This window comes from Nonomuraea roseoviolacea subsp. carminata (assembly GCF_024172185.1).
In the GTDB taxonomy this organism is placed as follows: Bacteria; Actinomycetota; Actinomycetes; order Streptosporangiales; family Streptosporangiaceae; genus Nonomuraea; species Nonomuraea roseoviolacea.
Map to the genome: position 1 here is coordinate 3,229,272 of NZ_JAMZEC010000001.1, position 54,854 is coordinate 3,284,125.

60 protein-coding genes and 1 tRNA gene (2 of these 61 cut by a window edge) are annotated in these 54,854 nt (G+C 69.9%); 15 read left to right on the forward strand and 46 right to left on the reverse strand.

Annotated features, from left to right (window positions below):
• The 5 genes from HD595_RS45810 to HD595_RS15000 form a co-directional block, all read right to left on the reverse strand.
• Positions 1-1,116 carry the 5' end (the start) of an FUSC family protein gene (locus HD595_RS45810; RefSeq protein ID WP_301309511.1) on the reverse strand. Its footprint begins 1,374 nt before the window's first position, so only the first 1,116 of its 2,490 coding nucleotides appear in the window; its start codon is at positions 1,114-1,116; its stop codon lies off the left edge, out of view.
• A gap of 14 nt (positions 1,117-1,130) precedes the next feature.
• Entirely contained in the window at positions 1,131-1,598 is a 468-nt protein-coding gene (locus HD595_RS14985; RefSeq protein ID WP_253769444.1) for a SixA phosphatase family protein, read from the reverse strand.
• Positions 1,599-2,500: 902 nt separating this feature from the next.
• Positions 2,501-4,783, reverse strand: a complete 2,283-nt coding sequence (locus HD595_RS14990; protein WP_253769446.1) for a sodium-translocating pyrophosphatase — start codon at positions 4,781-4,783, stop codon at positions 2,501-2,503.
• 1,695 nt (positions 4,784-6,478) lie between these two features.
• Positions 6,479-6,910, reverse strand: a complete 432-nt coding sequence (locus tag HD595_RS14995; protein ID WP_175591042.1) for an ATP-binding protein — start codon at positions 6,908-6,910, stop codon at positions 6,479-6,481.
• Between the two features lie 2 nt (positions 6,911-6,912).
• Positions 6,913-7,263, reverse strand: coding sequence for an STAS domain-containing protein (locus HD595_RS15000; protein ID WP_101786510.1), 351 nt, complete (start codon positions 7,261-7,263; stop codon positions 6,913-6,915).
• A gap of 408 nt (positions 7,264-7,671) precedes the next feature.
• On the opposite strand from HD595_RS15000, the gene HD595_RS15005 reads away from it, so the two are divergent.
• A complete protein-coding gene (locus tag HD595_RS15005; RefSeq protein WP_420540756.1) occupies positions 7,672-10,461 on the forward strand; it encodes a DEAD/DEAH box helicase in 2,790 nt (929 codons plus the stop codon).
• 423 nt (positions 10,462-10,884) lie between these two features.
• Here the strand turns inward: HD595_RS15005 and HD595_RS15010 are convergent, their stop codons facing one another.
• The 8 genes from HD595_RS15010 to HD595_RS15040 all read right to left on the reverse strand — a co-directional run bounded on the left by HD595_RS15010 (position 10,885) and on the right by HD595_RS15040 (position 19,954).
• On the reverse strand, positions 10,885-11,343 hold the full coding sequence (locus HD595_RS15010; RefSeq protein ID WP_308211147.1) for an Rv3654c family TadE-like protein: 459 nt from the start codon (positions 11,341-11,343) through the stop codon (positions 10,885-10,887).
• Between the two features lie 221 nt (positions 11,344-11,564).
• A complete protein-coding gene (locus tag HD595_RS45815) occupies positions 11,565-11,945 on the reverse strand; it encodes a TadE family type IV pilus minor pilin (RefSeq protein WP_308211148.1) in 381 nt (126 codons plus the stop codon).
• On the reverse strand, positions 11,942-12,235 hold the full coding sequence (locus HD595_RS46730) for a DUF4244 domain-containing protein (RefSeq protein ID WP_308211149.1): 294 nt from the start codon (positions 12,233-12,235) through the stop codon (positions 11,942-11,944). The genes HD595_RS45815 and HD595_RS46730 overlap by 4 nt, the downstream gene beginning before the upstream one ends.
• A 737-nt stretch (positions 12,236-12,972) precedes the next feature.
• Entirely contained in the window at positions 12,973-13,545 is a 573-nt protein-coding gene (locus HD595_RS15020) for a type II secretion system F family protein (RefSeq protein WP_253769450.1), read from the reverse strand.
• A 799-nt stretch (positions 13,546-14,344) separates the two neighbouring features.
• Positions 14,345-15,061 (reverse strand): type II secretion system F family protein, encoded by a 717-nt coding sequence (locus HD595_RS15025; protein ID WP_253769452.1) that lies wholly within the window; start codon positions 15,059-15,061, stop codon positions 14,345-14,347.
• 341 nt (positions 15,062-15,402) lie between these two features.
• Positions 15,403-16,557 carry a TadA family conjugal transfer-associated ATPase gene (locus tag HD595_RS15030; RefSeq protein WP_253769454.1) on the reverse strand — a complete coding sequence of 385 codons (1,155 nt, stop codon included), beginning with the start codon at positions 16,555-16,557 and terminating at the stop codon, positions 15,403-15,405.
• Positions 16,558-16,918: 361 nt separating this feature from the next.
• Entirely contained in the window at positions 16,919-17,959 is a 1,041-nt protein-coding gene (gene ssd / locus HD595_RS15035) for a septum site-determining protein Ssd (protein WP_253769456.1), read from the reverse strand.
• Positions 17,960-19,120: 1,161 nt separating this feature from the next.
• Positions 19,121-19,954, reverse strand: coding sequence for a Fic family protein (locus tag HD595_RS15040; protein ID WP_253769458.1), 834 nt, complete (start codon positions 19,952-19,954; stop codon positions 19,121-19,123).
• A gap of 291 nt (positions 19,955-20,245) precedes the next feature.
• Here HD595_RS15040 and acs point away from each other — a divergent pair, with 291 nt between their 5' ends.
• The 4 genes from acs to HD595_RS15060 all read left to right on the forward strand — a co-directional run bounded on the left by acs (position 20,246) and on the right by HD595_RS15060 (position 24,356).
• Entirely contained in the window at positions 20,246-22,219 is a 1,974-nt protein-coding gene (gene acs, locus HD595_RS15045) for an acetate--CoA ligase (RefSeq protein ID WP_253769460.1), read from the forward strand.
• Between the two features lie 316 nt (positions 22,220-22,535).
• Positions 22,536-23,003, forward strand: a complete 468-nt coding sequence (locus tag HD595_RS15050; RefSeq protein ID WP_253769462.1) for a phage holin family protein — start codon at positions 22,536-22,538, stop codon at positions 23,001-23,003.
• Positions 22,993-23,913 carry an alpha/beta fold hydrolase gene (locus HD595_RS15055; RefSeq protein WP_253769464.1) on the forward strand — a complete coding sequence of 307 codons (921 nt, stop codon included), beginning with the start codon at positions 22,993-22,995 and terminating at the stop codon, positions 23,911-23,913. Before HD595_RS15050 ends, HD595_RS15055 begins: the two co-directional genes overlap by 11 nt.
• Complete coding sequence (locus tag HD595_RS15060; protein WP_253769466.1) at positions 23,910-24,356, forward strand: DUF309 domain-containing protein; 447 nt, start codon at positions 23,910-23,912, stop codon at positions 24,354-24,356. Before HD595_RS15055 ends, HD595_RS15060 begins: the two co-directional genes overlap by 4 nt.
• 14 nt (positions 24,357-24,370) lie before the next feature.
• Here HD595_RS15060 and HD595_RS15065 read toward each other — a convergent pair whose 3' ends face one another.
• Positions 24,371-25,561: a MarP family serine protease gene (locus HD595_RS15065; RefSeq protein WP_253769468.1), complete on the reverse strand. Its 1,191-nt coding sequence runs from the start codon at positions 25,559-25,561 to the stop codon at positions 24,371-24,373.
• An 81-nt stretch (positions 25,562-25,642) separates the two neighbouring features.
• Here HD595_RS15065 and HD595_RS15070 point away from each other — a divergent pair, with 81 nt between their 5' ends.
• Positions 25,643-26,161: a HEAT repeat domain-containing protein gene (locus tag HD595_RS15070; protein ID WP_253769470.1), complete on the forward strand. Its 519-nt coding sequence runs from the start codon at positions 25,643-25,645 to the stop codon at positions 26,159-26,161.
• Between the two features lie 49 nt (positions 26,162-26,210).
• Here HD595_RS15070 and HD595_RS15075 read toward each other — a convergent pair whose 3' ends face one another.
• Together HD595_RS15075 and nth are read right to left on the reverse strand one after the other, a co-directional pair.
• On the reverse strand, positions 26,211-26,849 hold the full coding sequence (locus HD595_RS15075) for an NUDIX hydrolase (RefSeq protein ID WP_253769472.1): 639 nt from the start codon (positions 26,847-26,849) through the stop codon (positions 26,211-26,213).
• Between the two features lie 74 nt (positions 26,850-26,923).
• Positions 26,924-27,625 (reverse strand): endonuclease III, encoded by a 702-nt coding sequence (gene nth, locus HD595_RS15080; protein ID WP_253769474.1) that lies wholly within the window; start codon positions 27,623-27,625, stop codon positions 26,924-26,926.
• Between the two features lie 11 nt (positions 27,626-27,636).
• Here nth and HD595_RS15085 point away from each other — a divergent pair, with 11 nt between their 5' ends.
• On the forward strand, positions 27,637-28,368 hold the full coding sequence (locus tag HD595_RS15085; RefSeq protein ID WP_175591029.1) for a Crp/Fnr family transcriptional regulator: 732 nt from the start codon (positions 27,637-27,639) through the stop codon (positions 28,366-28,368).
• Here HD595_RS15085 and HD595_RS15090 read toward each other — a convergent pair.
• From HD595_RS15090 to HD595_RS15105, 4 genes are all read right to left on the reverse strand, one after another.
• Positions 28,350-29,141, reverse strand: a complete 792-nt coding sequence (locus HD595_RS15090) for an MBL fold metallo-hydrolase (RefSeq protein ID WP_253769476.1) — start codon at positions 29,139-29,141, stop codon at positions 28,350-28,352. The two genes, HD595_RS15085 and HD595_RS15090, sit on opposite strands and share 19 nt — an antisense overlap.
• Positions 29,142-29,219: 78 nt before the next feature.
• Entirely contained in the window at positions 29,220-30,059 is an 840-nt protein-coding gene (locus HD595_RS15095) for an NUDIX hydrolase (RefSeq protein ID WP_253769477.1), read from the reverse strand.
• Positions 30,060-30,119: 60 nt separating this feature from the next.
• A complete protein-coding gene (locus HD595_RS15100) occupies positions 30,120-30,578 on the reverse strand; it encodes a RidA family protein (RefSeq protein ID WP_253769478.1) in 459 nt (152 codons plus the stop codon).
• The gene (locus tag HD595_RS15105; protein ID WP_193318817.1) at positions 30,575-30,730 is read right to left on the reverse strand and encodes a Sp36 family protein; all 156 of its coding nucleotides are present in this window, start codon (positions 30,728-30,730) and stop codon (positions 30,575-30,577) included. The genes HD595_RS15100 and HD595_RS15105 overlap by 4 nt, the downstream gene beginning before the upstream one ends.
• 77 nt (positions 30,731-30,807) lie before the next feature.
• Here HD595_RS15105 and bagA point away from each other — a divergent pair, with 77 nt between their 5' ends.
• Both bagA and bagB read left to right on the forward strand, forming a co-directional pair.
• Positions 30,808-31,809, forward strand: coding sequence for an ATPase BagA (gene bagA, locus HD595_RS15110; protein WP_253769479.1), 1,002 nt, complete (start codon positions 30,808-30,810; stop codon positions 31,807-31,809).
• Entirely contained in the window at positions 31,806-32,954 is a 1,149-nt protein-coding gene (bagB, locus tag HD595_RS15115; protein WP_253769480.1) for an ATPase BagB, read from the forward strand. Before bagA ends, bagB begins: the two co-directional genes overlap by 4 nt.
• 39 nt (positions 32,955-32,993) lie before the next feature.
• Here bagB and HD595_RS15120 read toward each other — a convergent pair whose 3' ends face one another.
• Entirely contained in the window at positions 32,994-33,290 is a 297-nt protein-coding gene (locus HD595_RS15120; RefSeq protein ID WP_148036282.1) for a WhiB family transcriptional regulator, read from the reverse strand.
• A gap of 279 nt (positions 33,291-33,569) precedes the next feature.
• On the opposite strand from HD595_RS15120, the gene HD595_RS15125 reads away from it, so the two are divergent.
• Entirely contained in the window at positions 33,570-35,828 is a 2,259-nt protein-coding gene (locus HD595_RS15125; RefSeq protein ID WP_308211150.1) for a transglycosylase domain-containing protein, read from the forward strand.
• A 152-nt stretch (positions 35,829-35,980) separates the two neighbouring features.
• Here the strand turns inward: HD595_RS15125 and HD595_RS15130 are convergent, their stop codons facing one another.
• Positions 35,981-36,436 carry a GatB/YqeY domain-containing protein gene (locus tag HD595_RS15130; protein WP_253769481.1) on the reverse strand — a complete coding sequence of 152 codons (456 nt, stop codon included), beginning with the start codon at positions 36,434-36,436 and terminating at the stop codon, positions 35,981-35,983.
• Positions 36,437-36,525: 89 nt separating this feature from the next.
• Here HD595_RS15130 and HD595_RS15135 point away from each other — a divergent pair, with 89 nt between their 5' ends.
• Together HD595_RS15135 and HD595_RS15140 are read left to right on the forward strand one after the other, a co-directional pair.
• On the forward strand, positions 36,526-37,389 hold the full coding sequence (locus HD595_RS15135; RefSeq protein WP_253781180.1) for a metallophosphoesterase: 864 nt from the start codon (positions 36,526-36,528) through the stop codon (positions 37,387-37,389).
• Between the two features lie 83 nt (positions 37,390-37,472).
• A tRNA-Pro gene (locus HD595_RS15140) sits at positions 37,473-37,546 on the forward strand.
• Between the two features lie 91 nt (positions 37,547-37,637).
• Here the strand turns inward: HD595_RS15140 and HD595_RS15145 are convergent.
• From HD595_RS15145 to HD595_RS15245, 22 genes are all read right to left on the reverse strand, one after another.
• Complete coding sequence (locus HD595_RS15145; RefSeq protein WP_253769482.1) at positions 37,638-38,783, reverse strand: tyrosine-type recombinase/integrase; 1,146 nt, start codon at positions 38,781-38,783, stop codon at positions 37,638-37,640.
• On the reverse strand, positions 38,783-39,010 hold the full coding sequence (locus HD595_RS15150; protein ID WP_253769484.1) for a helix-turn-helix domain-containing protein: 228 nt from the start codon (positions 39,008-39,010) through the stop codon (positions 38,783-38,785). The genes HD595_RS15145 and HD595_RS15150 overlap by 1 nt, the downstream gene beginning before the upstream one ends.
• 180 nt (positions 39,011-39,190) lie before the next feature.
• Positions 39,191-40,378 (reverse strand): DUF3631 domain-containing protein, encoded by a 1,188-nt coding sequence (locus tag HD595_RS15155; protein WP_253769486.1) that lies wholly within the window; start codon positions 40,376-40,378, stop codon positions 39,191-39,193.
• Positions 40,379-40,410: 32 nt separating this feature from the next.
• Complete coding sequence (locus HD595_RS15160; protein ID WP_253769488.1) at positions 40,411-41,313, reverse strand: bifunctional DNA primase/polymerase; 903 nt, start codon at positions 41,311-41,313, stop codon at positions 40,411-40,413.
• Positions 41,310-41,684: a hypothetical protein gene (locus tag HD595_RS15165; protein ID WP_253769490.1), complete on the reverse strand. Its 375-nt coding sequence runs from the start codon at positions 41,682-41,684 to the stop codon at positions 41,310-41,312. Before HD595_RS15165 ends, HD595_RS15160 begins: the two co-directional genes overlap by 4 nt.
• Positions 41,681-41,983, reverse strand: coding sequence for a hypothetical protein (locus HD595_RS15170; protein ID WP_253769492.1), 303 nt, complete (start codon positions 41,981-41,983; stop codon positions 41,681-41,683). Before HD595_RS15170 ends, HD595_RS15165 begins: the two co-directional genes overlap by 4 nt.
• A 185-nt stretch (positions 41,984-42,168) precedes the next feature.
• On the reverse strand, positions 42,169-44,394 hold the full coding sequence (locus HD595_RS15175) for a P-loop NTPase family protein (RefSeq protein WP_253769494.1): 2,226 nt from the start codon (positions 44,392-44,394) through the stop codon (positions 42,169-42,171).
• Positions 44,391-44,993 (reverse strand): hypothetical protein, encoded by a 603-nt coding sequence (locus HD595_RS15180; RefSeq protein ID WP_253769496.1) that lies wholly within the window; start codon positions 44,991-44,993, stop codon positions 44,391-44,393. Before HD595_RS15180 ends, HD595_RS15175 begins: the two co-directional genes overlap by 4 nt.
• 16 nt (positions 44,994-45,009) lie before the next feature.
• Positions 45,010-45,981 carry a hypothetical protein gene (locus HD595_RS15185; RefSeq protein ID WP_253769498.1) on the reverse strand — a complete coding sequence of 324 codons (972 nt, stop codon included), beginning with the start codon at positions 45,979-45,981 and terminating at the stop codon, positions 45,010-45,012.
• Positions 45,982-45,984: 3 nt separating this feature from the next.
• On the reverse strand, positions 45,985-46,143 hold the full coding sequence (locus HD595_RS15190; protein WP_253769500.1) for a hypothetical protein: 159 nt from the start codon (positions 46,141-46,143) through the stop codon (positions 45,985-45,987).
• Entirely contained in the window at positions 46,140-46,523 is a 384-nt protein-coding gene (locus tag HD595_RS15195) for an RRQRL motif-containing zinc-binding protein (protein WP_253769502.1), read from the reverse strand. Before HD595_RS15195 ends, HD595_RS15190 begins: the two co-directional genes overlap by 4 nt.
• Before the next feature lie 248 nt (positions 46,524-46,771).
• Positions 46,772-47,002 carry a hypothetical protein gene (locus HD595_RS15200; protein WP_253769504.1) on the reverse strand — a complete coding sequence of 77 codons (231 nt, stop codon included), beginning with the start codon at positions 47,000-47,002 and terminating at the stop codon, positions 46,772-46,774.
• A gap of 130 nt (positions 47,003-47,132) precedes the next feature.
• Positions 47,133-47,300, reverse strand: a complete 168-nt coding sequence (locus tag HD595_RS15205; protein WP_253769507.1) for a hypothetical protein — start codon at positions 47,298-47,300, stop codon at positions 47,133-47,135.
• An 83-nt stretch (positions 47,301-47,383) separates the two neighbouring features.
• Entirely contained in the window at positions 47,384-47,518 is a 135-nt protein-coding gene (locus HD595_RS45820; RefSeq protein ID WP_301309512.1) for a hypothetical protein, read from the reverse strand.
• A gap of 84 nt (positions 47,519-47,602) precedes the next feature.
• Positions 47,603-47,782: a hypothetical protein gene (locus tag HD595_RS15210; protein ID WP_253769509.1), complete on the reverse strand. Its 180-nt coding sequence runs from the start codon at positions 47,780-47,782 to the stop codon at positions 47,603-47,605.
• Between the two features lie 55 nt (positions 47,783-47,837).
• A complete protein-coding gene (locus HD595_RS15215; protein WP_253769511.1) occupies positions 47,838-48,014 on the reverse strand; it encodes a hypothetical protein in 177 nt (58 codons plus the stop codon).
• Between the two features lie 123 nt (positions 48,015-48,137).
• Complete coding sequence (locus HD595_RS15220; protein ID WP_253769513.1) at positions 48,138-48,290, reverse strand: hypothetical protein; 153 nt, start codon at positions 48,288-48,290, stop codon at positions 48,138-48,140.
• A gap of 182 nt (positions 48,291-48,472) precedes the next feature.
• The gene (locus HD595_RS15225; protein ID WP_253769515.1) at positions 48,473-48,748 is read right to left on the reverse strand and encodes a hypothetical protein; all 276 of its coding nucleotides are present in this window, start codon (positions 48,746-48,748) and stop codon (positions 48,473-48,475) included.
• Positions 48,748-49,005 (reverse strand): hypothetical protein, encoded by a 258-nt coding sequence (locus tag HD595_RS15230; RefSeq protein WP_253769517.1) that lies wholly within the window; start codon positions 49,003-49,005, stop codon positions 48,748-48,750. Before HD595_RS15230 ends, HD595_RS15225 begins: the two co-directional genes overlap by 1 nt.
• Positions 49,005-49,340, reverse strand: coding sequence for a WhiB family transcriptional regulator (locus HD595_RS15235; protein WP_253769519.1), 336 nt, complete (start codon positions 49,338-49,340; stop codon positions 49,005-49,007). The genes HD595_RS15230 and HD595_RS15235 overlap by 1 nt, the downstream gene beginning before the upstream one ends.
• Positions 49,341-49,576: 236 nt before the next feature.
• On the reverse strand, positions 49,577-49,753 hold the full coding sequence (locus HD595_RS15240; RefSeq protein ID WP_253769521.1) for a hypothetical protein: 177 nt from the start codon (positions 49,751-49,753) through the stop codon (positions 49,577-49,579).
• 99 nt (positions 49,754-49,852) lie between these two features.
• Positions 49,853-50,110 (reverse strand): hypothetical protein, encoded by a 258-nt coding sequence (locus HD595_RS15245; protein WP_253769523.1) that lies wholly within the window; start codon positions 50,108-50,110, stop codon positions 49,853-49,855.
• 395 nt (positions 50,111-50,505) lie between these two features.
• Here HD595_RS15245 and HD595_RS15250 point away from each other — a divergent pair, with 395 nt between their 5' ends.
• From HD595_RS15250 to HD595_RS15260, 3 genes are all read left to right on the forward strand, one after another.
• Positions 50,506-51,270 carry a GntR family transcriptional regulator gene (locus HD595_RS15250; protein WP_253769525.1) on the forward strand — a complete coding sequence of 255 codons (765 nt, stop codon included), beginning with the start codon at positions 50,506-50,508 and terminating at the stop codon, positions 51,268-51,270.
• A 37-nt stretch (positions 51,271-51,307) separates the two neighbouring features.
• Positions 51,308-52,402, forward strand: coding sequence for an alanine racemase (locus HD595_RS15255; RefSeq protein WP_253769527.1), 1,095 nt, complete (start codon positions 51,308-51,310; stop codon positions 52,400-52,402).
• 598 nt (positions 52,403-53,000) lie between these two features.
• Positions 53,001-53,504: a hypothetical protein gene (locus HD595_RS15260; protein WP_253769529.1), complete on the forward strand. Its 504-nt coding sequence runs from the start codon at positions 53,001-53,003 to the stop codon at positions 53,502-53,504.
• Between the two features lie 314 nt (positions 53,505-53,818).
• On the opposite strand, the gene HD595_RS15265 is transcribed toward HD595_RS15260, so the two are convergent.
• Positions 53,819-54,259: an SRPBCC family protein gene (locus HD595_RS15265; protein WP_253769531.1), complete on the reverse strand. Its 441-nt coding sequence runs from the start codon at positions 54,257-54,259 to the stop codon at positions 53,819-53,821.
• A protein-coding gene (locus HD595_RS15270; protein WP_253769532.1) for a carotenoid oxygenase family protein crosses the window boundary here: on the reverse strand, positions 54,256-54,854 show its 3' portion. Its footprint extends 742 nt past the window's final position; the window shows 599 of its 1,341 coding nt (coding positions 743-1,341); its start codon lies off the right edge, out of view — the gene reads right to left on this strand; the stop codon is at positions 54,256-54,258. The genes HD595_RS15265 and HD595_RS15270 overlap by 4 nt, the downstream gene beginning before the upstream one ends.

The following is a 54,854-nucleotide window of genomic DNA, read 5'->3' on the forward strand; positions in this document are numbered from 1 at the left end:
CTCCACGTCCTCCGGCGCCTTCGTGCGCAGCGCCACGGTCAGGGCCCGTACGACCGCGTCGATCCCGCAGCGATCCCCGACCGCCAGCGCCCGTACGACGTCGTCACCCGCGCGGCGATCCCGATCACTCAGCGGCGGCGTGACCTCATCCCCACCGCGAAGATCCCGACCAGGCAGAGACAGCGCGACCTCATCCCCACCACGGCCAGCCCCATCCCTCAGAGGTGACCCAACTTCATGCCCTCCAAGGTCACCCCGATCCCCCAAAGCTGGCGCGACCTCATCCCCACCACCGCCATGTCCATCCCGCAGAGGCGGCGTTCCCCCTCGCCGATCGCCCTCACCCAGCCCCCGCGTGACGTGGTCACCCCGGCGGCGGTCCTCCTCCGCCGCCTGCGCGCGCAGCCCGCGCAAGGTGATGGTCTCCACGAAGACCCGGACGAGCGTCCGCACGTAGGCGTCGGCCGAGCGGGTGTTGTCCTCACCGGAGTGGAAGGCGGCCGACGCCGTACCCGCCGCCTCCAGCGCCTTCGAGGCGCGCTCCCGCCGCTTCCCCCACCCCTCGTCGTCCAGGTCGACGCCGTCGAGCATCGACGCCAGCGACTCCCGCGCCCCGCTCAGCGTCTCGTGCAGCGGGTCCAGCCGTCGCACCGGCCACGGCGCCAGCGCGAGAACGGAGAACCACACCGCGCCCAACGCCATCTCCAGCGGCCCCGACGGCCCGACCGGCCCGTGCAGGTAGAACCCCAGGACCGCCGCGATCGCGGGCGGCGTCCCGACGATCCGCCACCGGGCCGCCGCCGCCACCAGGCCGATCACCACGGCCGCCCACCACGGATACGGCGCGAGCAGCATCCCCAGCGCCATCCCCGACGGCACCAGCACCAGCTTGACGACCAGGGCCCAGGCGCGTTGCGCGTACGGCTTGCCGTACATGTCGCCGAACGCCGTCAAATACGCCCCGAGTGCCACGAACGCGCCCCCGTGCGGCACCCCGGCCGACACCCCCGCGAACAGCGGACCCGACACGGCCGCCCCGCAGAGCAGCCCATACCCCCACGGAGGCCGCGCCGGCAGCGCGAACCCCGCGCGCAACGCTCTGGCGGCCCCCCGCATGCGTTCGCCCCTGGTCAGTGTTCCTTGGGATCCCAGCGCGTGACCAGGTGTCCCTCCCCTGGGGACAGGTCTACCCAGGACGATTGCGTCCGGATCACCGCGAACGACCCCGGCCGGAATCCGTACTCACCGCCCGCCAGGCCGAGCGCCAGCTCGTGGACCCCAGGGTTGTGCCCGCACAGGACGAGCGTGCCGACCTCGGGCTCGGTGCGCCTGATCAGCTCCAGCAACTCGTCCGGGTACGCCTCGTAGATGTCGCGCTCGTAGCTCACCTCGACGTCCGGGAAGGCCAGCTCGGCGGTGCGCCTGGTGCGCTCGGCCGGCGAGCACAGGACCAGATCGGGCACGAGCCCCATGGCCCGCACCTCCTCACCGGCACGCCCGGCGTCACGCTCACCCCGCTCGGTCAGGGGCCGCTCGCGATCGCTCAACCCGGACACGTGCGCGGCCTTGGCGTGGCGGAGCACGATCAGCGTCGGCACCTCTTACACCCCCCTCGACGCCCACATGGCCAGCGCCACGATCGCCGCCAGGATGATCAGCATGGCGAGCAGGATGAAGGCCAGCGTCTTTCCACCGGTCGGCCGCTTGTCGTTCATCCGCACAGTTTCCCATCGAGGGGGTCAGGTGTCCCGTACGGGACCGATCACCCACCCCGGCGACGTACGGCACGCGACATGCTGCCCCGCTACCCCGAATCGGCACACCGCACCACCCCCAAGGCGGCACCTGGCACCCGACAGACCTCATCTCGCATCCCGCAACAGCTCTCGCCACCGACCGCTACGCACCTCCCAGGGCACCCGCGGGCCCCGCCGGCACCAGCACCCCATACCCCGCAGCTCGCGTCAACGCGCCCCCGCACCCCCGCAGCCCGCATCGCATCCAGCACCGTGGACCCCGCCTGCACCCACCCGGGGCCCATCGGACCGCAGCAGGTCTACCAGATGTCCGCCGGTGGTCAGCCCAGCGCACCTGCACCCGAACCCGCACCATCAACCCTGCTGCCAACGCCAGGCACCGAGCACCGAGCACCGAAGCTATGACGCTCCGAATCCCGAATCCCGAATCCCAAAGCCCGAGACCATGAAGACCCTGAAGACCCTGAAGACCCCGAAGCCCCGAAGCCCCGAAGCCCCGAAGCCCCGAAGCCCCGAAGCCCCGAAGCCCCGAAGATGTTGCCCTTCCCCATGAGACGCCCGCCTCAAGACATTCCGCCCAGAAGCGCCGCACCCGCCCCCCAGGCCCGACAACACGGAAGCGCCCGCCCTCCCCGGCATCACCGGGAAGGACGGGCGCCTCAGACGACGCGACCCACCGGGCCCAGAACTCCACGACCAAAAGCCGGGAAGCCGGGCCCAGAAGGCGGGACGCGACCCGCGCTCTAGGACGCGACCGGCGTCTGCTCCCGCTTGTGGTTGTTGGCCGGTTCGCTCGTCGCCGAGCGGCGCTTGGAGACCACGATGGCCCCGACCACCACCGCCAGCGCGAACACCGTCACCCCGACTCGCAGGGCGGCGTTGCCCGCGTACAGCACGACGGACGGCGCCACCAGCAGGGCGACGAGGTTCATCACCTTGATCAGCGGGTTGATGGCCGGACCGGCGGTGTCCTTGAACGGGTCGCCCACCGTGTCGCCGATGACGGTCGCGGCGTGGGCCTCGGAGCCCTTGCCGCCGTGGTGACCGTCCTCGACCAGCTTCTTCGCGTTGTCCCAGGCGCCACCGGAGTTGGCCAGGAACACCGCCATCAGCGTGCCGCAGGCGATCGCGCCGGCCAGGAACGCGCCCAGTGGGGCGTACCCGAAGGCGAAGCCGACCGCGATCGGCGTCATGACCGCCAGCAGACCGGGCGTGGCCAGCTCGCGCAGCGAGTCACGGGTGCAGATGTCGACGACCCGTCCGTACTCAGGCTTCACGGAGCCGTCCATGATGCCAGGGTTGTTGCGGAACTGGTCGCGCACCTCGAACACCACCCGCATCGCGGCCCGCCCGACCGCCATGATCGCCAGGCCAGCGAAGAGGAACACCACCGCCGCGCCGACGACCAGGCCGACCAGCACGTTCGGCTGGTCGATGCTGAGGCTGAACGACGACGTCTGCGCGAGTTGCGACTCCACCGCCGTGCGGAACGCGCCGAACAGCGCGGTCGCCGCGAGCACGGCCGTGGCGATCGCGATGCCCTTGGTGATGGCCTTGGTGGTGTTGCCGACGGCGTCGAGGCTGGTCAGCACCCGGGCGCCCTCGCCCTCGACGTCGCCGGACATCTCGGCGATGCCCTGGGCGTTGTCGGAGACCGGGCCGAAGGTGTCCATGGACACGATGACGCCGACCGTGGTGAGCAGGCCGGTACCGGCCAGCGCCACCGCGAACAGCGCGATCGTCACGTTCCCGAAGCCCAGCAGGAACGCGCCGTAGACCGCGCCCGCGATGATCAGGGCGGAGTAGACGGCCGACTCCAGGCCGACGCTGATGCCGGCGAGGATGACGGTGGCGGGGCCGGTGGCCGAGCTCTCGCCGATCTCGCGGACGGGACGGCGGTTGGTCTCGGTGAAGTAGCCGGTCAGCAGCTGGATGGCGCTGGCCAGGACCAGGCCGATGAGCACCGCGCCGATGGCGATCAGCCGCGGGTCGGCGTCGGACTTCACGGCCGAGCCGCTCAGGGCGCCGAAGCTGTCCGGCAGGTACCAGAACGCGGCGGCCGCGACGAGCACCGCCGAGATGGCGGCGGAGATGAAGAAGCTGCGGTTGATGGCGGACATGCCGCTGCGGTCGCGGTCGCGCAGGCCGGTCACGAAGATGCCGATGATGGCGGTGACCACGCCGATCATCGGGACGATGAGCGGGAAGATCAGACCCTGCTCGCCGAACGCGACCTTGCCCAGGATCAGGCTGGCCACCAGCATGACAGCGTACGACTCGAACAGGTCGGCGGCCATGCCGGCGCAGTCGCCGACGTTGTCGCCCACGTTGTCGGCGATGGTCGCGGCGTTGCGCGGGTCGTCCTCCGGAATGCCCTGCTCGACCTTGCCGACCAGGTCGGCGCCGACGTCGGCGGCCTTGGTGAAGATGCCGCCGCCGACTCGCATGAACATCGCGAGCAGCGCCGCGCCGAAGCCGAAGCCTTCGAGCACGCCCGGCGCGTCGCCCTGGTACAGGAACACGACGACCGCCGCGCCCAGCAGGCCGAGGCCGACGGTGAACATGCCGGCGACGCCGCCGGTGCGGAAGGCGATGCGCATGGCGCGCTTCTCGCCGGTGTCGCGGGCCGCCGCGGCGACACGCACGTTGCCGCGCACCGCCAGCCACATGCCCATGAACCCGGTCAACGCGGAGAACACCGCGCCGACCACGAAGAAGATGGAGCGGCCGATGCGCACATCGGTCTCGCCCGGCAGCAGGAGCAGCAGGAAGGGAATCACGACGACGAAGATCGCCAACGTGCGGAACTGCCGCGTCAGGTAGGCGGCAGCACCTTCCTGCACGGCCCGGGCGATGTTCTGCATGCGCTCGGTGCCCTGGTCGGCGCGCAGCACTTCGCGCACCAGGCCGCCGGCGACGGCAAGGGCGATCAGTGCGACCGCGGCGACCACGATCACGATGGTGAGATTGTTACCGTTCAGGGCCAGATTGGACGCTGGCTCAGCGGCCAGCACGTGCCTAAACATCGGGTTCTCCTCGGCAAGACCGGTCGTCCTGCCCGGGCGGTGCTGCGAACATCGGCTGGCGGGTGCGGCACCATCCGGGTTGTGGGTGCCGCTTCCGGTTGAGTCCGCAGTTCCGCCGGATCACCTTGGCCGGTGCCGGGAGTCTACGCAGCGTCTGCCAGGATATGAAGGCTCTGCAGCCGGTTAATTGTGCGCGCGTCCAGTAAACCGCTGACAGGGGGGCGATTTGGGAACTGACAAGGCAAATTTCCACCAGTTTACGGCCCTGACAACAAGCCATAACGACACGCCCGAAAGACCCTGCAGCCCCGGGCGCCTCCTTACCACCGAGCTCCGGCTTCCCTCAGGGCCCTGAGCCCTGTCGCCGGGCTCCTTGCGTCGGCCCCGCCCCGGGGTCAGCCCCCTCTTCGGGGTGGCCGGAGCTCACCCCCGCCTAAAAGATCAACAGCAACTGGGCGGCTGACTCAAACCCGGCCAGGCGGTCATCCTTTTCCGAATGATCAAACTCACCCAGAAGATCAAACTTGTCTGGGCGACCAAATCCTGAAAGACGATCAATCTCCAGGAGCGATCCACGACGCGGCAGACAGCCCGTCCTCGGAGCACGATTCACGCCATGAACGGCAATCCGCCCCGGCCCGACCCGGATCCACACCATGGGACCCAATCCAGCCCCGGCAAGTGATCCTCAACCGGAAGAAAGCCCGGCCCGGCCTGGCAGGGCGATCCCCGCCCGGAAGGAAGCCCGACCCGGCCCGGTCCGAGGGGACCCCACTCGGGAGCCCGGCCCGGCCCTGGCAGGGCGATCCCCACTCGGAAGGAAGCCCGACCCGGCCCTGTCCGAGGGGACCCCCACTCGGAAGCCCGGCCCAGCCCTGGCAGGGCGATTCCCACTCGGAAGGAAGCCCGGGCCGGCCCTGCCCGAGGGAGAGAAGCCCCATCTCAACTGGCTGATCATCGCTGAGCCAGCAGTGCCCCCGATTTCGCGTCCAGGCTGCACTCGACCACATCGACCCACCGGGATCGCCTCACACCGTTAAGGGGTGGGACGGCGTCTCGCGCCCGCCTCACTGAGACCATCGCCGCCCGCGTGCGCCACTGCGGGCCCGCGCTGGGCTGCCGATGGCTTGTCTCCCTCGGTGGGGTGGACGGAAGGGCATGGAGGTAGGTACACGCCTCGGGCCAAGCCGGAGTTGGCCGCCTCCGCTTCCCGCCAAGCGGAAGCCATGGGTCCGGTGCGCACGTCACGGCGTCCAGCATGCGCCGCTGGAGGAGCGTGCCCCTGGACAGAGCCCAGCCCCGGTCGGCGGGTGGGGGTCACCGTGCTGAGCCGTACAAGCTGGGCCGCCCACAAGACGAACCAACCCCACGAGCCCGCAAAGCCCCAAAACCTGATTACGGTTTTAGACGTCAGCCATCACTCAAGCCCCAGGACCCACCACAGGCGGGCAGGGACCGGCTTCGGGTCGCCGCGCTAGGCCCCTACGGAGCCCCCAACGATCCTCCAGGCCGATGCGCGCTCATACGGCTCACAGGTCTGCCTATAGACGCTAGACGCATGCATGCATGCAGACCGCCACGCCGGCATCGCGGAGAGGCGGCCACGTGGACACCGCATGAGGAATGCCGGTGCCCACGTGAAACACCAAGCGTCACGTAACCACGTGAAGCACCAGAGAAGGGATCTACGGGGATCTACACGGGAAGGCGGCCGTTGGGGGCGGCAGGCCAGCTCATGCGGATGCGCATGCCCTTGGGACTGGGAAACACCTCGACATCGTCGGCCAGGCCCGCGATGACCGCGATGCCGAAACCCGTCGCGAACGGGTCGGAGAGCATCCCCAGATCCAGGGGCTGCTCCGGCTTGATCTCGTCGCTGGGGGCCTGGTCGCTCACCGTTACCTCGAAACGTCCGGAATCGTCACGCAGCTCGATGCGGATGGGCTCGCCCGGGCAGTGGGCACGGTGGGCCTCCACCGCCCGAGAGCACGCTTCACCCACGGCGAGCCTGACCTCGTCCAGCAGCGACTCCTCCACGCCTGTGCGCCGGGCGATCGCCGTGGCCACCAACCGGGCGGTCCGCACGTGCGCGGGGAGGGCACTGAACGTCAGCTCGACAGTGGCCATGACTACTTGTCTTTGCCGTGAGCTTCCTTGGCTTCGTCGACGGAAGCGTAGATCCCGAAGACCTTCGTCAGACCGGTGATCCGGAAGATCTTGAGGATGCGCTCCTGCGTGCAGACCAGCTCCAGTGAGCCGTCGTGCGCCCGAACCCGCTTGAGCCCCCCGACCAGCACACCCAGGCCGGTCGAGTCAAGGAAGTCAACCTTCTCCATGTTGACGAGAAGGTGGAAGTTGCCCTTGTTCACCAGATCGATGAGGAGTTCACGCAATCTCGGCGCGGTGTAGACATCGATCTCACCCTCGACCTCGACGATGGTGAGTCCGTCTTCGGTGCGGTGATCCAACTTCAGATCCACAGATCCTCCAGCGCCTCGCCTGCGAAAGTACCCTTATGAGCCTGGTCGTCCGGAGCATAGCCCCTGGCCGACCGACCCTGACGCGCGGCATTCAACCATGCGTCTCGCTTGTGTCTACACGAAATCACGATTCCCGACGACTTTGCCCACGGATGCAGACTGGAAACAGTGACTTCCACCGCTTCCTCCCCACACCGGCCAGGTCCACTCCTGCGGCACCTGCTCGGCGTTCCCGCACGTCACGAGCGCGTCACCCATGTGGAGCATGTTCCAGCACGTCAAGCCGGTCAAGCGGGATGGCCGAACTGGGTGCCGGAACTCCTCGTTACGCGCTTGGCGAACCGCGGCATCACCGGCATGTGGCCCCATCAGTACGAAGCCGCCGACCTGGCCCATCGTGGCCGAAACGTGATCATTTCCACGGGTACGGCCTCGGGCAAATCGCTGGCGTACCTGACTCCGGCGGTGGCCTCCTGTCTCGACGGCGGCACCGTTCTCTATCTGACCCCGACCAAGGCGCTGGCCGCCGACCAGTTCCGCGGGCTGCGCGAACTGCGCATCACACAGGTACGGGCGGCGACGTTCGACGGTGACACACCGTTCGAGGAGCGGACGTGGGTGCGCCAGCACGCCAACTACGTCCTGACGAACCCCGACATGCTGCACCGGAGCATCCTTCCCCGGCACGCGCAGTGGTCGTCGTACTTCCGCCGGCTGCGCCTCGTGGTGGTGGACGAGTGCCACGGCTACCGAGGAGTGTTCGGCTCACACGTGGCGCAGATCCTGCGCCGCCTGCGCCGGGTCTGCGCCCGGTATGGCTCCAGTCCGGTGTTCATGCTGGCCTCGGCGACGGCCAGCGAGCCGGGGGCGTTCGCGCGCCGGCTGACGGGGCTGGAGATGGACGAGGTGACCGTGGACGCCTCTCCCAAGGGCGCGACCACGTTCGCGCTGTGGGAGCCGCCTCTGACGGAGCTGCGCGGCGAGGGCGGCGCCCCGGTGCGCCGCACGGCGACGGCCGAGGCCGCCGACCTGCTGGCGGACCTCGTGCTGGCCGACGTCCGCACGCTGGCCTTCGTCCGCTCGCGCCGCGGCGCCGAGACGGTCGCCCTGTCGGCCCGCGCCAAGCTCGCCGACGTCGCCTTCTCCCTCTCCACCGGCCGCCACGGCCTTCGCGCCTCCGGCTCCCCCGGCCACCGAGAGGCAGCCGCCCCACCACAACTCCCTGAACACCACGACCTCCTTGATCCCCACTTCAACCTGAACGAGCTACCGGGCCAGCAATCACCAGACGATGACTTCACCCCGCTCTCGCCCACGACCGACCCGTCGGCGGATCGCGCTGAGGACGGCTCGACCAGGGCCCGCCCGTCGGGGGCCCGCTCGTCCGCTGCCGGCTCGTCCGCTGCCGGCTCGTCCGCTGCCGACTCGTCGGCAGCCCGCTCGTCGGCAGCCGGCTCGCGGACGTCGCTCGACGCGTCGCCCGGGGACGTCACCGGCGCGACGGACCTCCCAGGCGGAGTCACCGAAACGACGGATCTCCCGGGCAGAGCCACCAGTGCGGCCAATCTCCCAGGCCGAGTCCCCGGAGCGGCGAACCTCCGAGACACAGCCACCGACACGACCAATCACCCGGAGGGAGCCACCAGCGCGGCCGATCTCCCAGGCCGAGTCGCCCGAGCGGCGAACCTCCCGGACACAGCCACCGACACGACCAATCACCCGGAGGGAGCCACCAGCGCGGCCGATCTCCCAGGCCGAGTCGCCCGAGCGGCGAACCTCCCGGACACAGCCACCGACGCGACCAATCACCCGGACCGAGTCACCAACTCGGCCAGTGACCCGGGCGGAGTCCTCGGCGCGGCAGATCTCCCGGAAAGAGTCGCCGCCTACCGGGCCGGTTACCTCGCCGAGGATCGCCGGGAGCTGGAGAAGGCGCTTCGCTCTGGCTCTCTCATGGGCCTGGCCACGACGAACGCCCTTGAGCTGGGCGTCGACGTCTCGGGGCTCGACGCCGTACTGATCGCCGGCTGGCCCGGCACCCGGGCCTCCCTCTGGCAGCAGGCCGGGCGGGCGGGTCGCGACGGTAAGGACGCGCTGGCCGTCCTCATCGCTCGGGACGACCCGCTCGACACCTACCTGGTTCACCACCCGGAGGCCCTGTTCGGCCGGCCCGTCGAGGCCATCGTGCTCGACCCGGACAACCCGTACGTCCTCGGTCCGCATCTCTGCGCGGCGGCCGCGGAGATCCCCCTGACCGAGGACGACCTCGCCGTCTTCGGCCCCACGGCCCCGGAACTCCTCGACGACCTGGCGGCCCAGGGCCTGCTGCGGCGGCGTCCCGCGGGCTGGTTCTGGACCCGGCGCGAGAGGGCCACCGACCTCGCCGACATCAGGGGCGCGGGCGGCGCTCCGATACAGGTGGTCGAGGCGGCCACCGGTCGGCTCCTCGGCAGCGTGGACGAACCGTCGGCGCACACGACGGTCCACACGGGCGCTGTGTATCTGCACCAAGGCGAGACCTTTCTGGTCGAAGAACTCGATCTGGAAGCCGGGGTGGCTCTGGTCAGCGGCAGCGAGCCGGACTATGCGACGTTCGCCCGGGATGTGACTGACATCTCCGTGCTGTCCTCCCTTCGCTCGCAAGCCCTGGGGCGGGGCGAGCTGCACTTCGGCGAGGTCGAGGTGACCCGCCAGGTGGTCTCGTACCTCAGACGACGTCTCCAGTCGGGCGAGATGCTCGGTGACGAGCCCCTCGACCTCCCACCGCGCACTCTCCGCACCCGGGCCGTCTGGTGGACGCTTCCCGCTTCGGTACTGGTGCCGCTCGCCGAGGACGGCATCGACCTCGGCGGCGCCGCCCATGCCGCCGAGCACGCCTCCATCGGCCTGCTGCCGCTCTTCGCCACCTGCGACCGCTGGGACATCGGTGGCGTCTCCACCGAGTTGCACGCCGACACGGGCCTCCTCACGGTGTTCGTGTACGACGGGCATGAAGGGGGTGCGGGCTTCGCCGAGCGCGGGTTCGCCCGCGCGGCCGACTGGTTGACGGCGACGCGCGAGGCCATCGCATCCTGCGAGTGCGAACGTGGTTGCCCCTCGTGCATCCAGTCACCCAAGTGCGGCAACGGGAACGAACCGCTGGACAAGCGCGGCGCCATCCGCCTCCTGAACACCCTTCTGGGCGCTGACGTGGATTAGGTGCCGACGTGGATCATGTGTGTGTAGGACTGCAGTGCTGTGTTTGTCGATCGTCGGGAGGGCGTCGTATCCGCTCGCGCGGAAAGGGGCTGGTCTGCGGACCCTTGCCACACGGGCTGCGCTTCACGAGGCTGCGTTCGCGGCGGCGTGCAGGCTGATGCGGATGGCTGGCTGAGATTCTCTGTTCGCGTCGGCTTGGATGCTTGGTAACTGACTGCCACGGTCGTGAGGGCTTGGACGCCGGTCACCGGTGTGTTCATGGTCACGGGCTTTCGTCCGTGGTGCGTCGATCCTTCGCTCAGGTTCTCGCTTCATACGGTCGGTCACGTTCGAATGGCGGGTCAGGCCGATCACTTCCGCCGAACCGGTTGATCAAGGTCGGTCGAGGACCGGTCCACCGCGTTCTGGTGAGCCTGGTTGATCTCATTCGGGCGGTTCAAGGCGATCAAGCTCGCTTGGCGATCCAGCCTGATCGACAGGTTGGTCCTCGCGGCCTGGGCCGGCGCGTGAGCGGCCTGTCAACGATCGTGATCCCACGAAGAGCAGCCGAGCCGTCATGGATGTCCAGACATCGGCGATCTCATCTTTTATCTGGCATCTGGTTAGCTTCGCGCCGTTCTCCGCGGCCACGATTGCCGCCTTCCGGCACGCCTCGTCCGGGTCCGCGATCGCCAGCTTGGCCGCGGCCAGTGCGCTGAGGTCCGCGGCGGCGTTCACCCGATGGCGGGCTACCCGCGCGGACGCCACAGCGGCGAACGCCATGGCGACCGACATCAGGATCCCCATGAGCGCGACACCCCACAGAGTCGCCGAGCCTCGGTCGCGTCCACCGACTCCTCGATCCAGGGCGAACACTTCAGACCTTTCTCCATGTATCTGCACTGTGCCTCAGGCGTTCTGCATGCATCGGCGCCACTTGAGTCAGATGTGTCGGCTTGAGTCGTGTGCGTCGGCGCCGCGCTCTGCCCCTTGGCTCCACACTTGTGCACGAGTTCGCCAGGGTCGCCTATCTCCGCTTGTACGCGAGCTTTGGGTTGTTGGCGGACGCCGCCGGCTGTAGGTGAGTCGCCGCGCCGCCCACCATTGCGCTGTGATCGTCTTCTTCAGTTCTCGGTCGCTGCGGAGGCGGTGGCCGATACCTGTACCGGCGGGAAGGCCGCTCCCCAGGCCGGCCGTACGTCCACTGCGACCTTCACGTGCGTACGCTCCGGGCCTCGGAGCACCTCCACGCGGGCATCGGGCCGGGTCGCCGAGCGGATGACCTCACGGACTTGGTCCACGGGCTCCCCTCGGGCGGCTGCCCGCGCTCCCACACGGGCCGCGTCCACGCATTCGAGCTGTGTCCCTACGGCCTGGATCGCCCACAGCGCGGCGGCCAGTACGACCATCAGAGCGGGTAGGACGGCTGCCGTCTCGGCGGTGACCGAGCCCCTGCACCTCGAGCGTCTGAATCGTCGGGCCGCAGACGACCGAAGCAGGGTCACGTGCCCGTCTTGAGGGCGCGGTCGATGAGCGACGAGAGCATGGCCTGCACCTCCGGGCTGCTGACCACCTTGAACAGCAGCGCCGCGAAGGCACAGGCGGCGATGGTGCCGACGGCGTACTCGGCCGTGGACATCCCCCGATCGGCGTTGGTCACGGCGTAGTGGGCCCACTTGGCGAGCCGGCGCCTCGCAGGGTTGCGCCCTGCGGCGTGCCCCTGTGAGGGGCTCGTGGGCTCCTCCTCGGAGGTCTGGGGGAAGGTCTCTCGCGGGGTGATGGGATCGCACATCATGCCTCCAGGTGGCTTGGTGCCGGGTGGGCCCCGGCGTTGCGGTCCAAGCGTCCCGGGAACTGGTGGGCGGGCGATCTCGCGAATGGCGTTCTGTGGACAGGGGAAGTGACGGGGGCATGGCTGTGGATATCTCTGGCTGAAGGATCAAGAGGGGTTCGGGCCATCTCGCGGCAGCGTCGGCTCGGGCGAGGCGCCGCTTCGGTCGCCCTCGACCGCCCAAGCAGCCGCCGCCGGCGCGGTGACCAGGGCCATCGGCACGCGGGCCCTGGCCAGCCAGTACGGTTCGCTCTTCGAGGCATGATCGTTTGATCCTCGGCCCCACCGTCAGGTGGGCCGACCAGATCAGCGGTCCTGCGCAGGCCCCCGCTATACCCGCGATGACGCCGGATTCCACGCTGGTGTCCCGGCGGGCCGTCCTCACTGCCACGATGGCGGTCAGCGGCACCGCGACCACCGCGTCCAGCAGCATGGCGAAGGCACCCAGGTCGGGTTCCGCGAGAAACGCATGCGTCCGCGGCGGACGGAACTTCTCGGATCACCAGCAGGAGAGAGGTGATCCGCGCATGTCGGCGTAACGAGCCGCGCCCGGGTGAGGGACGACGGGGCGGTACCCGGGTCAGGGAAGGAGCGGGCGGTTCGGGTCATCGGAGGACCCGGCGGCATCCGGGTCAGAAGCAGACGCGACGGTATTCGGGGGCTGGAAGGACCGGGCGACTCAGGGAGGGCGTGCTCCTTGGTCAGGGGAGGACGATCGTGGATGCCAGGCCGGCCACAACGGGGATGATGCCGAGGAGGACGAACGCCGGGAGGAAGCACAGGCCGAGGGGTGCCACCGCCTTGACGCCGACGCTTCGGGCGGCGGCGACAGAGGTCGCCCGGGCCGCCTCGCGGGCGTCGTCCGCCACGCGCATGAGGACTTGCGCCACCGGGGCGCCGCTCGCCGCGGCGCGGGTCATGGCTCGGGCCAGTTGACCCGTGGAGGGGTCCCCAGCGAGGTGCGCCCAGGTCGGCTCAGGGTCGGCACCGAGCCGGAGCTGTGTGCTCACCCAGGAGAGGCGCTGACCGAGGGGGCCCGCGACCGCGTTGGCGGCGATCTCGGTGGCGGCGCCGACGGGTCGGCCCGCGATGAGGCAGGCGGCCATCAGGTCTGCGGCGAACGGCAGATCGGCGGTGATCTGCTCCTGGGCGCGTCGGGTCGCGGGGTCCTGTCGGCGGTGCATCGCGACACCGGCTACGGGGACGGCCAGCAGGCCGGCTACGGCTCCTGGAACGCCGCCGATCATGAGGGCGGTCATTGCGCCTGCGGCCACGCTGATGATCACGGTGCGGCGGTCTGGGCGTCGTCGTGGCGTGGATCGTGAGGTCGCGGCCACCCAGCTGGGGAGAGGTTGTGGATCTTCTACTGCTGGGTCCCGGTTGTGTTCTTGGCGCGCGTTGCCGTTGAGGAGCACTTCGTCAGCTCGACTGGGTGTTTGGAGAGATTTGTGTGGCGACGGTTCCTTGGCTGCGGGAAGGGTTTCTGGTCGGGGAAGTAGCGTGATCAGCCGCTCGGCTGGGGTCGTTGGGGAGATGTACAGCCACACGGCCAGGCCGGTGCACAGAGCGGACAGGAGGGGCAGCATCGGTGGGTCCGATTCGGTCGGAGCGGTTGTCGGTGGGCCGTCGTGGAGGCATGGCGGTGGGGATGTCTGGTGGCCGGCGGTCGGCTCGTTGGGTGGGCGGCGGCCTGCTCGTTGGATGGGGGGGCGGTCGCTGAATGAGCGCGGGTATTCGGGTTGCCGCGCTGGAGAGCCCCCACCCTTACACGCTGTGGGTGGGTCACGGTGTCGCGTTCTGCATGAGTGCTGCGCCCTGGGTGCCCGGACAGGTCGGGTTGGGTGGCGACTGAGTCGGTTGGTTCCGGCTGGACTGGAGCCGTACTCCGCAGACGGTGGTGAGGCGAACTGTGTAGTCGTCGGTGCGGTCCACAGATGGGGGCTGTCGCCGCATCGTCTTGGGGTTGACGTGGGGGGCATGTATGTAGGCGGGTGTGTATTTCGTCAGGACTGCGCTCGTCAATGTTGATGAGTGAGGGGACGTCGTCTCGTTCACTGGTACGGACCGGCCCCGTCATGACGCTTGGGCCCGTTCGGCCATCCGGTGGGTCCACCACAGGCCGCAGGCGTCCAAGGCGATGCCGACGGCGAGGCAGGCGAGACCCGGGAGACTGCTGAACAGGAAGTCCAGTGGATGCATGTCCAGCGCCGCGGCCATGAGGATGCCGAGGATCGGCAGAGCGGCGAGCATTCTCGCCGTGGTGCGCGGGCCGGCGAGTTGGGCGGCGACGTCCTGCCTGTGGGCCTGGGCCGTGCGTAACGTGGATCCGACCCGGTCCACCAAGGCCGCCAGACCGGCTCCTGCCGTCACGCTGACCTCCCAGCACGCGGCCAGGCGGCGCAGTCCTTCGCCACCCTGGGCCGATGCCACTGACGCGAGGGCGCTCGCCACATCTCCGCCATCTCTCGCTGCTGCGACGACGGGCCGCAGTGCGTCCGGGTCGGGGAAGTCGACGGCTTCGAGGGCTCTGGTCAGGGCCTCCCCGGGGGTACGGCCCGCGGTGAGTTCGGCGGTCATGGACTGGCACAGCTCGATCGTGGCTCTGCGCCATACGTCGGCTCGCCTGGCTGGGCTTGGGCGCGTTGCCAGCCGTCGTACGGACTGCCATAGGAAGGGGCGGCCGGGCGTGGTCGGGGAGATCATGCGACGTAGCCGGGTCTCGGCGGCCTCCGGGCCGGTGCACAGCCACACGGCGATGGTTGCGCACATCGCGGCCATGAGCGCGGTCATCGGTTTTGGTCTGTCCTTCCTGTGGTTGGGGAGTTGAGGGAGGGCGCCTCTCGGTTGGGGGTTAAGGCAGCGCCCCTCGGTGGGGGCTACGGGAGGGCGCCTCTCGGTGGAGGCTGAGGGGCAGCGCCCCTCGATGGGGGCTACGGGAGGGCCGCCCCTCGGTGGGGTTTTGGGTGGCCTGCCGCTTGCTGGGCGGTTGAGTCAGGGTGCCGGGTGCGGCTGATCTGTGGCGTGGCTGGTTCGTTGTCGTGTTGCTCTCGTCAGCCCGTTCGGCGTCTCGCATGGCCATTCGCTGCTGACCTGGGGTGGCGGTACGGGCCGCCGTGTGGGGTACGGGATCGTCACGGCGGTGTCCTTGCCGCCAAGGCGTCGTAGCCGGGGCCGAAGTGGGAGCGGCCGTGCGCGTCGAAGCCCAGAGCCGGGACGGCCTCCACGAAGCCTGTGGGCGTACGGGACAGGAGGCAGATCTCCGCCACCCGGCGGCGGCCGTCCGTGCGTCCGCGTGTCAGGTGCACCACGACGTCCAGGGCCGCGGCGAGTTGGCTGTGGACGGCCTCTCTGGTCAGGCCGGCGGCGCAACCGAGCGCCTCCAGCCGTGGCGGCACGTCCGCCGCCGCGTTGGCGTGAAGGGTGCCGCAGCCGCCCTCGTGGCCCGTGTTGAGCGCCGCGAGCAGGTCGACCATCTCCGCGCCCCGTACCTCGCCCACCACGACCCTGTCCGGGCGCATGCGCAGCGCCTGCCGTACGAGATCGCGCAGTTCCACCCCTCCGGCTCCCTCCAGGTTGGCCGGACGGGACTCCAGGCGTACGACATGCGGGTGCAGAGGGCGCAGTTCGGCGGAGTCCTCCACGAGGAGCAGGCGCTCGCGGGGGTCTGCCAGCGACAACAGAGCCGACAGCAGGGTGGTCTTGCCCGTGCCGGTGCCGCCTGTGACCAGGAACGCGAGCCTCCCCGACACCATCGACGTCAGCACCGGGACCGCCGCGGGTGGCACGGTGCCCGCCTCGACGAGGCTTGCCAGCGTGAACGTGCGCTTGGGCGGTAGACGCAGCGACAGGCAGGTGCCGCCGGGAGCCACCGGAGGCAGGACGGCGTGCAGGCGGACGCCACCGGCGAGCCGGGCGTCCACGTAGGGGGAGGCGTCGTCCAATCGTCTGCCCGCCGCGGCGGCCAATCGCTGGGCCAGCCGGCGCACGGCCCCGTCGTCGGTGAAGGTGACCGAGGTACGGCGTAGCCCATGGCCGGTGTCGACCCATACCTCTCTCGGGCCGTTGACGAGGACGTCGGTGACGTCCGGCTCGGCCAGCAGAGGCTCCAGGGGGCCGGCGCCGATGAGGTCGGCGCAGAGCGCCCGGGCCACCGCCAGGATCTCGGCGTCGCCGTACACGGACTTCTCCGCCCGGAGCGCCACGGCGACCTGGGCGGCGCTCGGCTCGACGCCTGCCCGTGCCAGGCGCACCCGCACGGCTTCGACTAGGTCGGGGGAAACGGTCATGGCTCCGCGGCTTCCCTTCTGACTTGCTTCCGAGTTGCTGTGGTCTGTGTCTGTCTCTGCCTTGTCTGAGGTGTGGGTCTCTGTGACGTGCCTGTTGCTTGGTGGGCACCGCCGTGATCGTGCGGCGACTGGGGTCGCGGTCTCTGCGGTCGCGCCGTCCCCGTGGTTGCGCCGTGTCTGTGGTTGCGCCCTTCTGCGGTCTCTGTGGTCGCGGTCTCTGCGGGTTTGCGGCGCGGCGGGCGTGTGGCTGGGCTGGCGCGTTGGGTCGCCCATCCGCTTTGGGTGGCCGTGACTTCGCGTGGAGGCGTTATGGCTTCCGCTGTGGCTTTGCGTTGCTGCTGTGCGGGGGCCCGTGCGCTGGTCATGCGGGGAGGAGGTCCGTGAGGAGGGCGGCGCAGGCGGTGCCCAAGGGGGTGCGCGGGCCGAGTTTCGGGAGTTCGCCGTGGTTGAGGGTGGCGGTCAGGCGGGGCTGGTCAGGGAGGCGACCGGCTACGGGGATGTGGAGGGAGGCGGTGATGACCTCCTCTTCCAGGACGCCTGGGCGGATCACGGCGCGGACGTCGGCTGCGTGGCGGGTGGTCTCCTCGAGCACCCGGGCGGCGGCCAGAACGCCCCGCACGTCTGCCGTGACCACCAGGAGGGTGATGCTCGCCCTGGCCAGGGCCTCGGCGGCGGCCGGGTCGATGTGGCGGGGCAGGTCCACGACGACGAGGTCGAAGCCCCGGTGGCCGGCTTCGAGGACGGAGCGCATCGCCTGGGCCGGGATGCGCCGGACCTCGTCGCGGGGGAACGAGAGCACGCTGAGCTCTCCGAACGCCGGTAGCGCCGCCTGAAGGGCCGTCGAGCTCACCCGGCCTTCCCGGGCCACGAGGTCGGTCCAGCGGGCGCCTCGTGTCTCCTCGTGACCGAGCAGGGCGTCTATGCCGCCGCCCAGCGGGTCGGCGTCGACCAGAAGGGTGCGCAGTCGTTCCTGGGAGGCCCTGAGCGCCAGGCAGGAGGACAGGACGCTCGCCCCCGCGCCTCCTCGACCGCCGATCACGCACAGGACCCTTCCGGCGCGCGGCTCCGGCTCCATCGCGTCGGCGAGTTCTTCCACCAGGCGGCGTTCGCCCGCGGGCAGGGTCACGACTGCCTGGGCGCCCACGGCTACACACTTGCGCCAGTTGTCGGGGTCGTCAGGCTCCTGGACGACCAGCAGCACGCGGTCTCTGGCGGGTGGAGCGGCGGCGGCCACCGCGTCGGCCAGGTCGTCTCCCACCAGCACCAGCGGGGCGGGGTTCCAGAGGGGGCGGGCGTGGGCGGGGGCATGGGCGACGTCCAGTTGCGCGCCTGCTGCGGCGGCTATGCGGACGAGGTCGTCGAGGAGGTCGCGGTCCTCGGTGATGACCAGTGGGCGGTGCATCGGGGCCTCCCTGGGTTCGGGAGGTCCACCTTCGTGGGGAGGGCGGATGGGCGGTGCGGGCGAACGCGGTTCTGTGGAGGAGCGGGTGGTAGCGGGGGAGGTTGTGGATGACGGCGTGGGGGCGGGGCGACTTCTGGGCGACGCCGTGGGGACGCTGCGGGGACGCCATGGGGACGCCGTGGGGGCGCCGGGGGGCGCCGGGGGACGGGGCGACCTTCTGGATGACGGTGTGGGGCGGGGGATGAGCTGTGGATGACTTCGGGAGTCGCAGGGGGTTGGCGCAGGAGTGCTCAGCCGGCGAGCGGTTCTGCGCGGGCCCTGCTGGGCGAGGTGAGCGGGGTTCGGGCGAAGGTGAGCCTGCTCCGTGCGAAGGTGCGGGCGAGTGCAGCCGAGGCGAAGGCGGCTGTGCGCTGGCGTAGGAGGGAGCGCGGTCCCGGCGGAGGCGGCTGGGCCCCGCGGAGGATGTCGGTCTCCGTCATGAGCTACGGGTCACAAGGGACAGGCGCACTCGGAGGAGCCCGGAGGCGGGAAAAGGGGCGACCCCCGCCGGGGGGGAGAGCGGGGGTCGCCTGATCGGTCCGGCTCCGGGGGGGTAGAGCCGGTCCCGTTTCAGAAGAAAGCTTTCATCACATGACCGGAGCATGGCAAGGGACTCGCAAAGCAATCCCACGCACACTCACTCCAGTTTCTGCGATACCTCCGTATGCTGCCCGATCGACTCGAGTTACGTCGAGGAGCAAACTCGCATTTTCGCCAAGTTTTTTTCGATCCAGCATAACGATCACATAAAGACGATCACTCTATGTGATCGTCACGGATTGGTAACCGGCGGGTATGCCCGCGCCCTCGGAAGGCCCTTCACGGAGTTGGCAAAGCTCTTGTTCCAAGGGGTTCCCATCAGGGCGGATCCGACGTACAAAGGTGTCACGGACCACTTGTCCGGGTGCGTCAGCTGGGCACCCACGCGCGACCAGCCGCGGGAGGCGCGTCGAGACGGGCTTGACCCGATCCGACGAATAGAGGTGCACGCTTGGTAACCCAGCGTGACGTACCGGCAGACGGCGTCTCATCCCAGAGACGCCGTCCGCTATGTGCGAGGCCGCCACGGCTCCGGTGCGGTCACTCTCCGCGCAAGCGCACCGGATGTCATCAGCGCGGGGCTCAGCCGCGCTGCAGCGCCTCGCAGACCGCGGTCGCCTCACGCACGCCGAGGGTTACCGCGGAGGCACACTGCCGTACCCATTGCGCCACGCCCTCGCCCGTCCCCGTCAGGTAGGCGCGCAGCCCCTCCGCGTACGGCAGCTCCAGGTGCCCCACCTCGACGACCGCGAGCGACTTCGGGTCCAGCCCGTACTCCACGAGTGTCAGCCGCTCCGCGGCCCGCGCCACCACGCCGTCCGCCGTGCCGAACGGGCGCAGGACGGCCAGCTCGGCGTGCACCACGGCCGCCAGGACGATCGCAGGTGCCTTCGTCGGCGTGGCCAGCAGCTCGAACAGGCCCTCCATCCGGACGCCGGTCTCCTTCGCGCCCGGCGCCGGACCAAGGCCCAGGTCGCCGAGGTCGCCGTAGTCGCCGTCGAGGTCGAGCTGGTCGTCCCCCGAGGACGCCACAGGCGACGAGGCGTCGGCGCGTGGGCGGCCCAAACTCGCGGCGTCCGTCAGCCCCGCCGCGGCCACCGTGTGCAGCCGGGCCAGGACCTGCCGCGGCGCCTTGCGCCAGGTCGGCCCCAGCCGCCCCAGCTCCGCCGACGCCCGCAGCGCCCCCTGCACGACCGGGTCATGGACCTCGTCCCGGCGCAGCGCGTCGAGCGGCACGTCCACGCCCTCGATGGCCGCCGAGGCGCGCGCGCCGCGCAGCGACGACTCCGCGGACACCGTCGGGCTGGCACGGCGCAGAACGCGGTGCCGGTACAGGAGGTCTACGGCCCGCCGGGCCTCCTCCACCGCCTCGGGGACGCCGGGGAGCCGCGCGATGACGGCCAGTGGGTCACTCACGGAACCAGACCTTACCCGTGAGTACTACCTGCTCCACGGGCCAACCCCCGGAATACGGCACCCGGCCGGACGGCCCCGCGAGAGGGCCCATAAACCGCCGCCATTAGGCTCCCCCCAGCTTTGTTCCATTTCGAAGTGGCAACGTTTCAATAGCTTTTGCCATGCATTTCCGATAATCACACTGCGCTTCGCCCCTCTTGGTACAGACCTGTCTAGACCTCTTGTGTGCGCACCCCGTGAGCTGGTGAAGTGGGACACGACCTAACAACCTGGCCATAGAAGGAGCACGAGGTGGCCCCGGAGACCCCTGGCACCGAGCCCCAGGCGCTGTCGAACCTCCTGCAGGAGAACCGCCGGTTCGCGCCCCCAGCCGATCTGGCGGCCGCCGCGAACGTGACCGAGGCGGCGTACGGAGAGGCCGCCGCCGACCGCCTCGCCTTCTGGGAGAGCGCCGCCGACAGGCTGACCTGGGCCAAGCGCTGGGACGACACGCTTGAGTGGAACCCGCCGTTCGCCAAGTGGTTCGTCGGCGGGGAGCTGAACGTCGCCTACAACTGCGTGGACCGCCACGTGGAGGAGGGCCGCGGCGACAAGGTCGCCTACTACTGGGAGGGCGAGCCCGAGGGCGACAGCCGGGTCCTGACCTACGCCGACCTCCAGCGGGAGGTCTCCAAGGCCGCCAACGCGCTGCTGGAGCTGGGCGTGGCCAAGGGCGACCGGGTGGCGATCTACATGCCGATGATCCCCGAGCTGCCGATCGCGATGCTCGCGTGCGCGCGCATCGGGGCGATCCACTCGGTGGTGTTCGGTGGCTTCTCCGCCGGCGCGCTGAAGAGCCGCATCGACGACGCCGACGCCAAGCTGGTCATCACCTCCGACGGCGGCTACCGCCGCGGCGCGCCGAGCGCGCTCAAGCCGACGGTGGACGAGGCCGTCGCCGAGTGCCCGCAGGTCGAGCACGTCCTGGTCGTACGCCGTACCGGCCAGGAGGTCGCCGTCAACGAGCGCGACCTGTGGTGGCACGACGTGGTCGACCGGCAGAGCGACCAGCACACCGCGGAGGCGCACGACTCCGAGCACCCGCTCTACATCCTCTACACCAGCGGCACGACCGGCAGGCCGAAGGGCATCCTGCACACCACGGGCGGCTACCTGACGCAGACCGCCTGGACCCACGACGCGGTGTTCGACCTCAAGCCCGAGAGCGACATCTACTGGTGCACCGCCGACATCGGCTGGGTCACGGGGCACTCCTACATCGTGTACGGCCCGCTGGCCAACGGCGCCACCAGCGTGATGTACGAGGGCACCCCCGACACCCCGCACCGGGGCCGGTGGTGGGAGATCGTCCAGAAGTACAAGGTCACCCTGCTCTACACCGCCCCGACGGCGATCCGGACGTTCATGAAGTGGGGCGACGACATCCCCGCCAAGTTCGACATGTCGAGCCTGCGGATCCTCGGCTCCGTCGGCGAGCCGATCAACCCCGAGGCGTACGTCTGGTACCGCGAGCACATCGGGCACGAGCGCTGCCCGGTGGTCGACACGTGGTGGCAGACCGAGACCGGCGCCGTCATGATCAGCCCGCTGCCCGGCGTCACCCACAGCAAGCCGGGCGCCGCGATGCGCCCGCTGCCGGGCATCGTCGCGGACGTGGTGGACGACCAGGGCAACAGCGTCCCGAACGGCGGCGGCGGGTTCCTGGTGGTGCGTGAGCCGTGGCCGTCGATGCTGCGCACGATCTGGGGCGACGACCAGCGCTACATCGACACGTACTGGAGCCGGTTCGAGGGCATGTACTTCCCCGGCGACGGCGCGAAGAAGGACGAGGACGGCGACCTGTGGCTGCTCGGCCGGGTCGACGACGTCATGCTGGTCTCCGGCCACAACATCTCCACCACCGAGGTGGAGAGCGCGCTGGTCAGCCACCCGAAGGTGGCCGAGGCGGCCGTGGTGGGCGCGACCGACCCGGTGACGGGGCAGGCCATCGTGTCGTTCGTGATCCTGCGGGGCGGCGCCGAGGAGAGCGACGACATCGCCGCCGACCTGCGCGCCCACGTGGCCAGGACGCTCGGCCCGATCGCCAAGCCGCGGCAGATCCTGGTGGTGCCCGAGCTGCCGAAGACCCGGTCCGGCAAGATCATGCGGCGTCTGCTGCGTGACGTGGCCGAGAACCGCAGCATCGGCGACGTCACCACGCTGGCCGACAGCACGGTGATGAACCTCATCTCCGAGAAGCTGCCCAGCGCCAAGACCGAGGACTGACCGATATCACCTGAAGGGCCGCTTGATCCCGAAATGATCGGCGGCCCTTCGCCGTGCCTGGGTGCCGGGGCCGAGCCCCGGCCGAGCCGGACCCCCACCCACGGCGTTATCGTCTCCGATTGGGTAAGAACCGTCACCAGCGGGTCTGCCCGTCCGGTGGCCCCGCTTCGGCGTGGCCGCCTCGTACAGATACCGCAAGCAGGGACGCAAGCGGCGCTCCTCGTACGGGCCCACAAGCATCGCGTACGGGGCCGCAACCGGGGCAAAGCGCTGGATGATGTTTGACACGGCCACCAGGCCTCGATAGGAGACGTTCATGCCGCAGACTCCCGAGGAAGAATCCCTGGGCTCGCTGGTCGCCCAGGCGAGCAACCACATCTCGACCCTGGTCCGTTCGGAGATCGAGCTGGCCAAGGCCGAGTTCAGGTTCGACGCCAAGCGGGTCGGCACGGCCGGCGGGCTGTTCGCCGCCGCCGCGTTCATGGCGCACCTGTGCCTGATCCTCGCCTCGTTCACGATCGCGTACGCGCTGTCGCACTGGCTGCCCGACTGGCTGTCCTTCCTCATCGTGACCGTGTTCTACCTGGTGGTCGCGGCATTGCTGGTCTTCATCGGCGTCCGCCGGCTCAAGGGGCTGGCCGGGATGAAGCGCACCGCCCGTTCGATCAAGGATCTCAAGGAGATCGCCTCGCCCGAGGAGGCGGAGGCCGTCGCGGCCGCCACGGAGCCGTCGGCGGGCCAGGTCGGGCTGCACCGGGAGCCGGTGAGCCGCGATGGCACCTGACGAGTCCGCCGTCCACATCGACGGCCCGTGGAAGCACCGGCAGGTCCACGCGGGCGGCACCCGCTTCCACGTCGTGGAGGCGGGCGAGGGGCCTCTGGTGCTGCTGCTGCACGGCTTCCCGCAGTTCTGGTGGACGTGGCGGCGCCAGTTGCGCTCGCTCTCCGAGGCGGGATACCGGGCGGTCGCGGTGGACCTGCGCGGCTACGGCGGCAGCGACAAGCCGCCGCGCGGCTACGACCTGCCGACGCTGGCGGCCGACGCGACGGGCCTGATCCGGGCGTTGGGCGAGACGGGCGCGATCGTGGTCGGCCACGACTGGGGCGGGCTGCTCGCCTGGACGATGGCCGTGCTCGACGCCAAGTGCGTGCGCCGTCTGGTGACGGTCTCCGCCCCCCATCCCGTACGGCTGCGCGGCGCCCTGCTCACCGACCCGTTCGGCCAGCTCCGGGCCAGCAGCCACCGTCTCAGCTTCCAGCTGCCGTTCCTGCCCGAGCACCGGCTGACCCGCAAGGGCGCGGCCATGGTCGGCAGGCTGCTCGACGAGTGGTCCGGGCCGGGCTGGCCCGACGCCGAGACCGCCCAGGTCTACCGCGAGGCGTTCGGCATCCCCACGGTCGCCCACTGCGCGCTGGAGTACCACCGGTGGTTCGGCCGCTCCCAGCTCCGCCCCGACGGGCGGCGCTACGCCCGAGTGATGCGCACCGAGATCGAGGCGCCGACCCTCCAGCTCCACGGCGCGCTCGACACGTGCCTCCTGCCGCGCACCGCCCAGGGGTCGAGCCGCTACGTGGCCGCCCCCTACCGGTGGAAGCTGCTCGAAGGCGCCGGCCACTTCCCCCACGAGGAGACCCCCGACCTGTTCGACGCCGAGCTGCTGGGCTGGCTGTCGGATCCGGAGCCCGACCGATGAGAGATCGCGATCCCGAGGGCAGGCCGCGCAACGCCAGGCCGCGTGACGCCTACGGCAGGCCGCTGCCGTACGGCTCGCCCGGCATGCCGCGCGTGCCCGACGACTACGCCCCCACGACCGAGCAGGCGCTGGCCGACGGCCGCCGTTTCCTGCGCGAGGGCCTGCCGTTCAACGCGCACGAGGTGTTCGAGGGCCGCTGGAAGTGCGCGCCCGAGCAGGAGCGGGAGCTGTGGCAGGGGCTGGCGCAGATCTGCGTGGGCCTGACGCACCTCCAGCGCGGCAACGGGCGCGGCGCCCTGACGCTGTTCGACCGGGGCGCGGCCCGCGTGCAGGCGTACGGCGAGCCGTACGACGCGGTGGGCCGCAGCGCCTCGGCCCTGGGCCCCGACACCGACCCCGAGCAGGCGATCAAGATCATCATGGACGACCTTCCCGCGCAGTAGCCCCTGGTCAGCCCCTAGTCGCACTCCTGGGTGCCGGCCGGCGTGGTGTCGTCGCGGCCCTGGTCGGCGTCGGGCCGGACCTCGGCGGCGGTCAGCACGTAGCCGGTGTCCTGCTGGCTGACGGCGGCGGCGAAGATCACGCCGTACACCTTGCCGTCGACCGTGAGCAGCGGCCCGCCCGAGTTGCCGGGCAGCACCTTCCCGCGGATCGCGTAGACCTGCCGGGTGACGTTCTTGGCGCGGTAGATGTCGGGCCCCTCGGCTTCGAGGCGGCTGCGGATGCGGGCCGGCTCGGCGGTGAAGCCCTGCCCCTTGGGGAAGCCGGCGATGATGGCGTTGTCGCCCTTGTCGGCCTCGCCCTCGAAGGGCAACTGGGGCAGGCCCAGGCCGGGCACGTACAGGATGGCGATGTCGCGCTGCGGGTTGTAGCGCACCACGGTGGCCGGGCGGCGCCGGTTCTCGGAGTCGATGACGGTCAGATCGCGCGTCACGCCGGCCACGACGTGCGCGTTGGTCATGATGCGGTCCCTGGCGTAGACGAAGCCGGTGCCCTCGATGTGCTTGTTGCAGCTCTCGGCGTTGCCCTGGACCTTGACGATGGCCCGCTGGGCGCGGCCGAGCCCGGCGCCCTTGAGGATGCTGCGCGGCGCGGGCGGGACGTCGATGATCTGCCCGGCGCCGATCGCGTCGAAGACCGGCGGGAACTCCGAACGGTCGATGAACTTCTTGAACGGCTGCTGCCAGTTGCGCGCGGCCTGCGGGATGGCCTCGTCGACGGTGGTCAGCAGCATGGAGCTCTTGACCTGCTCGACCAGCAGCGAGAACGACGTCGAGACGACCAGCGACCCGATCAGCCAGGCGATCACCAGCACCGACAGCGCGCTGGCGAACGTGCCGCCGACGGCGTCGGCCACCTTGGCCGGCTCCCAGGTGACGTGGCTGCGCACGACCGCGCCGATCGTCGAGGAGGCGAACTGCCCGATCGTCGCCGACAGGAACACGATGACGATCGCCAGCAGGGCCTGCGGGGTGTCGCCGTCGACCACGGCCTTGGAGATGGGCGGCGCGATGAACACGCCCAGCACGGCCCCGCCGACGAAGCCCACGAAGCTCATGACGCCGATGATGAACCCCTGCCGGTAACCCGACACGCCAAAGGCGATCACAAGGCCGATCAGGATGAGGTCGAGCAGATCACCGCGCACGCTTCAAAGGTAACCAGCGATAGGGTCAAGTGTGCACGTCTTGCCGGAGCGCAGCGTCCCCTCCTGACTACCTTGAGCATTATGCCGCCGTTGGAGGGAACCGTCCGCGGGCTGGTCGAGACGGCTCTCTCCGACGCCGACCCCGACGGGCCGCTGCGGTGGCACGTGATCTCCGTCTTGTGGCAGCGGGCCGATCTGGAGTCGTTCGTCGAGGCCAGGCGGTTGTGCGAGGGGGGCACGGTCAAGGAGCGCCTGCTGGGCGTGGACGTCATGGGCATGCTGCGGCCGTTCGCCGACCGGGCCCTTCCGGTGCTGCGCCGCCTGGCGGCGGGCGAGGACGACCCGATGCTGCTCTACTCGGTGCTCATCGCCTTCGGGCACCTCGCCGACCCGCGCGCCCTGCCGTCCGTGATCGCCCTGGCCGGTCACGCCGACGCCCGGGTGAGGTACGGCGCCGCGTACGCGCTCCAGCACGTGCTGGGCGACCCGCCGGACCAGGCGGGCCTGGACACGCTGCGGCAGCTCGCGAGCGACGGCGACGCGGACGTGGCGGCCTGGGCCGCGCTGGGCGTCGCCCTCGCGATGGGCGAGGACGTCTAGGACGCTCCCTCGGGGGCCTCCAGGGCCTCCCTCAGCCGGTCAGAGGACGTCAGCCGCGGGCGAGGACGTCAGGCGGCATGGGCTCCACCCGGCCGGGGTCCCAGGGCCGTTCCAGCCCGGCCTCGCGCAGCACCACGTCCAGCACCATCGCGGTGAACCCCCACACGAGCATCCCGCGCACCCGGAACGCCGGCCCGGCGAAGCCGCGCGGGTGCCGCAGCGTGAACCGGTTGCCCGGATCGACGAGCTCGGCGATCGGCACCCGCTCCACGGAGTCCACCTCGTCGGGCGAGGCCGCGTGGACGGCGGAGGGCTCGTGCCACCAGCCGACGACGGGGGTGACGCGGTTGTCGCTGCGCCAGACGTACAGCTCGGGCATGGAGCACAGCACGGTCACGCCGGACGGTTCGAGGCCGGTCTCCTCGGCCGCCTCGCGCAGGGCGGCGCCGACCGGGCCGCCGTCGCCGGGGTCCACCCCGCCGCCGGGGAAGGCGGGCTGGCCCGCGTGCCTGCGGCCGCGGGTGCTGCGCTGGATGAGCAGCACGTCCGGGCCCAGCGGGCCCTCGCCGAAGAGCAGCAGCACCGCGGCCGGGCGACCGCCTCGCTCGGGCGGGCGCAGCCCTTCGGGGACGGGGATCCGTACGGCCTGCGCGGCCAGTCTGTCGAGCCAGTCGGGGACCACGATCACGCCATCTCCAACACGCCGCCCTCCCCCGGGCTTCCCGAAATCATGGATCGAGCCGGCTCCGTCGGTCGGGCCGGTCACGAGAAGGGGCCGGAGCGGACGAGCTTGGCCGCCTGGGCGGCGTCGGTCGGGCCGGTGCCGTACGAGGGGCAGCGCGCGGCCAGCGGGCACACCCCGCAGGCCGGGCGGCGGGCGTGGCAGATGCGGCGCCCGTGCCAGATGAGCCGGTGGGAGAACACCGTCCACTCCCGCTTGGGGATCAGCTCGCCCACGAAGTGCTCGATCTTGACCGGGTCGGTCTCGTCGGTCCAGCCGAAGCGGCGCACGAGCCGCTGGAAGTGCGTGTCCACGGTCAGGCCGGGCACGTCGAAGGCGTTGCCGAGCACGACGTTGGCCGTCTTGCGGCCGACGCCGGGCAGCGTGACCAGGTCCTTCAGCTTGCCGGGGACCTCGCCCCGGTAGCGCTCGGTCACGGCCTTGGCCATGCCGATGATGCTGTTGGTCTTGGCCCGGAAGAACCCGGTCGAGCGGATGATTTCTTCCATTTCGGATGGGTCTGCGGCGGCGTAGTCCTCAACAGTGGGATACTTCGCAAAGAGGATGGGAGTCACCATGTTGACTCGTTTGTCCGTGCACTGAGCGGAGAGGATCGTCGCGACCAGCAGCTCAAGCGGGGTACCGAAGTCGAGCTCGCAATGTGCGTCGGGGTAGGTTTCCGCAAGGATGCGATTCATCCTGCGGGCACGACGGACGAGGGCGAGCCTTGACTCTTGGGGCATTCCCCTAGCCTATGTGCGGCGCCTTCAGTGGGGTGCGTCACAATGGCAGCAGAGGAGGCAGAGTGAACACCGAAGATGTGCTGGGCAAGGCCCCCCTGTTCGCCGCGCTCGACCGCGAGAGCGCAGCGGCGCTGCGCACGAGCATCACCGAGGTCCAGCTGTCGAAGGGGCAGACCCTCTTCCACGAGGGCGAGACGGGCGACCGGCTCTACGTCGTCCTCGAAGGCAAGATCAAGCTCTCGCGCCAGTCGCCCGACGGCCGCGAGAACCTGCTCAGCGTGCTCGGTCCCAGCGAGATGTTCGGCGAGTTGTCGCTGTTCGACCCCCGGCCGCGCACGGCCAGCGCCACGGCCCTGACCGAGGTGCGGCTGGCCGGGCTCGGCCACGACGACCTGCGCCCCTGGCTGACCGGCCGCCCGGAGGTGGCGCTCCACCTGCTGCGCGCCCTGGCGCAGCGGCTGCGCCGCACCAACGACGTGCTGGCCGACCTGGTGTTCACCGACGTGCCCGGACGGGTGGCCAAGCAGCTCCTCGACCTCGCCGAGCGGTTCGGCACCAAGACCGAGGACGGCCTGCGCGTCCACCACGACCTCACCCAGGAGGAGCTGGCCCAGCTCGTCGGCGCCTCCCGCGAGACGGTCAACAAGGCGCTGGCCGACTTCGCGCAGCGCGGCTGGCTGCGTATCGAGGCCAAGGCTGTGGTGATCCTCGACATGGACCGCCTCTACAACCGCTCCAGGTAGTCGAGCTGGGCCCGTACCGACATCTCGGCGGCGGGCCACAGCGAGCGGTCCACGTCCGCGTACACGATCTCGACGATGGCGCGCGGCGTCCGCGCGCCCCGCGCCATCGCCGCCCTGATCTGGTCCAGCCGCTCGCGCCGGTGGGCGAGGTAGCCGTCGAGCGCGGCGAGCGGATCGGGCAGCACCGGGCCGTGTCCGGGCAGCAGCGCCCGCGCCTCCAGGCTCTCGGCCGTCGCCCGGAGCCGGTCGAGGCTGCGCAGGTAGTCGGCCAGCCCGCCGTCCGGGGCGATGACGGTGGTGCCCCGTCCGAGCACGGTGTCGCCGGTGAGCATCGCCCGGTCGGCCGGCAGCCAGAAGCACAGCGAGTCGAACGAGTGCCCCGGCGTGCCGTACACGTGGATCTCCACGCCCCCGGCCGTCACCACGTCGCCGTCGGCCAGCCCCTCGCCGCCCAGCCGGTGACGCGGGTCGAGGGCGCGCACGGGGGCGCCGACCAGCTCGGCGAAGCGCCGGGCGCCGCCGCTGTGGTCGGCGTGCCCGTGGGTGAGCAGGATCTCGCTCACCCTGCGCTCCCCCAGGCGGTCACGGACCCGGAGCAGGTGACGCTCGTCGTCGGGCCCCGGATCGATCACGGCGACCTCGTCCGCGCCGCCGACGACCCACGTGTTGGTGCCGTCGAGGGTCATGAGCGACGGGTTGGGCGCGAGGAGGTTCTCGGCGTGCTCGGTGCGCGAGCCGTCGGGCGTGCCGATCGGGATGTGCAGCCCGCTCACGCGACCACCGCCCGCCACCCGCCCGACCGCAGCGCGATCACGCGACCACCGCCCGCGACCCGCCCGACCGCGGCCCGCTCACGCGACCACCAGCCGCAGCTCGCCGCCGACCTCGACCACGCGCGGCATGATCGTGACGATCTCGCGCGGGGCGGCCAGCACGGCCTCCACGCCGTCGAGCTCCGCGGGCTCCGCCAGCTCCGCCAGCTCCGCCAGCTCGGTCAGCGTGCGGTGCGTCGGCGGCATCAGGAAGATCTCGCCCGCGCGGGCCCGGTCGAGGGCCTCGGCCGGGCGCCGCCAGGTGGCGTGGTCGGCCTCGCCGCCCACGTCGCGGGCGCGCTGCCCCTCGGGGAGCACGGCGACGAAGAACCTGGTGTCGAAGCGCCGCGGCTCGATCTCCGGGGTGATCCAGTGGGCCCACGGCTTGAGCAGGTCGGAGCGGAGCACGAGCCCGCGCCGGGACAGGAAGTCGGCGAAGGCGAGACTCCGGTCGACGAGCGCGAGCCGGTCGGCCTCCCAGTCGTCGCCGGTGGTGTCGGCGACCACCGACCGCTCGTCGGGGCCTGCCAGGAGCACGCCGCACTCCTCGAAGGTCTCCCGTACGGCCGCGCACACCAGCCCCCGCGCGACCCGCTCGTCCGCGCCGAGCAGCCGCCCCCACTCCTCGGGGGACGGGCCGGCCCAGGCGACGGCCTGATCGGTGTCGCGCGGATCGACCCCGCCGCCGGGGAAGACGTGCGCGCCCGCCGCGAAGGCCATGGTCGACTTCCGCCGCAGCAGGTAGACCTCCAGGCCGGCCGGCCCCTCGCGCAGCACGACCACGGTGGCGGAGTCGCGCGGCGGCTCGGGCGTGACGCGACCGGACAGGACGTCCCGGGCACGCGCCGCCAGATCGCCCGGAAGCGGAAGACCTGTCACATGACCTCCTTCAGAGCACCACTCGGTCATCGTGACATATCCGGTTCCGGGGCATTTGCCTCAGGAGACCTCGGCGATCAGCTCCACCTCGACCGGCGCGTCCAGCGGCAGCGAGGCCACCCCGACCGCGCTGCGCGCGTGCCGCCCCGCCTCGCCCAGGACCTCGGCCAGCAGCTCGCTCGCGCCGTTGGCCACCTGCGGCTGCCCGGTGAAGCCCGGGTCGCTCGCCACGAAGACCACGGCCTTGACGATCCGGACGATCCTCCCCAGGTCGCCCACCTCGGACTTGAGCGCGGCGAGGGCGTTGAGCGCGCAGATCCGCGCCATCTCCCGACCCTCGTCCACGGTCAGCTCCGCGCCGACCTTGCCCACGAGCGGCAGCTTGCCCTCGACCAGGGGCACCTGGCCGGAGGTGTAGACGAGGTCACCGGTGCGCACGGCCGGCACGTACGCGGCCAGCGGCGGCACGACCTCGGGCAACGTCAGACCGAGCTCGGCGAGTCTCTGCTCCGGGGTCACGGCTTCTCCCTCTTGAAGTAGGCGACGAGCTGCTCCGGCGAGGCGCCCTGCACGATCTGGACCAGCTCCCAGCCGTCGGCGCCGAAGTTGTCGAGGATCATCTTGGTGTTGTGGATCAGCACCGGGGCGGTGAGATACTCCCATTTCTTCATGGGGGCCACACTAATGTGAGCAATCTCAAAGGGCAGGCGTCGGCTGGCCGCAAGTGACCGTTCGGTAGCCTCGAAACGTGGAGTCTCGGGACACCGATTGGGACGGCGTGCGCCTGCACGTCGTCACCGGCAAGGGCGGAACCGGCAAGACGACGGTGGCCGCCGCCCTCGCCCTCGCGCTCGCCGCCGGTGGCCGCAAGGTGCTGCTGGTCGAGGTCGAGGGCCGTCAGGGCATCGCGCAGATCTTCGACCTGCCGCCCCTGCCGTACGAGGAGCGCAAGATCGCCGTGGCCCCGTCGGGCGGCGACGTCTACGCGCTGGCCGTCGACCCCGAGGAGGCCATGCTCGACTACCTGGAGATGTTCTACGGCATGCGCCGGGCCGGTCGCGCGCTGACCAAGATGGGCGTCGTCGACTTCGCCACCACGGTCGCCCCCGGCTTCCGCGACGTGCTCGTCACCGGCAAGACCACCGAGGCGGTGCGCAGGCGCGGCAAGAACGGCAAGCGCGTGTACGACGCCGTCGTGCTGGACGCCCCGCCCACGGGCCGCATCACCCGCTTCCTCAACGTCACCCAGGAGGTCGCCGGCCTGGCCAGGGTCGGCCCGATCAAGAACCACTCCGACCTGGTCAGCGGCGTCGTGAAGTCCCCGGAGACGGCGATCCACTTCGTCACCCTGCTGGAGGAGATGCCGGTGCAGGAGACGCTCGACGGCATCGCCGAACTGCGCGAGGCGGGCCTGCCGGCCGGCGGCGTCTTCATCAACATGGTGCGGGAGTCCCAGCTCCCCCGGGCCGCGCTTGACAAGGCTGTCAAGGGCGGATTCGACGTCACCGAGCTCGCGCTGGGCCTCAAGGCGGCCGGGCTCGCCGACGGCGCCGACGCCGACTCGGTGGCCGAGGCGCTGGCCGGCGAGGTCGTCGAGTACGCCCACCGCGCCGTGCTGGAGCACGAGGAGCGCGAGGCGCTGTCCGAGGCCGCGCTGCCGCGCTACGAGCTGCCGCTGCTCGCCGACGGCGTCGACCTGGCCGGCCTGTACGAGCTGGCCGAGAGCATCCGCACCCAAGGAGCAGCGTGAAGGACGCGAGGACATCCGCGGCCAGGCCCGTCCCCCTCGACATCGACGCGATCATCGACGACCCGGGCACCCGGATCATCGTCTGCTGCGGGGCCGGCGGCGTGGGCAAGACCACCACGGCGGCCGCCCTGGGGCTGCGCGCGGCCGAGCGCGGCCGGTGCGCGGTCGTGCTCACCGTCGACCCGGCCAGGCGGCTCGCGCAGTCGATGGGGCTCACCGAGCTCGACAACACGCCCCGGCTGGTCAGCCGGCACGAGGGCGGCGGCCAGCTCTACGCCATGATGCTCGACATGAAGCGGACGTTCGACGAGATCATCGAGGCGCACGCCGACCCGGAGCGCGCCCGGCAGATCCTGTCCAACCCCTTCTACCAGTCGCTGTCGTCCAGCTTCTCCGGCACGCAGGAGTACATGGCGATGGAGAAGCTCGGCCAGCTCCGCCGCTCCGACGAGTGGGACCTGATCGTGGTGGACACGCCGCCGTCCCGCTCCGCACTGGACTTCCTGGACGCGCCGGAACGGCTCGGCAGGTTCCTCGACGGCCGGTTCATCCGGCTGCTGACCGCCCCGGCCAAGGCTGGGGGGCGCAGCGCGTTCAAGCTGCTCAACGCCGGGTTCGGGCTTGTCGCGGGCGCCATGACCAAGCTGCTCGGCGCGCAGGTGCTCAAGGACCTGCAGACGTTCGTCTCGGCCCTCGACGCCGTCTTCGGCGGCTTCCGGCAGCGCGCGGAGCTGACGTACAAGCTCCTCCAGGCGCCGGGCACCGCGTTCGTCGTCGTGGCCGCGCCCGAGCGGGACGCGATGCGCGAGGCTTCGTACTTCGTCGAGCGGCTCGCCGAGGAGCGCATGCCCCTCGCCGGCCTGGTCGTGAACCGCGTCCACGACGCGCCCGCGAACGGCCTGTCCGCCGCCCGCAGCGCCGCCGCGGCCGAGGACCTGGAGTCGCGTGGCGAGCACGAGCTGACCGCCGCCGTGCTGCGGCTGCACACCGGCCGGATGCAACTCGTGGCTCGCGAGCACCGGGAGCAGGAGCACTTCGTCTCCGCGCATCCCACGGTGCCGGTCGTCCAGGTTCGCGCCATGTCGGAGGACGTCCACGATCTCGCGGGTCTGCGCCAGATCGGAGAGCTCCTGGCGAGCGCATGAGTACGGCCGGCGTCGTACGCCGGCCGTACTCCGGGCAGCTCAGCCCGCGATCAGCTCATTGGTGCGCTCGTACTCTTCCTTGGCGGACTCGAGCAGCTCGCGCCACGAGTCCACGTCAGGCCGCCGCCGCAGCAGGGCCCGGCGTTCCCGTTCCGTCATACCGCCCCACACCCCGAACTCGATGCGGTTGTCCAGCGCATCGGCGAGGCATTCGGTACGGACCGGGCATCCTCGGCAGATCAGCTTAGCCCTGTTCTGTGCGGCTCCCTGGACGAACAGCGCGTCCGGGTCCGCACCACGACAGGCGGCACGGGAGGTCCAATCCGTGATCCACATTTTTCGACCCCACTCCCCTTAGGTGGTCAGTCGTCATTTGGGGCCGACGGGCGCGGGCGCCGAGCCTCCGTATTCAGTTGCCGCAGAGGAGAACGTACGCAACTAGACGTTCGGGCCGACAGACCCCAGAGGACCAATTTCTCGCCGCTCCGTTGACCGGGAATGACTAGTCACCCCCGTCAGTCAAGGCGAAATGTGATCGAGTTACCGATAAGGTCACCCTTTCGACGTACCCTGGGTGCTGTGCAAGCTCAGGGTAAAGATCGTTCCTCACCGTTCGTGAACATCGTGCGCCTGATCGCCGCCGGCGCGGCGGCGGGCGTGCTGACGGCCGCGATCGCGCTGCCCGCCGTCGGCGGGGCGGGAATCACCGCGAACACGGCGATGAAGGAGATCAACCTCAAGCCGGAGAACCTCGAAGAGCCTCCGCTTCCCGAGCGCACGATCCTGCGCGACGCCGACGGCAAGCAGATCGCGCAGTTCTACTACGAGAACCGCCAGTCGGTGACCCTGGACAAGGTCGCGCCGATCATGCAGACGGCGCTGATCTCGATCGAGGACTTCCGCTTCTACCAGCACGGCCCGATCGACGTCGAGGGCACGGCGCGCGCGCTGGTCAAGAACATGACGACCGGCGGCGTCACCCAGGGCGGATCGTCGATCACCCAGCAGTACGTCAAGCAGGTGCTGGTCAACGCCGCCGAGACGCCCGAGGAGCAGCAGGCGGCCATCGCCCCGACCGTGTCGCGCAAGCTCAACGAGCTGCGTTACGCGATGGCGATGGAGAAGAAGTACTCCAAGAACCAGATCCTGGAGAAGTACCTCAACATCGCCTACTTCGGCGCGGGCGCCCACGGCATCCAGGCCGCCTCCCGCAGGTTCTTCGACAAGCCCGCCTCCGAGCTCAACCTCGTCCAGGCCGCCACCCTGGCCGGCGCCGTGCAGAACCCGGCCCGCACCGACCCGAGCGTCGGCAAGAAGGCCCAGAAGCTGCTGCTCGACCGGCGCAACACCGTCCTCGACCGGATGGCCCAGCTCGGCAAGATCACTCCGCAGGAGGCGGCCGACGCCAAGAAGAAGAAGCTCGGCTACAAGGGCATCGCCGCGCCGGGCGGCTGCGAGGCGAGCAAGTACCCGTACTTCTGCATGTACGTCCAGAACGAGATCCTCAACAACGACGCATTCGGCAAGACCCCGCAGGAGCGCCTGAAGCTGCTCCAGCGCGGCGGCCTGGAGATCAAGACCACGATCAGCCCGAAGATGCAGGCGGCGTCCGAGAAGGCGATCAAGGAGTACGTCAGCACCAAGGACAAGCCCGCGGCCGCGCAGGCGATGATCGTGCCGGGCACGGGTGAGATCAAGGCCATGGCCGCCTCGCGCAAGTTCGGCGGCAACAAGAAGAAGAACGAGGTCAGCTACAACATCGTCGCCGACGCCAAGCACGGCGGCGGCGTCGGGTTCCAGCAGGGCTCGACCGCCAAGGCGTACACGCTGGCCGCGGCGCTGGAGGAGGGCTACAAGTACGGCGACGGCTTCCCGTCCCCGGCCGGCTACTCCGCCCCCAGCTACGGCGCGTTCCGCGACTGCAAGGGCAACCGGGTCGGCGACCCGAACCACGAGGTGCGCAACTCCAGCGAGGGCGGCGGCGGCTTCAAGACCCTGCAGACCGGCACGTGGGGCTCGGTCAACACGTTCTTCATGAAGCTGGAGGAGCGGGTCGGCCTGTGCAAGGTGGTCGACCTGGCCAAGCGGCTCGGCCTCAAGCGCGCCGACGGCGGCAAGCTCGGCGAGTACGAGACGTTCACGCTCGGCATCAACGAGGTCGACCCCGTCACCGTGGCCAACAGCTACGCCGTGTTCGCCTCCCGCGGCCAGTACTGCAAGCCGCTCGCCATCACCGAGATCAAGGACCGGTACGGCAAGGCCAAGCAGTTCAAGCCCAAGTGCTCGAAGGTCATGGACCCCGAGGTCGCCGACGCCGTCAGCGGCATCCTGTCGGGGGTCTTCACCAAGGGCACCATGCAGGAGGTCGGCGGCATCGGCCGCGACGCCGCCGGCAAGACCGGCACCACCGACGACTACACCGCCGCCTGGTTCGCCGGCTACACGCCGAACCTGGCCAGCGCGGTCAGCCTCGGCGACCTGCGCGGCGCGTTCAAGCACAAGCTGATCGGCGTCACGATCGGCGGGCGCCCCTACCAGTACGTGTACGGCGCCACGATCTCCGGCCGCATCTGGAAGCAGGCGATGCTGGGGGCGCTCAAGGGCGTCGAGGCCCCCGAGTTCAACCCGGTCAACCACGAGCGTTTCGGCGGCTGCGGCGACAACTGCGCGCCCAAGCCGAAGAAGAAGCAGGAGGACGAGGGCCCGACGGACCTCCTCGACCAGTTCCGTGACCAGTTCGACAACCGCGACCAGGGCGACCAGGGCGATCCGGGCAACGGCCGCCGGCGTGGCCGCGGCGGCGACAACGGCACGACCGACCCCCGGCAGACGCCGCAGACCATCACCGAGGACCAGATGAGGCGCGGCCGCTGAGCCCGCCCCCAGGCTGATCCGGCCGGAGGCCTCCGTCCCCTGGGGCGGAGGCCTCTCGCATGCCCGCCACGGGCCCTCCTGGACCCGCCTGCGGCCTTTTCCGAGGACCGGCCCGCGGGCCTGTCCGAAGACCGGCCCGCTCGTGGAGCGGCCTACTGGGCCAGGCGCGCGCGGACCGCGGCGGCGACCCGGCCGCCCTCGGCGCGCCCGGCGACCTTCGGGTTGACCGCCTTCATGACCTGGCCCATCGCCTGGGGCCCGGCCGCGCCAGTCTCCGCGACGGCCTCGTCGACGAGCGCCCGCAGCTCCTCGTCGCTGAGCTGCGCGGGCAGGTACTCCTCCAGCACCGCCATCTCGGCCAGCTCGGCGTCGGCCTGCTCGGCCCGGCCGGCGCCGCGGAACGCCTCGGCCGCCTCGCGCCGCTTCTTGGCCTCCTTGGTCAGCACCTTGACGACCTCGTCGTCGGAGAGCTGCCGAGCCTCCTTGCCGGCGACCTCCTCGACGTTCACCGCGGCCAGTGCCATCCGAATCGTCCGGAGACGTACCTCGTCCCGGCCCTTCAACGAAGCCGTGAGATCGGCCTTCAGCTTGTCCTTCAATGCGCTCATGACGTCCATCTTGCCGTCTGGCCGGACGGCACGTGCCCGTTGTCGGGCATCATGAGTACGTGAGGAAAGCCGTCTCAGTACCCCTGTCCATGCTCGGTCTCGGCCTGGCCGGGCTGGGTTACGCCTCCGTCGTCGAGCGCAACTGGTTCCGGCTGCGCCGCTTCGACGTGCCGGTCCTGGAGCCCGGCCGGCGGCCGGTGCGGGTCCTCCACCTGTCCGACCTCCACCTGACGCCGCGCCGCGACATGCTCATCAAGTGGGTGCGCTCGCTGGGGGCGCTGGAGCCCGACCTGGTCGTCAACACCGGCGACTCGATCGCCCACCCCGACGCCGTCCCGTCGCTGCTGTACGCCCTGGAGCCGCTGCTGTCGCGCCCGGGCCTGTTCGTGTACGGCTCCAACGACCTGTACGCGCCCAAGCCCAAGAACCCGGCCCGCTACCTGTGGCGCACGTCCAAGAACGACCGCCGCCAGCACGTGCCGTCGCTGCCGTGGGAGGAGCTGGGCGCCGGCATGGCCGCCGAGGGCTGGCTCGACATGAACAACACCACGGCCCGGATCAAGGTCGGCGACCTCGACGTGGCGGTGGCGGGCATCCACGACTCCCACATCGACCGCGACCGCTACGACCTGGTCGCGGGCCCGGCGCCGGCCGACGCCGACCTGCGACTCGGCGTCATGCACTCGCCGGAGCCGCGCAACATGACCAGGTTCGCGGCCGACGGCTACCAGCTCCTGCTGGCGGGCCACACGCACGGCGGGCAGCTCTGCGTCCCCTTCTACGGCGCGCTGGTCACCAACTGCGGCATCGACCGGGCCCGGGTCAAGGGCCTGAGCCGGCACGACTCGGCCTGGCTGCACGTCTCGGCCGGCCTGGGCACCTCGCCGTACGCCCCGGTGCGCTTCGCCTGCTTCCCGGAGGCGACGCTCCTGACCCTCGTCCCCCGCCGCTGAGCCATACGGAGGTCGGGCTACGGCGTCACAAGCACCCGCGAAGTCCGCTAGACTTTCCCAAGCACGAGCAAGACGGCGTGCACCGGGGTGTAGCGCAGCTTGGCAGCGCGCTTCGTTCGGGACGAAGAGGTCGTGGGTTCAAATCCCGCCACCCCGACACAGTTGCCGCAGGTGAAAGGCCACTTCCAGAGATTGGAAGTGGCCTTCTCTGTTTGTCGCGTGACTAACTGCGTGACTACGGTTCTCGATCAGTCCTCGAAGATGCGGTCCATGGCGACTGCCCCGCCCTGGAGAACCGGGCGGATCTGCTTCCGATAGACGGCCTCAGTGACTGCCGTACTGCTGTGGCCCACAAGCCTGGAGATCTCCTCCAACGGGATGCCGTTGTCCGAGAGCAACGAGACGAAGCTGTGGCGGAGTTCGCGAGGCGTCCACTTCCTCGGGTCCACGCCTTCCGCATCCTTGATGGCGTTGCGGAAGTCCCGCCGGACGTTGGCAGCGTCCAAGGGCGTGCCCGTGGCGGACACGAACACCAGTCCGCTCTCCGACCATGCGTCGCCTTGCTCGCGTTGCTGCGCCTCCCGATGCTGCCGGAGGAGATCCACACACCGCTTGGGCAAAGCGAGGGTACGGCGGGACTTCCGGGTCTTGGTGTCTCCCCCGGCTCTCACAGAGCGCCAGACGGCCACGTGTGGAGGGACGGCTGGGATGGCGTCCGGGGCGCCATCGAGGTCCACATGGTCCCATGTGAGCGCCCGCAGCTCCTCTGTACGAGCCCCGGTAAGCAGCGAGAGCACGATGTAGGCGTACATGCGGGAACCTTCGGCCGCCTTCAGCACGGCTTCCGCCTGCGCGAACGTCAGGGCCTTGGATGGCCGGCCCTGCTTGCCCTTGGGAACTGAGCACAGCGCCACCACGTTTCGCTTCACCTTGTCCCGCGCCATCGCCCGCTTGATCACGCGGTTCAGGCAGCCATGGAGTCCCTGCAAGGTGCGGGTGCTAAGGGTCTTTCCCTTGGTGGCGAGCCACTTGTCGACGTCCTCAGCGGTCAGGTCGCGGAGCTTCCGCGCGCCCAGGGCGGGGATGATGTGGGTCTTACACAGGATCGTGCAGGCGGTGACCGTGGCAGGGTCACGCCCATTGAGCCCGTACGTCAGCCAGTCCTTGACCGCTCGTTCGACGGTGTAGTCGCTCGGGGCGATGGCCAGGCCGTCCTCGTAGTCCCGGAGGACTTCCTTGAGCTTGTTCTTGGCCTCGGTCTTGGTCTTGCCGCTTCCTCGCTTGACGATCCGCTTGCCATCCGGGGCGTAGCCGAGACTCGCGGTCGCGATCCAGCGCTGGCGCTTGGCGTCCCAGTGGAGCCCGCCGTCTCCTCTGCTGCGTCGCTTGGTCATCAGGCTGCCTCCTGTGCTTCCTTCTCCAGCAGGGCGATGTAGTCGCGAATACCGTTCGCGGTGATCAGCCGGGCGCGGCCTTGCTTGACCGAGCGCAGGCGTCCGGTGCGGAGCTGTTCGTAGATGACGGTTCGGCTCATACGCAGCAGGCGCATGGCGTCGGGGATGCGGTAGAGCTCCAGGTCGTCGGCGGAGTCGGATCGGGTGCGCATCGTGGCGGTGGTCATGATGGGGATGCCTCTCTGAGAGGTGTGACCCTGCCGGTTTCTGCTTGCCGGCGCTTCCGGCAGGGCCGCTTTCTGTGGCGTGATCTGGCGAGGCGGACGGTTCGGGGAGGGGTAGCCGTCCCAGCCGTCCCAGGCTCATTTGTGCTGGTCAGGCTGGGACGGCTTGTTTGGCTGGGACGGCTAAGCCGTCCCACGGTTGGAAGCCGTCCCGCTCTGACCTGCGATGACGAGGCTGGGACGGCTGGGACGGCTACCCCCCTCGAACAGCGGGATTTCGCTGGTCTGATCGGTGTCCGGCGCCTTGGAGGCGGGGCAGTAGCGCGCCCACGCGTCGAGGAAGTCAGCGCGCTGGTAGCCCTTGGCCTGACTGCCGTCCGTGAAGCGGATGTTGGCCGAGCGGATGTCGTACTCGCGCAGGACGGTGCCGAGCTTCATCGCGGTCAGGCCGGCCGGGCCGTAGTCGGCCCAGGGCGCTTCGGGGTCGGCCTTGAGCCTGTCCAGCAGGGTGGCGGTGGGCAGGGCGGGATCGTTGCCGAAGGCGGTGCGGCAGTCGGTCAGGAGCCGGACCCTGGTGGAGGTCTGGCCGTTGTCGTCGGCGTCCGCGGTGAGGGCGAGCACGGCGGCGCGTCCTCGGTCGGGCCAGTGGCCGGCGGCGTGGTCGGCCACGGCGATGAGGGGTTCCCAGGTGTCGGCGGCGCGGTCTTCCACGGGCATGGCGGGTTCGGCTTGTTCCAGTGTGGCCAGGTCGGCGCGCAGCCAGGTGCGCAGGTCGGCTGCCAGCTGGCGCAGCGGGGGCCGGTCGCGGCGGTGGCGGTAGGGCGCGACGGTTTCGCCGGGGGCGCGGCGGCGCATGCGGACGACGACGGCGCGGTCTTCGATGGTGTCGGGCATGGCTCCGATCCCTGCGAGTGCGGCCATGGCGAAGGTCGGGATGGATTCGACGCGTCCGGTGTTGGCGTCGTAGCGCTTGGCGGGTCGGTTGCGCTGGTGACCTGCGTTGAGCAGCCCGCGAAGGTCCTCGTTACCGTCGGCCTTCGGGCCGAAGATCGTGTCGGCCTCATCGACCAGCAGCGTGGGCGGGTCGTCGGTGATGGAGCGGTAGACGGCGGCGCTGGAGGAGTTGACGGTGATGAACGGCTCGTGGCAGGTGGCTTCCACGATGTCGAGCAGCCGGGACTTGCCGCAGCGCTTCTCCGGGGCGCGGATCACGAGCCGGGGAGCGTGCGGCCAGGCGGGTTGGGCGTGGGTGGCGGCGATCCACAGCGCGACGGCGTGCGCGGCCTGTGGGGTCGGCAGGATGACGTAGCGGGTGAGCGCGGCCAGCAGGGCGTCCAGCAGGGTCGCGCCGTGGGTGATGGGTTGGTTCACGAGATCAGTGCTCCCGAAGTGCCGTGGTGCGGTCATGCGGCGAGGGTGCGGGGCCGTTTGGCGCCCGCGCGCAGGCCGGATGCGATGGTCTGGCGGGTTTCGGCGGGGGTAAGTCCGGCGTCTCCCCCTCCCTGTTCCAGCAGGGTTGTCACCTCCCACTCGTCCAGCACGCCCCCGGCGACCAGTTGCCCGAGGGCGATGGCCGCCAGGTAGAGCGCGCCGTTGCGCGAACCGACCGGGGCGGAGGCGACGCGTTCGAGTTCGCGGGTGACGGCGGAGCGCAGGTAGGCGCCGCGCCGGTCGTCGGGCAGCGTCAGGACGGTGGGCTGCGGCGTCGGACGGGGCGCGGGGACAAGCTGCTGTAACAGGGAGGGGGGCAGCGGGGCCGGGGGCGCATTGTGCAGCACCTCGTAGCTGCCAGTGCCGTCCGGGAGGTCCACGTGGCTGCCCGGTCCGAGCACGTAGCCGCCGTGGGCGCGGGTGTCGATCAGCCAGCCCAGCCCGTTGCCCTTGTCGCCCTCGGTGTTGCCGAGCCGGACACCGTCCGGGGCGGTGAAGTACAGGTGAGTGCCCCCGCGCCGGGTCCGCACGGTGAACGTCTCGAACGGCAACGGCTCGCCGGCGCGCTCGCACAGGACGGCGAGCACGTCCGCGCCTTCGGTCACCCCCGGCAGGTCCCAAGGGGGCGGGGGGCGAAGCCCCTCCATTCCGGGTTTCGGGGTGTCGAGGTCCACCACGACCAGGCCGGAGGGGCCGCAGGCGATGCCGATGTTGTACGGGGCTCGTGTCCACCAGCGGCGGATCAGGCCGGGGTCGGTGGTGGCGTTGGCTTCCCAGTCGGTGAAGCCGCGGGCGGGCGGCTTGTCGCCGATGGCGACGGGGAAGACGTGCCAGCCGCGTGCGGCGGCGGCCAGCGCGTAGCGGGTCAGGTTCATGCGGCACCTCGTGCGCGTTCGGCGTCGGTGAGGATGGCGAGGGTGATGGCTGTCTCCAGACAGACTTTGTGTGTGGGCCGCCCGTCGTCGTCGTGGAAGTGGGCGGTTTTGCCGCAGGTCCAGCACGGGTCCGGGCGCGGCCCGGTGTAGGCCAGGCAGTTGGTGCAGTTCTTGGGGTGGCGCGGTGGGCTGCCGGGGCGCCCCTGGACGCGGACGTCGCAGCACAGCACGCAGCCGACGCGGTGACGCAGCACCGGGCGTGGGGGCTTGTCCCAGTGGAGCAAGATGCGGCCCTGGATCAGTCGGTAGAGGTTGCCCTGATAGGCCAGCAGCGGTTCCCTGCCGAACGGGTACTGCGGCAGGGTGGTCATCTCGCGTCCCGGTGCAGGCGGCGCAGGTAGTTGAACAGGCGCCGGCCGATGCGCAGGCGTAGGCCGGTGCCGTCGCAGCGGCGGCACCACCGCTTGACGCGCCCGTTGGGCTTGATGGACTTGCCGTGGCCGTTGCAGTGGCGGCAGCGTCCGAACGGGGTGACAGCGCACGCGGTGGCGTAGCCGAGCCCCCACAGCAGCGCCCCGAGGGCGAGCGCGGCGAGGACGACGGACAGGGGCGGAAGGGTCGCGATCAGGGTCGCGGGGTGGGTGGTCGCGGTCGCGGCCGGGTGGGTCATGGCAGGGCTCCCAAAGCTGGTTTTAGGCGTGGAAGGCCGAGCCCGCTACCCGCGACCTGCGGATATTCGGGCTGGTCAGAGGTCGTTTGGATGGTCGCGGGGCGGGTCGCGCCGCCGCGACCGGTCGCGGGTGTTTCGCGACCCGGCGAACCGCCCTGAGGGGATTCGCCGGGCGCGAGTGTCGGCTATCTGGTGGTGGTCTCCCGGCGGGAGATGGCGGCGGTGATGGCGGCCTTCTTGGCGCCCTTGAGCGCCTTGCCGTCCCGCTTGATGTCCACGCTCGGCACCCCGAGCGCGCGCAGCTGAGCTGAGACGGCCTCGGCGGTGAGGTCGGCGTAGTGCTCGGCGATCCGCTCGGCCAGGCGGGTGGCGATGACGGCCCACGGCAGGCCGCTCTCGCCGGGCTGGAAGACGGTCAGGGTGTCGGCCAGCACGTCCCGCATCTCACGGATGGCGGCCTGCCCGGCGGCCATGCCGGACAGCGTTCCGGCGCGCTCGCGCAGCTTGCGCGCGCACTGGAGGATCTTCTCGGCGTCTTCGGCGTCGGCCAGGTGGAAGCGCACGGTCGGAGTGTCGTCCCCAGCGCCGCGCAGGATGCCCACGCCCTTGTAGGACGGCAGCAGGGCGGAGGAGTCGAACCCTTCGGAGTAGGCGCCGGACCCGAGCACCAGGTCGGAGACCTGCCACGAGCCGGTGCGCAGGGCGATGCGCACCTGGTGGTTGTCGCGGAAGCTGGTGAAGGCGGTCGCGGCGTCGCCGGTGCCGACGCCGCCGGGCTTCTGCGTGGCGTCCACCACGATGACGCCGGCCGCCGGGGCCACCTTGACCAGGTAGACCAGCAGCGTGGCGATCTCCTTGTTCAGCTCCTTGTCGCCGGTGTCGAAGTACTCCTGGACCTCATCGATCACCACGAGCCGGACCGGCATTCCGTACTTCGGGTCGCGGGCGATCTCGCGGGTCAGCTTGCCCTCGGGGCAGATGTCCACCGGCAGCTCAGAGAGCTTCTGGTAGCGAGTCTGGACGTCGGCCTTGAGGTCCCTGAGGGTCTGCACGAAGATCTCCAGCGGGTCGCCGTCGCGCGACGGGGTGAACCCGAACGAGCACGAGTGCGCCACCAGGGCGAACTTGCGCCAGTCCGGCGAGCCCTTGCCGTCGAACACGTCGAGGCGGACGTACGGGTCGAGGGCGGCGTACAGGGCCAGCAGGCGGGCGGTGAAGCTCTTGCCCTGCCGCGGCTGAGCGCCGACCAGGATGGACGTCCACAGCATGAGCTGCGTGACCGCGCGTCCGCGCTCGTCCAGTCCCAGCGGGGCGGGCTGCCAGATGTCGGTGGGCTTGCAGGCCAGCAGCGGTGTGCGGCCCGCCGGTGTGGCGAGCGGGTCGGCGTCGGCGACCCACAGCCAGTGCGAGCGGTGCGACTCGGGGTCGCGGGAGATGGTGACCTGCGCGAGCGCCACGTCCAGGCCGGATGCGATCTTCTCGCGGGCGTTGACCGCGTCGGCGAAGGTCTTGCCGTACGGGAGGTTGACCAGCACCTTGGAGCCGTTGCCCTCGCGGGCCATGGCGGTGCCGAACTCGATCTGCTGGTTGGGCTTGTCCGGGTGCCCGAGCCCGGCGGCGTAGTACGCCCGCAGCACGATGTCGCTGTTGAGCTTGCGGTAGCGGCGGGTGACCACGGCGCTGGACACGATGGCCCGCCCTGCCGGGCGTCCGTAGCGGGCCAGAACCGGCACCAGCACGGCGGCGACGGCGGCCTGTCCCTGCCAGGGCAGAGCGGCGACCACGAACGCGGCGACGGTCAGGGCGATGAACTGGAAGAACAGGGCGACCCCGCGCCAGCGGCGGGTGGCCTTGCCCTCCTTGTGCAGCTTGAGCCACATCGCCGGGTCGTTGTCGGAGGCGGCCTGCTGGAGCAGCACGTACTGTTCGTTGACCCACCACCAGCGCAGTTGCCGCCCGACCAGCCGGAACACGCCAATCGTGGCCCAGAAGGCGACCTGAACGGCGTACCACGGCGAGCGCACCGCGTGGAAGCCCGCGACGTACGCCCACCTGGCCGCCGCCGCGCGGAGAGTGGCGGCGAGGTTGGCGCGGTGCAGGCTGTCGGGGATGATCGGCCGTCGTCCTTCGACCGGCGCAGATGCCGGCGTGGCGGAGTCGGGCAGGTCCACCGGGATCGGCATGGTGTCGGCGGGCGGCGCCTCATCCAGCTCGATCTCATAGGAGGTGTCGCGGGCGTTGGTGCGCCGGGCGACCGGGGCCGGGTCGTCCTCGGGTGCCTGCGTGGGCGGGGTGAGGGGCTGAGTGGTCGTGGTCCGGCTGTCACGGGCGGTGTCCAGGTCCACCACCGTCGCGCCGTTGAGGTTGGACTGGTTGGGGTGGTCGTCGGGGTTGAACGGCTCGTGCGTCATGATGTGGGCACCTCGTGTCCGTTGGAGCGGGCGGGGTGGCAGGGCGCGGTCACGGTTCTTGGCGGAGTTGGGGCCGCGCCCTGCGTGTCGTCGGTCTCGTCGGTGTCGTCGGGTAGCTCGTTGGGGCCGTAGTCGGCGACCACGCAGACACCGACCATGTAGCCCTCGGTGGTGAGGCGGCGACCCAGCAGCCGGGCCTCGGTGCCCTCGGGGCCGGGGTCGGCGAACAGTCGCTCGGCCTGGTCGAGGTCGGACAGCTCCAGGCAGAGCAGCTGGTGGCTGTTCTTGCGGCGCAGCATCTCGGCGTGCACGGCTCGCAGCGTGACCAGCAGGTCGGCCGGGGTGTGGTCGCCGACGCCGGTGGGCTGGCCGGTCAGCTTGGCGAGCGCGGCCAGGTCGGCGGCGTTGCTGGCGTCGAAGTCGTCAGAGGGCAGCAGGTCGGGCTCGCTGGACATCTCCTTGCGGCGGGTGCGGCGGTAGGCGGACATCCGGGCGCGGATCTCGGCTCGGTCCTGGTGTCCGAAGGCCAGCATCCGCACGAGGAAGGACAGCGGGACAGCCAGCGCGAGCAGGGTCGCACTGACGGCGAGGATGAACATCAGGTGTTACCTCCTTTCAGTCGGTGATCGCGGGGCGGGTCAGGGCCTTCTGGACGGCGCGGGCAGTGTCGGTGCCGCAGCCGAGCGCGGTCCGGATCTTGTGGATGCCAGGGTCGGCGGGCAGGTCTCCGGCCGTGATCAGCCGTCGCACGCGGGCTGCCAGCACGTCGATGTCGGGGCCGTGCTGGGTGTACTCGGGGCGCGTGTTTGCCCTGTACTTCGGGCCAGTACCCCCCGTACCGGTGTGGCCGTGATCCAGGTGGGTGAAGGCGGCCAGGATGATCGGCAGGGCGGTGACGATGGCCACCGCGACGATCGGCCCGAGCACGTGAAGCACCAGCCGCGAGAACGAGAACGTGTCGGCGGTCCAGGGCAGGTAGGGCCAGGCGTTCATGCCGAGCGTCAGCCCGAGGAACAGCCACTCGATCCGGATCAGCTTCGGGTTGTCGAGGGGGTGCCCGCGGGTGCCGAGGTAGGCGCGAGCGCCGACGACGACCAGCAGGGCCAGGGACATGAACGGTTCGACCAGCCAGGCGAAGACCCAGCCGGGCGACCAGGGGTCGGCGCCCTCGGCGGCGAAGTGCTGCACGCCGGCAGTGGACCAGGCCAGCGCCAGAGCGAGCGCCACCAGGGCGAAGCTGACCAGGGCGCGCCGCATCCGGGCGGCCTGCCAGGCGCGCATAGCCGGGTCTTGGGCCAGCTCGTGCAAGCGGGCGGCCTGCTGAGCGGCCTTGCGCCGCTTGCGGACCTTGTCGGTGTCCAGCAGCAGCGGCGCGTCGTCGTCTTGCAGGTCGGCCAGCAGGTGCGCTTCGGCCACCTCCGCGCGCAGCTGCTGCACGCGCTTGGTCTCCCCCTCCACCGGACGTGCCGGCGGCGAGGGCGTGGGGGCTTGCTCGCTGAGGTGGCGTTCCAGCGCCGCCATGCCGCGCGAGATCTCATCAGGGGTCGGCTCCGGTGCGGGATCGGACGCCGGGGTCGTGAAGGTCATCGGTCAGTCCTCCAGACAGGCGGTGACGCGGAAGGGCCTGCGCCGGTCCTTCGCGCGGTCCGCTCGGGTCTTGGTCGGGCGTGTGCGGGGGCGTCCGGCCTGGTTCGCCTTGGTGGCGGTGCGCAGGCCTTTGCGCCACACGCGGGTGTCTTCGGGCTTCATGCGGCACGCTCCTCAGCGCAGTCCAGGCAGGTGCCCAGGTGGCGCGGCAGCACGTAACCGGCGTCACGCAGGCAGGTCGGGCAGGTGCGGCGGGCGGTGTTCGCCTTGTCCAGCGCGGCGAGCTGAGCGGGACTCGGCGTGCGCTTCGGGAGCGCGAACCGCACGTCGTACAGGTAGGCGGCGCGAACACCGCCGGGGGCGCGGTAGCGGCGCGAGCGCCACAGGATCTGCGCTTGCACGCCCTGCCCGGCAGGCCGCAGCCCGCGCGCTGCCAGCTGGCGCAACGTGAGCAGGTGCGGCGGCGCCATCTGCCACGGGTAGGTGGGGATGCTGTACCGGGCGCCGGACGGGTCCCAGAACGCGGCGCGAATGCGACTCATCAGCGCTACTTCCGGCCCGTGCCGTTGCAGGTGGGGCAGGTGGCCGACAACGCGAGCCCGTTACCGGCCGGCGTGCCGGTGAGCTCGCCGGCGCCGTTGCAGTCAGGGCAGATCCCAGCTCTGGTGATCGCGAGTCGGGGGCAGTGGGGATTCGACATGATGGCTGGTGGCTCCTTGGTTGGGTGGTGTGCGGCCTCAGCGGGGATGCTTGGCGGCGTGCTGTCGAGGGCGCACGGGTGGTGTGAGGGTCAGCGGGGGATAGACACACTGAAGCTGTCCGTGGTGGCGTGCTGGCGGGTGAATCCCAGGCGGCGGACCTTGGGGTCCTCCAGGAGCATGCTCAGACTGCGATCGTGCAGTTCGGCCTGGTCCACGTGGGGGAGGTTGGTCCACGTGGCGCGGTGCTGCGAGGTCATGCGCTTGCTTCCGTCGTCAAACGTCACGATCAGCAGCGTTGTGACCTTGGCGATGCGGCTCATGGTGGGATGGCCTTTCTGTGCGCGGATGGGTGGTGGTGGTAGCTGGAGCGGACGCTCCGGGCACCCGCCCGGCAATACGGCCGGGCGAGCACTCGCAACTTCCGGTCGTGGCGGGGAGACGGTGTGGGCGTCAACTGGCCATCACGGTGGAGCGGTGATTGTTGGGGCAGACGCCGATGAACAGGCCGTACTGGTCGTCGCTGTAGCCGATGGCGGGCTCTTTGCAGGTGCAGATGTAGGCCATCGCGTACTTGGGCGCGGAGTTCGTCTTGTAGACGGCGAAGCGGGTCTTGGGCATCGTTCGCACCTCTCGTGAGGGGGTGGAGCTGGCTGCTCCGGACGCCCGCCCGACGCCAGGTCGGGCGAGCACCCGCAACACAGCTACTTGAGGAGGACGCTGCCGACGCCCTTGCACACGTCGCACTTCTTGATGAGGGGGGTCAGGTGGTCACGGCCGGTGCCCTTGCACGAGCTGCACTTGACGACGTGGCCCTCGCAGTTGTTTTGGTGGCACATGGTGATCTCCTTCGGTGGTGGCGGAGCTGGCTGCTCCGGACGCCCCGCCCGCGCTGGTCGGGCGGGGATCCGCAACGTCAGCGGTCACCAGCGGGCATGACACGTCCTGGCGTGGCTGTTGGCCTCGCTCTTGTCCCCCCGACCGCTCTCTCGGCAGCCGAAGCAGTGCCAGTAGCCCGGCTCGTTCGGGAGGTCGCGGTCCCGGGTCCATTCGACGGTGCCGCCCCCGGCGTTGCGGTAGTTGATCGTGTTCATTCCGGCCATGACCTATCTCCTCTCGTTGTGGAGCTGACTGTTCTTGGGCGTAAGCCGCTGGGGATCAGGGGATCTGGCGGCACGCGTTGGCGTGCTTGTTGGCGTCCTCCCAGGGCACCGGTCTGCTGGTGTGGCGGCAGCCTGAGCAGGTGTAGATGCCGACCTCAAGCAGGTGGCGCTTCTCCGTGTACGTCCAGACGACGGTCCCGCCGCCAGCGGAGCGGAAACTTCTCTCCTGCATGCTTTTCCTCTCTTCTGGTTGGTTGAGGAGGGAATTGGAGTTGACTGCTCCGGGCACCCGCCCGACCGCAGAGCGGCCAGGCGAGCACCCGCAACGTCACTCCCGCGCTCGCAGGCTTTGCGCTCAGCGGGTGGGCAGCGTGCCCTTGCCGTTGCAGACGTGGCACTTGCGGCCGACCAGGCGCTTGCCCTTGCCCAGAGCCCAGTCGGACACGATCACGCGACCGTCCCCGGAGCAGGTCGGGCAGGGCAGGGGCGGGTTCTTACGGAAGTTCATCTCGGTCTCCTACAGGCTGGTGATCGTGAGCGGCTATCGAGGACCTGCGCACGGGATCTGTTGCGCGACCGTGCGGCAGGACTCGCATCGCGGGGAGTAGCCCGCGCCGTGGACGGCGCAGCGGGGCAGGTTCTCGGTGCGGTGCAGGGACGGGCAGAACGGGCACTGGTAGCGGGTCACGGCTAGCGCCCCTCCCCACCGAAGCAGGCGAAGCCGAACGTCACGTCACGGCCGTTGCGGTCGAGGACGGCGATGTTCCAGGCGACGTCCTCGGACACCTTCATGAGGACCTTGCCGATGGTCTCGACGCCGTCGGCGGGCAGGTGGCGGATCATCTTGATGACCTGGCCGGTGTCCTTGGCGCGGGTTTCGTAGGAGAGGGTGAAGACCTTGGTGAAGCGGCCCTGTCGGTCGCGGTCGCGGGTGCCGAGGTCGATCTCTCGCGGGGAGTCGGTCATCACTCGTCACCAGCCTCGGAGTCGTCGTGTGCGTCGGTCTGGGAGGTGGCCCACTGCGGGGCGGGGCCGAAGGTGGCAGGCAGCGCGTTGCCCAGCGCGACCCACAGCGCCCATGCCTCATCGGCGGTCATGCCGGCGCGGTTGTTGCCGACGCACACGTACACGTCGCAGGCGTGGCCGGTGCGGACGGTGATCCTGGCCTTGCCGGACTTGTTCCACGGCGCCGGCGCGATGACGGTGAAGTAGCGCGGGTCCATCACGCCACCCCCTGCTCGGAGCTGGAGAGCGACGGCGCGGACAGCGAGCGCAGCTCGTCGGCGGTCAGCCCCGCCCACACCCCCGCCTCCGGACGTACGTCCAGGGCGTAGAACAGGCACGAGACCGACACGGGGCACTGCGCGCACACCTCACGGGCCACCTGCTCACGCGCGGCCCGCTCGTCGGCGGGCTCGTCAGCGAAAGCGTCCGGGCCGGTGTGCAGCTCGGGATCGAACCGGCACGCCCCTTCCTCAGCCAGCTGACGCGGCACACCCTCGGCGAGGTCGGCCAGCAGCACCAGCGCCGGGTGGAAGAGCACCGGACGGCCGGTCATCGACTACCGCCCTTGCCGTTGCTCGCAGCGCCGTCGCCCTGGCAGAACGGGCACGGGTACGGGCCGACAGGCGGGTTCCAGATCTGGCCGTTACGGCAAGCAGGAGGGCAACCCTGTGCCTTCGTGGACTTGTGGGTCATGATGAGAACACCTCTCTGGAAAGGGAGTGGGCCGGGGCGGTGCGGGTCTTGGCGGATGCACACCGCCCCGGCATGAAGGACTTGGGTCGTTCGCGTTCACTTGCTCGCGGCGCGGATGAACTCGGCCAGCTGGTGAGCGCCGGTCGTGACCGCGCCGATCGCCGACTTGAGCACCGACGCCGCGCCGGGCGGGTCGATGAACAGGTAGAAGACGAAACCGATCACGAACAGCGTCGGCAGGAAGCGGCCGACGCTCTTGGCGGGCTGGTGCATGAGAGCGACTCCCTTGCGATGTAGCCCCGGCTCGGGGTGGCCGGGAGTGCCCCGGCAGGGAGTCGAACCCTGCCTACGACCATCGGGGCGGTTGGGCGGCTAGACGCTCAGCCGGTCGGGCTCCAGCGCGAAGTACAGGACGTTGAGGCTGGTCGCGCGGGTCTCGCGCTTGGCCAGCTCGAAGATCTGCATGTAGATGTCCATGCGGGAGGCGCCGGCCGGGATGTCGACCGTGTTGGAGAAGGTGGCGTTGCCGAAGCCGCCGCCCGTGGGCCACTGCACGGTGATCACCCACATGTAGCGGGTCTTGGCGATGTCGCCCGCGGTCTGACGCACGCCAGAGGTGGCGGTGTCCATGGTGAAGATCTCCCTTGATGGATTGCGTGAAAGGGTGTTGACCAGGGGCGTTTGCCTGGTCGGGCCGCCTTTTGTCGGGAGGCGGTGGCCCTTCGTCGTCGCTGTTGAGTTGATCGAGCAGCGTCAAGCGCGTCCGGCTCGTCAGCCGGAGCAGTTCCGTCGGCGTCGGCGCGCGATCCCGTCGGACCGCCTTCCAGGTGCTTCCGGGTATGCAGGTGAGGTGAGGCAGGCCACACCTCAGCGAATCGACTTGGTCGGACGGGGCAGGTATCCTGCGAGAAGAAACATCAAACGTTTGTCGATTGCTCTGATGATGAGCCTTCTAGAGCCCGCTGTCAACAAACATCAAACGTTTGGCGTTTCGGTCGAATGACTAAGCGACCAAAGAGGGAGAAATGGGCACCCCAAACAAGTTGGGCTTCCGCCAGATCGCAGCGCAGATCCGGCAGGAGATCACCGAAGGCGTCTACCCGACAGCTTCGGTGCTCCCGCCTGAGCCGGTGCTCGCGGAGAAGTACAGCGCGTCACGAAGCCTGGTCAACCGGGCAATGCAGGTACTCGCGGCGGAGGGCATGATCCGCCCTCGGCAAGGAAGGGGAACGATGGTCACCTACATTCCGCCGATGCTCCACTCGGCGGCCCGCTACTCCCGCGCCGCACGCGAAAGCGGCGCGGCCCGCGGAGCCTTCGATGCGGAGGTCCGGGAATTGGGGCTCGAACCGGAGCATCAGATCACCGTAGAGCGCGCCATCCCGCCGGCCGATGTAGCCGACGCTCTTGGCCTCCCGCGCGGAGAGGAGAACGCCCTTGTGCGCCGTCGGCGCCTGCTGGCGTCCGGCATTCCGGTACGGCTGAATGCCTCGTGGTTCCCACTCTCGATCGCTGACGGCACAGAGTTGGAAGCCAATGGGCCCAACATCCGGGGCGGCGTCAAGTCTGCTCTGGCCGAACTCGGCTACCCTCAGGTCGAAGCGACTGAGCGCATCATCGTGCGACCTCCCACAGAGGAGGAGGCGGACGCTCTGGAGATCAGTCCAGAGCGCACGGTTCTCGACATCTTCCATGTCGGCAAGACCGAGAGCGGACAAGCTGTCGAGGTGACCACCACGGTGACTCCCGCGCACTACCTGGTGATTGAGCACACCTTCCCGCTGAGCTGACGCACGGCCAGAACCGACCCGAAGGAGACGATGCGAGATGACAGCTACTGCCCTGCCAATCCGCGCCCGGGCCCTGGAGCTGGCCGATGCGGGCCTACTGCCCGCCTACGTGTACGACCTTGCCGACCTTGACGCCCACATGGCCGCAGTCCGGGCAGCGATGGGCGACATTGAGGTCTACTACGCCGTCAAGGCCAACCCCGACCCGAAGCTCATGCACGTCATCGCGCCGTACGTCGATGGCTTCGAGGTGGCGTCCGGGGGAGAGCTCGCCCACGTTCGAGAGCACTTCCGCACGTCACGCATCGCACTCGGAGGTCCAGGCAAGACTGACGCCGAACTCTTCGCCGATGTCTACCGGCTTCACATCGAGAGCCCGAGCGAGATCCGGCGCCTGTTTGCAGCGGGCCGATCGGCGGATGTGCTTCTGAGAGTAAATCTCAACATCCCGATTGAGGGTGCATCCCTCGCGATGGGGGGCGGTGCGACTCCGTTCGGCATGGACCCCGAGGGCATTGCAGAGTGTCTCGACATGCTCAAGGGGCAGGACGCCGTACGGCTTCGGGGCATCCACGCCCACCTCGCCAGCGGCTTGGACGCGCCGACCATGCTTGAGCTGGCAAGCGCGATTCTCGACTACGCCCGTGGTCTTGGTGTCACAGAGGTCAACGTCGGCGGCGGCATGGCCGTGTCCTACACCGACCCGGACTCACGGTTTGATTGGCAGACGTACGGCGCGGGCCTGGCCGCCCTTCGACGCCCTGACGAGACGCTGCGCATCGAGCCAGGCCGATCCATCTCGGTCTACTGCGGGCGCTACGTCACGCAGGTCATCGACGTCAAGCGCGTGCACGGTGAGCTGTTCGCCGTAGTGGCAGGCGGAACGCACCACATCAGGACTCCCGCGACCAAGGGGCACAGCCAGCCCATGGTCGTTGATGAGCCAGGGGAGCCGACCACGATTGTCGGCCAGCTCTGCACGCCGAAGGACACCATGGCGCGCCACGTGCCTACAAGCCTGCAAACGGGGGATGTCGTGGAATTCCTCATGGCCGGGGCCTACGCGTGGAACATCTCGCACCACGACTTTCTGATGCACCCGAAGCCGAGCTTCCACTACGTCGGCGGTTGAGCGGGGGCTGACCCTGCGATGGGCCCCGGAGAATGTGCCTCCTCCGGGGCCCATCGCTGTGTCTCGTTGTCGCGGTCAGCGGTGATGCGAGGCTTCTGGCTTCTAGCACCACCGCCAGCCTCGCCTACTTGAGGATCTTATGGAGTAGGCCGGCGACCGTGGCCGCCGTGACGACGCCGGCAGGCGGACCGCTGGCGAACCCCAGGGCGATGCCGGCCGTTAGCGACGCAAGCAGGATGATCGCCCACCGAAGAGAAAGGCGCTCAGGGTGCTGCGGCGGATCGTCGTCTTCCTTATGGGAGGGTCGTGAAGGTAGTCTCACTGAAGCGGGATCCCTTTCAGTCTCTACGCAACGGAACCGCATGAACGGCCTCCCGCCTGACACCGGGAGGCCGTTCGCTTTTCACCGATGGTGGCCCTATGGCCACTCTCGCGTAACTCTGGCACAAGATCGCGTCTTATGGGAGCGAGATCTTTGGCTTGATTTCCTCCGCTCCGGGGTGGATTTTCTCCTCTACGCCATCGTTCCGCACAGATGCAAGCACAGCAGTTCGTGCAACGATATGCACTCACTGCACGCACTTACATGGAGCGACTCATGGAAGAGATCACAAACGATGTCGTCCGACTGCTTCATCGCATCCCAAACAGGGTGGAACTGGACGACGACATCGCCTTTTACCAGCTCACAGCCCTTGTGCTGGAGAGACGAGAGGAAGAGATTCGATCCCTGCAACAGCAAAGCGACCCGAATGTCCCTTTCGATCCACTGCTACATAAACTGCGCGAGTTGTCGTCTCTGAGAAGGGAAATAGAGGAGCAAATTCGACTTCTCGTTACATACAGTAGGCATTTCGTGCGCCCTCGCCCATATCCCCTGGCCGCACTTGCAGAGGCGACGGGCTTATCAGTATCGGGCGTTCGCCTTATGAGTAACAGCGATCGGGAAAAAGAGGAGATAGTTCGCAATATCGGCAAACCGGACGCATCTGGACAGTTCGTACCGGCACGTCACAGCGACGCTTTCGATCTGCCACCCGGCGAATACAAGGAAATTATAGAAGAATTCGCTCCAAATGTTGTCGAACCCCCTTTGTCATGACACTCCGCGCGCTGGTTGTCTTGCCTCGACAGCGTTGGCTTGAGCCGGTGCGGCAGGTCCGGTGGTCCTTGCGGTGGCTGGCGATGCCTTTCAGGGTGAGTGACCAACTGCGTGACGACGGCAGCGCGCGATCACGGACGCTGACGGACGCTCACGCACCATAGAGAGCACGTCGCTCAGACATCCCAGATGCTGGAACGCTCGTTCGATTTGCTTCGGGACGAAGAGGTCGTGGGTTCAAATCCCGCCACCCCGACCCATGTGAAAGGCCCTTTCCGGGGAGATCCGGGAAGGGCCTTTTTCGTGATCGCCGGTCAGGTGCTCTCGGCCGCCTTCTTCAGGTGGTCCAGCCACCTGGTCAGCGACCCTTCCAGGGCTCGCCGCATGCCGTCCACGTCGGCCAGGATCGGCTCGCCGGCCCAGGACTCCTCGGTGAGCACCCGCACGCGGGAGCCGTGCCGCGTGAAGCTCCACTGGTGGACGCCCGTGATGCCGTGGGCCGGACCACCCCACAGGATGCGCGAGGACGGCTCGACGGCGTAGACCGTGGAGGCGATGTCCAGGCCGGAGGTGCTCCAGCGGAAGACCGATCCAGCGACGAGCGGCCCGTCGGCCGATGCGGCGGTGATGTCGGGCTGCCAGGCGGTCCAGGAGTTCACGTCGGTGTGGAGGTCCCACACCTTCTGGAGCGGCGCGTCGATCTCGGTGTCGAGGCGGACGACGACGGGGGCCGTGTGGTCGACGGCGGTGATCACTTCTGGTCCTCGATCCAGTGTCCGTGGATGCCGGCCGGGACGCGGCGCGGCAGCTCGACGGTGGCGACGGGCTCGGCGGTGAGGTCGGAGGCGTCCAGGACCAGCAGTTGGGAGGCGTCGGCCCGCAGGTCGCTGACGATGGTGAGCAGGTAGCCGTCGTCCTCGCGCGTGCCGCCGGCGGCCGGGACGAAGACGGCCTCGCCGGGCAGCCGGTCGGCGCCGTGCGAGAAGAGCTGCCGCTCTCCGGTCGTGGTGTCGAACTTGGCGGTGTGGTAGCCGGTCAGCCCGGCGCCGGGGAAGGCGATGGCGTAGCTGTAGCGGTTGGCCGAGGCGGTGTGGCCGTCGTTGATGGACGGGAACTCGGTGACGAGGTCGTCCAGCGCCTCGTCGGTGGCCTTGCCGGTGGCCGGGTCGAGGATCCAGCGGTGGAGCGTGGAGCCGGCGTCGAAGGTGGAGCCGTAACCCGGCGCGCCGACCCACCACTTCCAGGAGGTCTCCCACGCGGCCCGGTCGAAGCGGGGGCCCTCCAGGACCACGCGGCCGCCCTGGTCCACGTAGGAGTTGGTGACGTGCAGGATCGCCGCCTGGTCGGCGA

What these genes read in the sequence shown, in the direction of transcription:
- HD595_RS14990 (WP_253769446.1), bottom strand. Translation starts at nt 4,783, where the DNA reads ATGTTTAGGCACGTGCTGGCCGCTGAGCCAGCGTCCAATCTGGCCCTG.
- HD595_RS14995 (WP_175591042.1), bottom strand. Translation starts at nt 6,910, where the DNA reads ATGGCCACTGTCGAGCTGACGTTCAGTGCCCTCCCCGCGCACGTGCGG.
- HD595_RS46730 (WP_308211149.1), bottom strand. Translation starts at nt 12,235, where the DNA reads ATGATGTGCGATCCCATCACCCCGCGAGAGACCTTCCCCCAGACCTCC.
- HD595_RS15025 (WP_253769452.1), bottom strand. Translation starts at nt 15,061, where the DNA reads ATGACCGCGCTCATGGCCGCGATGTGCGCAACCATCGCCGTGTGGCTG.
- HD595_RS15030 (WP_253769454.1), bottom strand. Translation starts at nt 16,557, where the DNA reads ATGACCGTTTCCCCCGACCTAGTCGAAGCCGTGCGGGTGCGCCTGGCA.
- ssd (WP_253769456.1), bottom strand. Translation starts at nt 17,959, where the DNA reads ATGCACCGCCCACTGGTCATCACCGAGGACCGCGACCTCCTCGACGAC.
- HD595_RS15050 (WP_253769462.1), top strand. Translation starts at nt 22,536, where the DNA reads ATGCCGCAGACTCCCGAGGAAGAATCCCTGGGCTCGCTGGTCGCCCAG.
- HD595_RS15055 (WP_253769464.1), top strand. Translation starts at nt 22,993, where the DNA reads ATGGCACCTGACGAGTCCGCCGTCCACATCGACGGCCCGTGGAAGCAC.
- HD595_RS15060 (WP_253769466.1), top strand. Translation starts at nt 23,910, where the DNA reads ATGAGAGATCGCGATCCCGAGGGCAGGCCGCGCAACGCCAGGCCGCGT.
- HD595_RS15070 (WP_253769470.1), top strand. Translation starts at nt 25,643, where the DNA reads ATGCCGCCGTTGGAGGGAACCGTCCGCGGGCTGGTCGAGACGGCTCTC.
- nth (WP_253769474.1), bottom strand. Translation starts at nt 27,625, where the DNA reads ATGCCCCAAGAGTCAAGGCTCGCCCTCGTCCGTCGTGCCCGCAGGATG.
- HD595_RS15085 (WP_175591029.1), top strand. Translation starts at nt 27,637, where the DNA reads ATGTGCGGCGCCTTCAGTGGGGTGCGTCACAATGGCAGCAGAGGAGGC.
- HD595_RS15105 (WP_193318817.1), bottom strand. Translation starts at nt 30,730, where the DNA reads ATGAAGAAATGGGAGTATCTCACCGCCCCGGTGCTGATCCACAACACC.
- HD595_RS15120 (WP_148036282.1), bottom strand. Translation starts at nt 33,290, where the DNA reads ATGTGGATCACGGATTGGACCTCCCGTGCCGCCTGTCGTGGTGCGGAC.
- HD595_RS15130 (WP_253769481.1), bottom strand. Translation starts at nt 36,436, where the DNA reads ATGAGCGCATTGAAGGACAAGCTGAAGGCCGATCTCACGGCTTCGTTG.
- HD595_RS15135 (WP_253781180.1), top strand. Translation starts at nt 36,526, where the DNA reads ATGCTCGGTCTCGGCCTGGCCGGGCTGGGTTACGCCTCCGTCGTCGAG.
- HD595_RS15145 (WP_253769482.1), bottom strand. Translation starts at nt 38,783, where the DNA reads ATGACCAAGCGACGCAGCAGAGGAGACGGCGGGCTCCACTGGGACGCC.
- HD595_RS15150 (WP_253769484.1), bottom strand. Translation starts at nt 39,010, where the DNA reads ATGACCACCGCCACGATGCGCACCCGATCCGACTCCGCCGACGACCTG.
- HD595_RS15160 (WP_253769488.1), bottom strand. Translation starts at nt 41,313, where the DNA reads ATGAACCTGACCCGCTACGCGCTGGCCGCCGCCGCACGCGGCTGGCAC.
- HD595_RS15165 (WP_253769490.1), bottom strand. Translation starts at nt 41,684, where the DNA reads ATGACCACCCTGCCGCAGTACCCGTTCGGCAGGGAACCGCTGCTGGCC.
- HD595_RS15170 (WP_253769492.1), bottom strand. Translation starts at nt 41,983, where the DNA reads ATGACCCACCCGGCCGCGACCGCGACCACCCACCCCGCGACCCTGATC.
- HD595_RS15175 (WP_253769494.1), bottom strand. Translation starts at nt 44,394, where the DNA reads ATGACGCACGAGCCGTTCAACCCCGACGACCACCCCAACCAGTCCAAC.
- HD595_RS15180 (WP_253769496.1), bottom strand. Translation starts at nt 44,993, where the DNA reads ATGTTCATCCTCGCCGTCAGTGCGACCCTGCTCGCGCTGGCTGTCCCG.
- HD595_RS15185 (WP_253769498.1), bottom strand. Translation starts at nt 45,981, where the DNA reads ATGACCTTCACGACCCCGGCGTCCGATCCCGCACCGGAGCCGACCCCT.
- HD595_RS15190 (WP_253769500.1), bottom strand. Translation starts at nt 46,143, where the DNA reads ATGAAGCCCGAAGACACCCGCGTGTGGCGCAAAGGCCTGCGCACCGCC.
- HD595_RS15195 (WP_253769502.1), bottom strand. Translation starts at nt 46,523, where the DNA reads ATGAGTCGCATTCGCGCCGCGTTCTGGGACCCGTCCGGCGCCCGGTAC.
- HD595_RS15200 (WP_253769504.1), bottom strand. Translation starts at nt 47,002, where the DNA reads ATGAGCCGCATCGCCAAGGTCACAACGCTGCTGATCGTGACGTTTGAC.
- HD595_RS15205 (WP_253769507.1), bottom strand. Translation starts at nt 47,300, where the DNA reads ATGCCCAAGACCCGCTTCGCCGTCTACAAGACGAACTCCGCGCCCAAG.
- HD595_RS45820 (WP_301309512.1), bottom strand. Translation starts at nt 47,518, where the DNA reads ATGTGCCACCAAAACAACTGCGAGGGCCACGTCGTCAAGTGCAGCTCG.
- HD595_RS15210 (WP_253769509.1), bottom strand. Translation starts at nt 47,782, where the DNA reads ATGGCCGGAATGAACACGATCAACTACCGCAACGCCGGGGGCGGCACC.
- HD595_RS15215 (WP_253769511.1), bottom strand. Translation starts at nt 48,014, where the DNA reads ATGCAGGAGAGAAGTTTCCGCTCCGCTGGCGGCGGGACCGTCGTCTGG.
- HD595_RS15220 (WP_253769513.1), bottom strand. Translation starts at nt 48,290, where the DNA reads ATGAACTTCCGTAAGAACCCGCCCCTGCCCTGCCCGACCTGCTCCGGG.
- HD595_RS15225 (WP_253769515.1), bottom strand. Translation starts at nt 48,748, where the DNA reads ATGACCGACTCCCCGCGAGAGATCGACCTCGGCACCCGCGACCGCGAC.
- HD595_RS15230 (WP_253769517.1), bottom strand. Translation starts at nt 49,005, where the DNA reads ATGGACCCGCGCTACTTCACCGTCATCGCGCCGGCGCCGTGGAACAAG.
- HD595_RS15235 (WP_253769519.1), bottom strand. Translation starts at nt 49,340, where the DNA reads ATGACCGGCCGTCCGGTGCTCTTCCACCCGGCGCTGGTGCTGCTGGCC.
- HD595_RS15240 (WP_253769521.1), bottom strand. Translation starts at nt 49,753, where the DNA reads ATGCACCAGCCCGCCAAGAGCGTCGGCCGCTTCCTGCCGACGCTGTTC.
- HD595_RS15245 (WP_253769523.1), bottom strand. Translation starts at nt 50,110, where the DNA reads ATGGACACCGCCACCTCTGGCGTGCGTCAGACCGCGGGCGACATCGCC.
- HD595_RS15250 (WP_253769525.1), top strand. Translation starts at nt 50,506, where the DNA reads ATGGGCACCCCAAACAAGTTGGGCTTCCGCCAGATCGCAGCGCAGATC.
- HD595_RS15255 (WP_253769527.1), top strand. Translation starts at nt 51,308, where the DNA reads ATGACAGCTACTGCCCTGCCAATCCGCGCCCGGGCCCTGGAGCTGGCC.
- HD595_RS15260 (WP_253769529.1), top strand. Translation starts at nt 53,001, where the DNA reads ATGGAAGAGATCACAAACGATGTCGTCCGACTGCTTCATCGCATCCCA.